Annotated in this window: 39 protein-coding genes and 2 pseudogenes; 20 read left to right on the top strand and 21 right to left on the bottom strand. The window is 67.8% G+C overall.

The window, feature by feature from the left end; genetic code table 11:
- Window positions 1-346: 346 nt before the first annotated feature.
- On the top strand, window positions 347-1339 hold the full coding sequence (gene dmeF / locus Q7A36_RS28015) for a CDF family Co(II)/Ni(II) efflux transporter DmeF (RefSeq protein WP_305107077.1): 993 nt from the start codon (window positions 347-349) through the stop codon (window positions 1337-1339).
- A 921-nt stretch (window positions 1340-2260) separates the two neighbouring features.
- Here the strand turns inward: dmeF and Q7A36_RS28020 are convergent.
- Window positions 2261-2524 carry a hypothetical protein gene (locus Q7A36_RS28020; RefSeq protein WP_305107078.1) on the bottom strand — a complete coding sequence of 88 codons (264 nt, stop codon included), beginning with the start codon at window positions 2522-2524 and terminating at the stop codon, window positions 2261-2263.
- A 399-nt stretch (window positions 2525-2923) separates the two neighbouring features.
- Between Q7A36_RS28020 and Q7A36_RS28025 the strand changes: the two genes are divergently transcribed.
- Complete coding sequence (locus Q7A36_RS28025) at window positions 2924-3541, top strand: class I SAM-dependent methyltransferase (RefSeq protein WP_305107079.1); 618 nt, start codon at window positions 2924-2926, stop codon at window positions 3539-3541.
- Between the two features lie 769 nt (window positions 3542-4310).
- On the opposite strand, the gene Q7A36_RS28030 is transcribed toward Q7A36_RS28025, so the two are convergent.
- On the bottom strand, window positions 4311-5573 hold the full coding sequence (locus Q7A36_RS28030) for an MFS transporter (protein ID WP_305107080.1): 1263 nt from the start codon (window positions 5571-5573) through the stop codon (window positions 4311-4313).
- 118 nt (window positions 5574-5691) lie between these two features.
- Between Q7A36_RS28030 and Q7A36_RS28035 the strand changes: the two genes are divergently transcribed.
- Window positions 5692-6135, top strand: coding sequence for a winged helix-turn-helix transcriptional regulator (locus tag Q7A36_RS28035; RefSeq protein ID WP_305107081.1), 444 nt, complete (start codon window positions 5692-5694; stop codon window positions 6133-6135).
- Window positions 6136-6344: 209 nt separating this feature from the next.
- Window positions 6345-7064, top strand: coding sequence for a class I SAM-dependent methyltransferase (locus tag Q7A36_RS28040; RefSeq protein ID WP_305107082.1), 720 nt, complete (start codon window positions 6345-6347; stop codon window positions 7062-7064).
- Window positions 7065-7222: 158 nt separating this feature from the next.
- On the opposite strand, the gene Q7A36_RS28045 is transcribed toward Q7A36_RS28040, so the two are convergent.
- The 6 genes from Q7A36_RS28045 to Q7A36_RS28070 form a co-directional block, all read right to left on the bottom strand.
- Window positions 7223-7783 carry a nuclear transport factor 2 family protein gene (locus tag Q7A36_RS28045; protein WP_305107083.1) on the bottom strand — a complete coding sequence of 187 codons (561 nt, stop codon included), beginning with the start codon at window positions 7781-7783 and terminating at the stop codon, window positions 7223-7225.
- Between the two features lie 165 nt (window positions 7784-7948).
- Entirely contained in the window at window positions 7949-8446 is a 498-nt protein-coding gene (locus Q7A36_RS28050; protein ID WP_305107084.1) for a DUF488 domain-containing protein, read from the bottom strand.
- 209 nt (window positions 8447-8655) lie between these two features.
- Complete coding sequence (locus Q7A36_RS28055; RefSeq protein ID WP_305107085.1) at window positions 8656-9675, bottom strand: hypothetical protein; 1020 nt, start codon at window positions 9673-9675, stop codon at window positions 8656-8658.
- A 297-nt stretch (window positions 9676-9972) separates the two neighbouring features.
- Window positions 9973-10623: a LysE family translocator gene (locus tag Q7A36_RS28060; RefSeq protein ID WP_305107086.1), complete on the bottom strand. Its 651-nt coding sequence runs from the start codon at window positions 10621-10623 to the stop codon at window positions 9973-9975.
- A 54-nt stretch (window positions 10624-10677) separates the two neighbouring features.
- The gene (locus tag Q7A36_RS28065) at window positions 10678-11589 is read right to left on the bottom strand and encodes a dihydrodipicolinate synthase family protein (protein WP_305107087.1); all 912 of its coding nucleotides are present in this window, start codon (window positions 11587-11589) and stop codon (window positions 10678-10680) included.
- Window positions 11590-11615: 26 nt separating this feature from the next.
- Window positions 11616-12167, bottom strand: coding sequence for an FMN-binding negative transcriptional regulator (locus tag Q7A36_RS28070; protein ID WP_305107088.1), 552 nt, complete (start codon window positions 12165-12167; stop codon window positions 11616-11618).
- Window positions 12168-12286: 119 nt separating this feature from the next.
- Between Q7A36_RS28070 and Q7A36_RS28075 the strand changes: the two genes are divergently transcribed.
- The gene (locus Q7A36_RS28075; RefSeq protein WP_305107089.1) at window positions 12287-13483 is read left to right on the top strand and encodes an IS256 family transposase; all 1197 of its coding nucleotides are present in this window, start codon (window positions 12287-12289) and stop codon (window positions 13481-13483) included.
- On the opposite strand, the gene Q7A36_RS28080 is transcribed toward Q7A36_RS28075, so the two are convergent.
- Window positions 13458-13679: an FMN-binding negative transcriptional regulator gene (locus Q7A36_RS28080; RefSeq protein ID WP_305107090.1), complete on the bottom strand. Its 222-nt coding sequence runs from the start codon at window positions 13677-13679 to the stop codon at window positions 13458-13460. The two genes, Q7A36_RS28075 and Q7A36_RS28080, sit on opposite strands and share 26 nt — an antisense overlap.
- Before the next feature lie 94 nt (window positions 13680-13773).
- Here Q7A36_RS28080 and pdxR point away from each other — a divergent pair, with 94 nt between their 5' ends.
- Entirely contained in the window at window positions 13774-15243 is a 1470-nt protein-coding gene (gene pdxR, locus Q7A36_RS28085) for a MocR-like pyridoxine biosynthesis transcription factor PdxR (RefSeq protein WP_305107091.1), read from the top strand.
- A gap of 1000 nt (window positions 15244-16243) precedes the next feature.
- Here pdxR and Q7A36_RS28090 read toward each other — a convergent pair.
- Window positions 16244-19630, bottom strand: coding sequence for a PAS domain S-box protein (locus tag Q7A36_RS28090; RefSeq protein ID WP_305107092.1), 3387 nt, complete (start codon window positions 19628-19630; stop codon window positions 16244-16246).
- Between the two features lie 413 nt (window positions 19631-20043).
- On the opposite strand from Q7A36_RS28090, the gene Q7A36_RS28095 reads away from it, so the two are divergent.
- Both Q7A36_RS28095 and Q7A36_RS28100 read left to right on the top strand, forming a co-directional pair.
- Window positions 20044-22041: a PAS domain S-box protein gene (locus Q7A36_RS28095; protein ID WP_305107093.1), complete on the top strand. Its 1998-nt coding sequence runs from the start codon at window positions 20044-20046 to the stop codon at window positions 22039-22041.
- 210 nt (window positions 22042-22251) lie between these two features.
- The gene (locus Q7A36_RS28100; RefSeq protein ID WP_305107094.1) at window positions 22252-22383 is read left to right on the top strand and encodes a hypothetical protein; all 132 of its coding nucleotides are present in this window, start codon (window positions 22252-22254) and stop codon (window positions 22381-22383) included.
- Between the two features lie 99 nt (window positions 22384-22482).
- Here Q7A36_RS28100 and Q7A36_RS28105 read toward each other — a convergent pair whose 3' ends face one another.
- Entirely contained in the window at window positions 22483-22917 is a 435-nt protein-coding gene (locus tag Q7A36_RS28105; RefSeq protein ID WP_305107095.1) for a hypothetical protein, read from the bottom strand.
- A gap of 153 nt (window positions 22918-23070) precedes the next feature.
- Entirely contained in the window at window positions 23071-23544 is a 474-nt protein-coding gene (locus tag Q7A36_RS28110) for a hypothetical protein (RefSeq protein WP_305107096.1), read from the bottom strand.
- A gap of 1195 nt (window positions 23545-24739) precedes the next feature.
- On the opposite strand from Q7A36_RS28110, the gene Q7A36_RS28115 reads away from it, so the two are divergent.
- The 3 genes from Q7A36_RS28115 to Q7A36_RS28125 are packed head-to-tail and all read left to right on the top strand — an operon-like array spanning window position 24740 to window position 26387.
- Complete coding sequence (locus tag Q7A36_RS28115; RefSeq protein ID WP_305107097.1) at window positions 24740-25012, top strand: antitoxin Xre/MbcA/ParS toxin-binding domain-containing protein; 273 nt, start codon at window positions 24740-24742, stop codon at window positions 25010-25012.
- A 38-nt stretch (window positions 25013-25050) separates the two neighbouring features.
- Complete coding sequence (locus Q7A36_RS28120) at window positions 25051-25293, top strand: hypothetical protein (RefSeq protein WP_305107098.1); 243 nt, start codon at window positions 25051-25053, stop codon at window positions 25291-25293.
- 8 nt (window positions 25294-25301) lie between these two features.
- On the top strand, window positions 25302-26387 hold the full coding sequence (locus tag Q7A36_RS28125) for an MbcA/ParS/Xre antitoxin family protein (protein ID WP_305107099.1): 1086 nt from the start codon (window positions 25302-25304) through the stop codon (window positions 26385-26387).
- On the opposite strand, the gene Q7A36_RS28130 is transcribed toward Q7A36_RS28125, so the two are convergent.
- Window positions 26384-26548 carry a hypothetical protein gene (locus Q7A36_RS28130; RefSeq protein ID WP_305107100.1) on the bottom strand — a complete coding sequence of 55 codons (165 nt, stop codon included), beginning with the start codon at window positions 26546-26548 and terminating at the stop codon, window positions 26384-26386. The two genes, Q7A36_RS28125 and Q7A36_RS28130, sit on opposite strands and share 4 nt — an antisense overlap.
- Window positions 26549-26977: 429 nt before the next feature.
- Between Q7A36_RS28130 and panE the strand changes: the two genes are divergently transcribed.
- The gene (panE, locus tag Q7A36_RS28135) at window positions 26978-27916 is read left to right on the top strand and encodes a 2-dehydropantoate 2-reductase (RefSeq protein WP_305107101.1); all 939 of its coding nucleotides are present in this window, start codon (window positions 26978-26980) and stop codon (window positions 27914-27916) included.
- Between the two features lie 346 nt (window positions 27917-28262).
- On the opposite strand, the gene Q7A36_RS28140 is transcribed toward panE, so the two are convergent.
- Both Q7A36_RS28140 and Q7A36_RS41665 read right to left on the bottom strand, forming a co-directional pair.
- Window positions 28263-28805 carry a hypothetical protein gene (locus Q7A36_RS28140; RefSeq protein WP_305107102.1) on the bottom strand — a complete coding sequence of 181 codons (543 nt, stop codon included), beginning with the start codon at window positions 28803-28805 and terminating at the stop codon, window positions 28263-28265.
- Between the two features lie 125 nt (window positions 28806-28930).
- Window positions 28931-29272 (bottom strand): annotated as a pseudogene (locus Q7A36_RS41665) (transposase); the annotation flags it as partial.
- A 269-nt stretch (window positions 29273-29541) separates the two neighbouring features.
- On the opposite strand from Q7A36_RS41665, the gene Q7A36_RS28150 reads away from it, so the two are divergent.
- Window positions 29542-30120, top strand: coding sequence for a DinB/UmuC family translesion DNA polymerase (locus tag Q7A36_RS28150; RefSeq protein WP_305107103.1), 579 nt, complete (start codon window positions 29542-29544; stop codon window positions 30118-30120).
- Between the two features lie 136 nt (window positions 30121-30256).
- Complete coding sequence (locus Q7A36_RS28155) at window positions 30257-30544, top strand: GNAT family N-acetyltransferase (RefSeq protein WP_305107104.1); 288 nt, start codon at window positions 30257-30259, stop codon at window positions 30542-30544.
- 161 nt (window positions 30545-30705) lie between these two features.
- On the opposite strand, the gene Q7A36_RS28160 is transcribed toward Q7A36_RS28155, so the two are convergent.
- Window positions 30706-31509 carry an SDR family NAD(P)-dependent oxidoreductase gene (locus tag Q7A36_RS28160; protein ID WP_305107105.1) on the bottom strand — a complete coding sequence of 268 codons (804 nt, stop codon included), beginning with the start codon at window positions 31507-31509 and terminating at the stop codon, window positions 30706-30708.
- Between the two features lie 354 nt (window positions 31510-31863).
- Here Q7A36_RS28160 and Q7A36_RS28165 point away from each other — a divergent pair, with 354 nt between their 5' ends.
- The 4 genes from Q7A36_RS28165 to Q7A36_RS28180 all read left to right on the top strand — a co-directional run bounded on the left by Q7A36_RS28165 (window position 31864) and on the right by Q7A36_RS28180 (window position 34487).
- On the top strand, window positions 31864-32301 hold the full coding sequence (locus Q7A36_RS28165) for a 4a-hydroxytetrahydrobiopterin dehydratase (RefSeq protein ID WP_305107106.1): 438 nt from the start codon (window positions 31864-31866) through the stop codon (window positions 32299-32301).
- Between the two features lie 72 nt (window positions 32302-32373).
- Complete coding sequence (locus Q7A36_RS28170) at window positions 32374-33051, top strand: hypothetical protein (RefSeq protein WP_305107107.1); 678 nt, start codon at window positions 32374-32376, stop codon at window positions 33049-33051.
- Between the two features lie 67 nt (window positions 33052-33118).
- The gene (locus Q7A36_RS28175) at window positions 33119-33397 is read left to right on the top strand and encodes a PaaI family thioesterase (RefSeq protein WP_305107108.1); all 279 of its coding nucleotides are present in this window, start codon (window positions 33119-33121) and stop codon (window positions 33395-33397) included.
- Between the two features lie 46 nt (window positions 33398-33443).
- Window positions 33444-34487 carry a cellulase family glycosylhydrolase gene (locus tag Q7A36_RS28180; RefSeq protein ID WP_305107109.1) on the top strand — a complete coding sequence of 348 codons (1044 nt, stop codon included), beginning with the start codon at window positions 33444-33446 and terminating at the stop codon, window positions 34485-34487.
- An 84-nt stretch (window positions 34488-34571) separates the two neighbouring features.
- Here Q7A36_RS28180 and Q7A36_RS28185 read toward each other — a convergent pair whose 3' ends face one another.
- The 5 genes from Q7A36_RS28185 to Q7A36_RS28205 all read right to left on the bottom strand — a co-directional run bounded on the left by Q7A36_RS28185 (window position 34572) and on the right by Q7A36_RS28205 (window position 50246).
- On the bottom strand, window positions 34572-34799 hold the full coding sequence (locus tag Q7A36_RS28185) for a hypothetical protein (protein ID WP_305107110.1): 228 nt from the start codon (window positions 34797-34799) through the stop codon (window positions 34572-34574).
- A gap of 132 nt (window positions 34800-34931) precedes the next feature.
- Window positions 34932-36425, bottom strand: a complete 1494-nt coding sequence (locus Q7A36_RS28190) for a tetratricopeptide repeat protein (protein WP_305107111.1) — start codon at window positions 36423-36425, stop codon at window positions 34932-34934.
- Window positions 36426-36574: 149 nt separating this feature from the next.
- Window positions 36575-39961, bottom strand: a complete 3387-nt coding sequence (locus Q7A36_RS28195) for a phospholipase D-like domain-containing protein (RefSeq protein ID WP_305107112.1) — start codon at window positions 39959-39961, stop codon at window positions 36575-36577.
- A gap of 1 nt (window position 39962) precedes the next feature.
- On the bottom strand, window positions 39963-43142 hold the full coding sequence (locus Q7A36_RS28200) for a hypothetical protein (protein WP_305107113.1): 3180 nt from the start codon (window positions 43140-43142) through the stop codon (window positions 39963-39965).
- Entirely contained in the window at window positions 43143-50246 is a 7104-nt protein-coding gene (locus Q7A36_RS28205) for a hypothetical protein (RefSeq protein WP_305107114.1), read from the bottom strand.
- An 861-nt stretch (window positions 50247-51107) separates the two neighbouring features.
- Here Q7A36_RS28205 and Q7A36_RS28210 point away from each other — a divergent pair.
- Window positions 51108-51278 carry a hypothetical protein gene (locus Q7A36_RS28210; protein ID WP_305107115.1) on the top strand — a complete coding sequence of 57 codons (171 nt, stop codon included), beginning with the start codon at window positions 51108-51110 and terminating at the stop codon, window positions 51276-51278.
- 526 nt (window positions 51279-51804) lie between these two features.
- Window positions 51805-51946: pseudogene (locus tag Q7A36_RS28215) on the top strand (IS5/IS1182 family transposase); the annotation flags it as partial.

A 51946-nucleotide genomic window follows, 5' to 3' on the forward strand; every position in this document is an offset into this window, starting at 1 on the left:
GAGAACAGCTACCTGCAACGTGGTCGCCCGCTCAGCGAGGCCCGGTTGCTGCACGAGGTCGGGCCTGATGGCACCGCCGTGCGCGCCCTGCGCGAGCGGTTGAACTTCGACTCCGGCTATCTCAGCCGCCTATTTCCGGCTGACACCGGCACTGGTGGCGCGTGCCCCCGGGGCTGGGGCCCGATTGGCTCGTTCGGTCGCTGCGGAGGCAGTTGTTGCCGTGCTGGTGCTCTACGCGGCCGCCGAGATGGTTTCGACCTCACCCCCGGGCCCCACACACCGCATGCACTGAGGTACATGCCCTCAGGGCGGAAGCGGCATTAGGAGCACTGCGCATCAGCACACGATGGACACTTGGCGGCACGGCCACACCTTCGGCCAGGACCGGCCCTGCGAGGGCGAGCGGCGAACGCTGCTCGTCCTCCTGCTCACCGCGGTGACGATGGTCGTCGAGATCGGCGCCGGTCTAGCCTTCGGCTCCGTTGCCCTGCTCGCGGACGGGCTGCACATGGGCTCGCACGCGGCGGCCCTCGGCATCAGCGCGTTCGCATACGCCTACGCCCGCCGCCACGCGGCCAGCCCACGCTTCACCTTCGGGACCGGCAAGGTCAATGCTCTCGCCGGATACACGGGGGCGGTCCTGCTCGCCGCCTTCGCCCTGGCCATGGTCTGGGAGAGCGTCGCTCGCCTGCTAAACCCGGTCCTCATCGCCTTCGGCTGGGCGATCGCGGTCGCCGTGGTTGGCCTCGCGGTCAACGCCGCCTCGGTTCTGCTCCTCGGTGTCCACGACCACGGGCATGACCATGGCCACCATCACGGCCATGACGACCACGACCATGGTGACCATGGGCATCATGACCACGATCACGACCACCATGGTCACGGGCATGACCTGAACCTGCGCGCGGCCTATCTCCACGTCATGGCCGACGCGCTGACCTCGGTGTTGGCTATCGCAGCCCTGCTGGCGGGCCTGTTCCTCGGCGCGTGGTGGATGGACCCGCTGATGGGCTTCCTCGGCGCCGCGCTGGTGACCCGCTGGTCCTGGGGTCTGCTCCGGGACACAAGCCGCATCCTGCTCGACTACCAGGCGCCGGAACCGGTCCTGCGGGCGGTGCGCGAGGCCGTCGAGAGCGTGGGCGACAACCGTCTGTACGACCTGCACGTCTGGTCGGTGGCGCCCGGCGTCTACGCGGCCGCGCTCGGCGTCGTCACTCACACGCCCCGTCCGCCAGAGCACTATAAGGCGCTCATTCCGGCGGGGCTCGGCGTGGCCCACGTCACGGTCGAGGTGCAGGAGTGCCGGGAAACGCCGATCGTGCACGGCCGGGCTGCCTGAGGGCAGGATGCCGAGGATACTGCCCTTCGCCAGCGGCTTCGATGGCGCGGGCGGTCCACAGGCAGCGCCAGGCGGCGCAGAAGCGCAAACAGGGCCCCTGAAGCGCCTTCCCGTGGGCAGAATCTTGGGTGGTGGCATTATCCAGCTCATGGGTCGCCGGACCATCAGGCGTCGGGGATTGGGCCGCACGATGCCGAGTGACCGCGCCGGGCCAGGCGAGAGCCTCCCCGTCTGTCTCGCCCTCGCGCCCATGCTGCGTCCCGTCCGCCATCGGACGCCTCCATACCGGTCGGGCCCATCTAATGGGACCTACAGCGACTGTAGGTTCAAGGGTCCCGAGCATGTTGTGCCCGCATTGCGTCCCGGCTTCGCCACGGACGCGCCATGGTGGCTACCCATGTTTGAGGTGCATCAGAACGGGAGGAACCGTCATGCGCCGGGTTACAGCTTTCGTCACGCTTGCTCTGCTTGCCGCACTTCCAGCCTGCGCTCAGCCGTATCACCACGGAGCGCCTCCTCAGCGGGTTTACGGCTACGGCTACGGGGCGGCTCCATACGCGGTCGCGCCGCGGCCATGGGGGTATGGTGGGCACCACAACTACGTTGCGCCGCGACACCATCACCACCAGCCGCACTATCACCATCATGGCGGTAGCCACCACGGGCATCACGGCGGTCATCGCCGCCGATACTGAGCCTTCGCCACGGAGCGGACAGGCAGCATGACGTCCAGGAGGACCAGTACAACCGGCCGCATCCTCCGGAAAGCGGGCGACGATGGCGAAGCGCCGGTCGCCCTCGAAGCCCCAGCTTGCCTCCTGCCGTCCGATGCCGGTGCCGACGCCAGCATCGGGCCGAATTAGTCGCCTAACAGGACCTACAGCGACTAGGGTCTCGAGCGCGAGCTTGGCCGCAAGCGCATCATTTCGTGACGGCGTCCTCTGCCACGGCATGGGCGGCCGAAAGGCAGTGGCCGTGGTCATGGTCGGCGATCGTCTCGAGAACGCGGCACTCGGCGGCGGGGCCCTCGCCGCAGCCCGTTCCCACCAAGCGGGCAAGCTCACCTTGTAGACCCGATAAACGGCGGAGCTTGGCATCAAGCTCGGCCAACTGGGCGACGGCCAGGGCGTGGGCCCGCTCAGGGGCGACTGGCTGCTCGCAACCGGCCAAGGAATAGAACTCCATGAGGTACTGAAGGCCGCGGGCAACCGCCTGCTCATGCCGAACAGCGCGTGGCGGGAGAGCGGCATCGATCTCCGTCCCGCTGACATCCGGCGCAGCAGGACGCCAGAAGGGTTCTCGACCGTCTGCACCGCTTACCGACGTAGTCACCGGATGGCGGGGATAATGAACCAGTGGCTGGAGGGCAGTCCGGCTGTGGACCTGTCGGCGGTCGTCATGCGCGTGGCTGCGGGTCAGACGCCTGATTCGGACGGTGTCTGAAGATCCAGAAGGGCGAGCTTCAGGCGCCACAGCTATGACGTAGCAAGATGCACCGAGGGCTTGCTCTACAGGAGATACGCCCGCTCTCGACCGCGAACACGCGGCCTTGCCCAGGCGTCGCGTGCGCTTCAGGATGCCGCTATGGAGACGGACGCCGAGCGCATCATCGGGCTGTACCGGCGTCACGCCCGCACCTGGGTGGCCGCGCGGGAAGACTGGCCGGGGAAGGCGCCGATGGAGGTGGGCTGGCTCGACAGGTTCCGTGCTCTGTTGTCCTCGCTCCGGCCCGCTGTACTGGATCTCGGCTGCGGGTGCGGCGAACCAATCGCCCACTACCTCGTCGAGCGGGGATGCGACCTGACCGGCGTGGACTCGGCACCGGAGATGATCACTATGTGCGAGGCCCGCCTGCCCGGGCAATCGTGGCGCGTCGGGGACATGCGCACCTTATCCCTGGACCGCCGCTTCGACGGCATCCTCGCTTGGGACAGCTTCTTCCATCTCTCCCACGAAGACCAGCGCCGCATGTTCCCGGTTTTCCGTGTGCACGCGGCGCCGCGCGCCGCGCTTATGTTCACGAGCGGGCCTGAGCACGGCGTGGCGATGGGCACGCTTCGCGGTGAGCCGCTGTACCACGCGAGCCTTGACGGCGCCGAGTATCGAGCCCTACTCAACGGGAACGGATTCGTCGTCGTGGCGCAGGTGAATGAGGATTCGACCTGCGGTGGCCGCACGGTCTGGCTCGCGCAACTGCGATAGACACGAGCCGAAGGCACCCGACGCCGACTGGGATGTGGGTACCGAGCGTTAGGTTTGGATGGTTCTGGGCAGGGGGCAGGAAAGCTTGCTCGCCAAACCTGTCCTCATCGAGATCGCAAATCGGCATGGGCGTAGCCGAGCGCAGGTCATCATCCGCCACCTCCTCGTGTGGGCACCATCGTCATCCCGCAGCGGCATCAGAGGCGGATGTGTCCGCCGCGCGCGTGTCAGCCCGGCGAGCACGGAGACCTGTTGGAAATCCGTTGCCAAGCGCGAACTGTAGGGGAAACAAGAGATGAGTTCAGCGCGATTTGTAAGGGAAATGCCCTAAAATCTGGGCAATCTCAGTGGCTTGCAGACGCTGAATCGCGCGGGCGCGAAGAGAAAGAATCTGGTACCGCCGAGCACTTTGGCGGACATCGCACCTCGCCCGTCGGGGAAGCTGCATGATGAGCGGCAGCCCCCTACCTGATTCGGCTGATTACGAAGCTGGCATCCGCTTTGGGGATGGATGAATTTACCCGCGCGCGCAGTCTCATGAACGGGGGACCATCCCCTGTCTCGCAATGGTGCTCGAGCGACTCGAAGCGTCTGGTCCCTAGCGATCAGGTCGTGGCCATTGTCCGGGCCCACTGCAAAGGGGAACGCTTCGCTTGAGCGGATGCGGTCCGGTTGGTGCTGCCCTTCCACATTCGCGGAACTGCGCCCTCCAGCCGAGTGCCCTACGTCCCCCTAGACAAGCAAGCATGCTTCCTCCGTGGCCGTGCCGCTACTGCGGAAACAGTTCGGCCTCCTGCGCGTGGCGGCGCCGGGATGTAAGGATCCAGAGCAGAACCGCCCCTGAACTACAGGCTACACCCAGCGAGCAAACACCTGGCCAGCCTGCCTGCGCGTAAGCGGCCGTCGAGGCAATCGCGCCGGTGGCGCTGCCCAGGGAATAGAAGACCATGTACATCCCAATGAGGCGCCCGGCCGCCTCAGGCCGCTGGGACACCAGCAGGCTCTGGTTCGTCACATGCACCGCCTGGACGGCGAGGTCGAGGAGGATCACGCCACCCACCAGCCATGCTAGCGAGACCGGCAGCATCGCGAGAGGAAGCCAGGACAGCAGCATGAGGCCAAGAGCAAGGCCTGTGATCGTGGTCCCGAGCCCTCGGTCCATCAGCCGCCCCGCGCCGCCCGCAGCCAGGGCGCCGACCACGCCTGCGAGTCCGAGAAGGCCCACCTGAGCATGTGACAGCATGAAAGGCTCCCTTCCCAGCGGCAGTGCCACGGCCGTCCAGAAGGTGCTGAACGTCGCGAAGATCAGGAACGCGAAACCTGCCCGCACGTGGAGGTTCCTGTCGTGCCGCAGCAACGTCACCATGGAGCGGAGCAACCCTGCGTAGGTAATCGGGGCCATCGTCTCCGGCTCCCGCGGCAGGGCGCGGAATAGCAGCGCAGCCATGGCCATCATGGCGCCCGCGGAGGTGAGGTAAACGGCCCGCCAACCCGCCACGTCAGCGATGAAGCCCGAGAGAACCCTTGCCACAAGGATCCCTGTCACCACGCCGCTGGTGACAAGCCCGAGCGCGCGGCCACGCTGCTCTGGCGCCGCGAGGGACGCCGCCAAGGCGACAAGAACCTGAACCACGACGGCCAGCAAACCGACCATGCCCGCCGCGACGAGAAACAGCGTCCGGCTGCCAGCGAAGCCTGCCACGAGGAGAGCGGCGGCCGAGAGGGTGAACTGCCAAAGAGCGAGGCGCCGTCGGCTGAGCAGGTCGCCAAGCGGCACGATGAACACCAGGCCCAGCCCATAGCCGACCTGCGTGACCGTTCCGACGATGCCGACGCTCCCGAGCGGAATCCCGAGGTCGGTCGCGATGGCCTCCAGAAGCGGCTGGGCATTGTAGACATTACCGACCGCCAGACCGCAGGCAGCCGCCAGAAGGAGGGTCAGTCTCGGCGACAGGCCGGGAACACGCGGCTTCTTTGCGGGTTCGTGCTCGCCCGTGGCGCTGGTTGCCTGCGCCGTTTGTCCGCCGTCCATGAGAGGATCTCCTAATTTAGTCCTATCATGAGACCAGACGACGAGCGGCTGATCTAGTCCTATTATGGAACCAGATGAGGTCAGGAGCGGTGGTGCCGGAATGGTGAAGCGACTGAGCATGAGCGACGCGGAATGCCCGGTGGCGCGAGCATTGGATGCCATCGGGGACTGGTGGTCGCTGCTGATCGTCCGTGATGCCTTTGATGGCGCCCGGCGGTTCAGCGAGTTCCAGAAGGGTTTGGGGATTGCCAAGGGCATCCTCAGTGGACGCCTTCGGCATCTGGTGGCCGTTGGCGTGCTGGAGCAGGCACCAGCATCGGACGCAAGCGCCCACGGAGAGTACGTGCTGACTGAGAAGGGGCGCTCGCTCTTCCTGGTAATCGTGGCCCTGCGTCAGTGGGGCGAGGCGAACCTCTTCGCACCGGACGAGCGGCATTCGATGCTTGTGGAAGCCGACGGCCTCACCCCGGTGCCGCCCATCGAACTCCGTTCATCCGCCGGACAGAAGCTGGATCCGCGTAACACAAGGGTCAGAAAAGTGGGCCAGTCCCTGGAACGGTAGTGCCCGCCGTAAACCCCCGCGGCTTTGATCAGCCCTAAACATCAGGCGCAGAGCCGCATGCCTAACCACGACGCCGTTAAGTGAATAAAAGACTTCATTCCAAAGGTTCACACCACCGCTGTCGACCAAGGCGGATCTTCGAACTGGGCGGCCTTGAGCTTCCTCTGCTGAAGAGGAGATGCAAAATAGTTTGGGAGGAACCTGCTTTGATGTCTGCATCGTCTAATGCTGCCCAGAAGTTCGACCCGGCACGGGCCAACGAGTACCAGGCCCAGAGCCGCATTGCCCTGGCGGGGTACGACGCCTGCCATGAACTGTCCGCCTGCATGCTCACCGCGACGCTCGGCGCCGGAAGCGCGGCCCGCGTCCTCGTCCTCGGCGCGGGAGGCGGTGCGCAAGAGATTGTCACCGCGGGCCGGTTGGAGCCGAACTGGCGCTTCACAGCCGTGGACCCCTCGGCACCGATGATGGACATCGCGCGCGCGAATCTGGAGCAGAAGGGGCTGGCCGCACGGACCGACATCCATCTCGGCTATGTCGATGACCTTGCGCCGGATCAGATCTTCGACGCTGCGACCCTGATCGGGGTGCTCCATCATCAGCCAGGCGAGGAAGCGAAGCGTCAACTCCTGCGATCCGTTGCGAGCCGCCTTCGGCCGGGCGCTCCGCTGATCCTTGCAGGCAACCGCTACGCCTACACGAGCCAGCCGTTGCTCCTGGCCGCCTGGGGTGAACGCTGGCGCATGCAGGGTGCAATGGCCGAGGAGGTGCAGGCCAAGCTCGGTAAGATCCTCGAGGGGGCCGATCCTCCTGCCTCCGAGGAGGTTGTTGCCGAACTTCTGGCTGATGCAGGTTTCGAACAGCCGACCTGGTTCTTTTCGAGCCTGTTCTGGGGGGCATGCTTGGCGAAGCGCGCCACTACCACCTAGCCTAGCCCTGGAGGAGGGCTCACCGCGCCCGTATCGGTTTGCTCACTCTTTGGCCTGCGGTAGCCCCGCCACGGCTGCTACCGCAACAGGCGGCACGGAGCGGCCCATGTCTGCTTTCCGGAAAGCCACGACGACGTCTGCATGTCCGATTTGGGCGCTCAAGGGACTTCCGGTTCCTCCCACCCGCCTCGGGCCAGACTGGCCGCCTGCGACAGGCTGATGCCCTTGACGAGCGGGTCGGCGTGGCGGTGTACCAGCCTCCAGCCCTTTCCGTCGCGGCGGTAGACGAGTGTGACGCGCAGGTGCCAGTCCTGTGCCGGTAAGCCGCCGACCTCGACGTGGGCATGTTCGATGAGGGCGAGCACCACCATGTCCTGGGAGCCATACGCCTCGACCAGCTCCACCTGGAGGGTGCCGTTGCGGAAGAAGCGTCCCATCGCCGCTATGCGCTCGGGGGTGTACTCAGGCCCGCGAGAGGGCGTTCCTCCGAAAGGCGACATCAGGGTGAAGTCGTCGGAGAGCGCGACGAGGGCCGTGTAGGCGTCCGCATCGCCGCGTATCAGGGCGGCGTTTGACAGTTGCGATAAGCGGAGCAGATCCTCGACCTGGCCTCCCGCCCACGCGGTTGCCGAGGCAGGCGCCGGGTTGGCCGGTACTGATTCCGGTGAGGGACCGGGGCCGGAGTTCTCAGTTTCAGAAGGTGGACGTGATGCAGGCATCTCAGTCGCTCCTCCGTTCGACGGGACGAGTGCTCGCCGCTCCACCACCATCAGGACACACTTTGGCTGGCCATGGCGACATTGATTTGGTCGCAGCCGATGTCGGGCTTGGCTGCCGCGACTAGCCGATACCCAAGCCAGCGCGATGACCGTCTTGAGGATCTCTCAGGAGGCATCTCCAGGGTAGACCAGCGTTCCATCAGGCCCTCGCACCGCGGCGTGGTTCAAAATTGCCCGCTCGACCTTGGCTGCTGCCAGGATGTGGAAGACCTCCTCGCCATCCGTGAGCAGGTAGTCGGTGATGATACGCCGGTGGCAGCGCCACCAGACCGCCTCGGCGCACATGATGGCGCAGACATGGTCGCGGCCAAACTCGCGGAGCTCCGCCATGCCCTCCCGGAAGTCCGGCGTGGCCGCGTAGTCGGCGTAGTTCCGGAAACTCTGGTTCTCCCAGAAGGTGTTGCGCGACGGCGGTTGGCCCTTCCGCCGCCCGCGCAGGCCTCCCAGCTTCCGGAGGTGCTGGTAGGCTATCTGAAAGGTGGCCAGGGCGCCCGGAAGCGTGTCGGCATTGAATTGCGGATTGGTGCGCGAGCGCGGGACGGTCCGGACATCGACGACGAGATCGGCTCCGGCCTGCCGGAGTAGATCGGCCAGTTCCTCCACCGACCGGGTTGAGTGGCCCACCGTGTAGAAGGGAGAACCGGCCCGCACACCCTTCTCCGCTGCTTTCGTCACGGAGACAACGTTGCAGGGTGGCGGTCGTTTGGCAGGTCCATCTGGTGCAGCTTGGCCGGGGTCATCGCCTCGGTGCCGGACTGGCCTGACAACAGCGGGGGAGGTCGTCGAATGCAACGATTCGTCGGCAGCGACGATCAGCCCGCGGGTAGCAGATGCCAGGTCAGTTTGTGCTCCGGGTCAGGGAGGAAGTGCAGACGCGCGAAGCGATCGTGCGCCGCCAGGGCACCGACCAGGAGCTCGTTCCAGGCCTCCAGCATCGCCGGATGTGGGTGAGGGATCCCGCGCAGCAGGTTCAGCCCTTGTTGTCTGATGACCAGGCTGCCGCATTCGGGTCCCTCGACGATCTCAGCCCGGTCGCCCTGGGCGGCGGCAAGGGCGACCATGAAGGCCGCGAAGCTCTGGATTTCGCCACGCCCGGGTAGGCCAAGCGCGGCGGCCGTGGCGGCGTAGTGCTGCATGGCTACAAGCCGCGCCGCGAGGCCCAACAGGTGCCCACCCTCCACTGGCCCGAACAGCGCCACCGCCTCCTGCAACGCGGTGCGGACGTACTCCATCGCGTAGCCGCGCTTCGCTTTGGCCAGGCGCTCCGGCGGCCAGCCTGCTGCGGGCAGCGCGGGCGCACGTGCGGGGTCATGGAGCGGCATGGTCTCGCCCCGGCTGAAGCGCAGTCGCTCCTCCGGCTCCAGGTCGTGATCGTACTCGAGGTAATAGCCCTCCAGCCCCGGCTGACCGTCTACTGTCTGCCCGGTGCAGATGAAGCCGAGGCGCGGGCAGCCGAGAGCCACGCCGTTATGGGCGTGCCAGCCGCGGAGCATAGCGGCGTTCACCTCGCCGGGAATGCCGCAAATCGCGGTGCCCTGCCAAATCCAGCGAGGCGGCGGATAGCGGATCCACGCCTTGCGGTCGGATTCCTCATGGTACTCCACGCCGACGCCTCCGATGGCGTTCGACAGGTAGTGGTACCGCGCGGCGGCGACGGCGGGCGGCAGGCTGCGCAGCCCGAGCTTCTCCAGACCGGGCAGGAAGCGTTCCTGCTGCTGACGGCGGAAAATTCGGAACACCAGTTCTGCCGCGTCGCGCGGCCCGCGGCGGGAGACGGCGGTCAGCACCGTGCCTGTGAAGAAGGCGTGATACCAATCGCCTACCGCGTCCATGGCCGTGGTTCCGGTTGCGTGAGTCATGCAGTCGCTCTCGTCAAGGGCAGCAGGATGGCTTGAACGCCTCAGCGGAGCCATACCCTTGTATCAGTTGGCTTTGCAGTGATGTGGCCCGATAAAAGGCGCAGGCGCCTGACCTGATTGGCGTTAGCCGACCATGGTTCGCACGCGAGAAGATATCCTTGCCAAAGATGCCGATAGCAGCCCGTATCCATTGGCTTGGCTGCCGGACCGGCGGCCGAACCCTGAGCGGACCCGGCCTTGCCAGGTCGCAAGAGCAGCGCAGCCCCGCGATCAGGTAGCAGGGCGATTCGTCAAAGCGAGGCCGATGCCGAGCGCAACCATCGCGGCGCCCGACGCCTCGCGCAGGCGGCGGATCAATGTGGGACGGGCCGCCGCGCCGTCCCGGATGCCGCTCGCCGCGAAGGCGACGACGACGTCGGCGAGGGTGTTCAGTGCCACCGGCACGAAGCCCAGCGCCACGAATTGCAGGACGATGTGGCCTTTGGCCGGGTCTACAAACTGCGGAATGAAGGCGAGAAAGAAGGCCGCCGTCTTCGGATTCAGCGTCTCAACCAGCACGCCTTCACGGAACGCCCGCCACGGCCCGACCGGCGGGGCTGCGGTGCGGCCTTCCAGACCGGCCGCCGCGTCCTGGCGGGCGGACCGGAAAGTGCGGAGGCCGATCCAGACCAGATAAGCGGCCCCGATCAGCTTCAGCGCGGTGAACAGTTCAGCGCTGGCGAGTACGATGGCGGAAACGCCGAGGCTGCCCGCGATGATGTGGACCATGCCGCCCAAGCCGGTGCCAAGGCTGGAGGCGACGCCCTCCGCGCGGCCTCCCGCGAGGGTACGTGCGGCGACATAGAAGATGCCCGGACCAGGCGTGACGGCAAGCAGGAAAGCCGCGGCGAAGAACAGGGCGAGTTGGGTCAGGTCCGGCATCATTATCAGCCTCTATTGGAATGCAGAATTTCCGCCGTACAGCGTCGGGCGTGGCTACCGGTTATCGGTACGGAGTATCTCCAGCGCGGCGGCCACGCGCTGGCGGGCAGCAGGAGGCAGCGGGAGGATCGGCCGTGGCGGCGCCGCACGGCAGATGCCGAGGATGTCGGCGGCCGCGTACATCACCCGCAGGCTGCTCAGTTCCTTGAAGAGATCCCACAGCGGCTGGAATCGGGCGTTCCAGCGGGCCACTTCGTCGGCATCGCCCGCCTGGGCGGCACGGAGGAGCTTCAGGGTGGGCATCGGCAGCAACCCGCCGACGACGCTGTACCAGGCATCACCGCCTGCCAGGACGGCATCCGAGGCGTTCCAGTCGCCGCTGTAGCCAATGGCGAAGGTGCCGGGGACCCTGGCGCGGAGCGCCTCGTGCCGCGCCCGCGCCTCCGCGGGCTGGGGCGCCGGGTTCTTCACGGCGCCGATGCCGGGGACCTCCGCCAGCCGCGCCACCAGGGCATCGCTGAAGGTGAAGTGTGTCGTCCCAGGGTTGTTGTAGATGCAGAGGGGCAGGTCCGCCGCCCGCGCGACGGCAACGGAGTGCTCGAAGACCTCGTCATCGGTTAGTGGGGTGTAGGACACCGGGGCGAGCAGGAGACCATCCGCGCCAACAGCCTTCGCGTCGCGGGCGAGATCCTGCGCGTCGTCCGTCCTGAGCGCACCGACACCTACGATCAGCGGCACCTGCCCGCCCAGGCAGCCCACCGCGGCCTCGACCGCGCGCCGCCGCTCGGCGCGCGTCAGGTAGGCATAGGTGCCGGTGCTGCCGAGCAGGCCGATGGAGTCCACCGCCGCCGCGGCGAGGCGCTCGACCAGCGTCGCCAGGGCGTCGGTGTCCACGCGGCCACGCGCGTCGGCGGGCGTGATGGGGAAGGCCGACAGGCCGCGGAACATCGCGGGAGGCGTGGGCATCGCTCGGATCCTCCGTATGGCGGGGGTCAGGTCGAAATCAGCGCCGCCACGGCGCGGTCAGAGGCAAGATCGCTTTCGGCGAGCCCGGCGGCGACGCCCGCCCGGTCCGGTGCGCTCCGGTTCTGGCTCATCTTGCGCTTACCCTCGAGGCGCGCGATCGGCAGGCGCAGACCGACGATGCCCCGGAGCTGGGCGCGGACGAAGGCCTCCGGAGCGTCGGTGACGGTCCAAGGTTCGGCACGGGGCCGCTCGTGCAGATCGGTCAGCCGGGTGACGACCTCGAGCAGTCGGTCTGCGTCCTCGAAGAACTCGAGCGGGCCGTAGGCGTGCACGGCGACGTAGTTCCAGGTCGGCACTACCTTCTGGTGCTCCTGCTTGGAGGGGTACCAGGCGGGGCTGACGTAGGCGTCAGGCCCCATGAAGAGCGCCATAGCGTCGCCTGCCGGTGGCAACCTCCACTGCGGGTTCGCGCGCGCGAGGTGCCCGTAGAGCGTGCCGCAGGGGTCTTCCTCCGGCGGGCTGTGCCCCCGGCCGTGGTGTAGCAGAGCTGTGGGTAAGTGGCCTGCCGGAGTGACCATCAGGGGTCAACGCAGGCAGGCCACTTATCCACAGCGGGCCGCCCGCGGAGGGGGGTGGCCACCGTCGATCTCCGACTATGGTTCGAGTGCGACCAAGAACCCGGAGCACGGAGACGACGATGACCGACGAGAAGATGGCGCTGCTGGAGCTGATCGAGAAGGGTGCGGATACCGATCTGGTGCGCGAGATGCTGCATTTCGCCGCTGGGCGGATGATGGAGCTCGAGGTGCAGGCCTGCACTGGGGCGGCGCACGGGGTGCGGGATCCAGGCCGGGTGGTGCAGCGCAACGGCTACCGTGAGCGGGCCTGGGAGACCCGAGCTGGTCGGATCGAGCTGGCGATCCCGCGGCTGCGTCGGCGTTCCTATTTTCCGTCCTTCCTGGAGCCCCGACGGACGGCGGAGAAGGCGCTGACGGCGGTGATCCAGGAGGCTTACATCCATGGCGTCTCCACCCGGGCGGTGGACGACCTGGTCAAGGCGATGGGCGGGGCGGGCATCTCCAAGAGCGAGGTGAGCCGCCTGATCGAGGAGATCGACGGCCGGGTGAACGCCTTCCTGACGCGCCCCCTCGAGGGCGAGTGGCCATATCTCTGGATTGACGCCACCTACGTGAAGGGGCGCGAGGGAGGGCGCGTTGTCTCAACGGCGACAATAATCGCTGTGGGCGTGAACACCGATGGCCGGCGCGAGGTGCTCGGCGTGGCCACCGGCGCCTCGGAGGCGGAGGTGTTCTGGAAGGGGTTCCTGCGCTCGCTGGCCGACCGTGGCCTGCGCGGGGTCAAGCTGGTGATTGCCGATGACCACAAGGGCCTGCGCGCCGCGGCCAGCAAGGTCTTCCACGCCACCCTCCAGAGGTGTCGCGTGCATTGGATGAGGTCGGCCCTGGCCCACGTGCCCGCCAAGCAGCGCCCGGCGGTCGTCGCCATGCTGAAGACCATCTTCGCCCAGGAGACCGCGACCGACGCCCACGCGCAGTGGAACAGCGTCGCCGACGCACTGCGCGAGCGGGCGCCGAAACTGGCTGAGCTGATGGACGAGGCGCGTGACGACGTGCTGGCCTACATGACCTTTCCCAAGGAGCACTGGGCACAGATTGCCAGCACCAACCCGCTCGAGCGGCTCAACGGCGAGATCAAGCGCCGCACGGATGTGGTCGGCATCTTCCCGAACGCGGCGGCGATCGTCAGGCTCGTCGGCGCGCTCATGCTGGAGCAGAACGACGAGTGGGCTGTCGGTCGCCGCTACATGAGCATTGAAAGCTTGGCAGCAATCAGCGACGCTCCTCGCGTCAGTCTGCCAGGCGTGGCGGCCTGACCTCCTCGGACCAGCCGGGGATCGACGCTGCTACACCACGTCCAGGGGCATGATCCTCCGGCGCGAGGAAGAGCGGCAGCGGCGTGGCGAGCAGGCCCTCGGCCGTGGCAGTGACCAGGTTCGCTAGGCGGGCCTCCCGCATCGTCCCGTGCAGGGCAGCGAGGCCATCCTCACGGAAGGCGGGCGGGACATACATCGGCTGGGCTCCTGGGTTGGGCTGGACCTTGCCCCAGGAATGGCCCACACGGGATGGCCAGTTTCCCGCGAAAGCACTGGGCCAGTTTGCCGCCATGCCATCGGAAGCACCCGCGCCCGAGCGGATCACCCAGAGGATCTGCGAGGCAATCAAGGGCCAGATCACCGCCGGTCAACTCGGCCCCGGCGCCCGGCTACCCTCGACCCGAGCCCTGGCAGCGGAGTGGGGCGTCTCGCGGACGACGGTGACGGCGGCCTATGAGCAGTTGATCGCCGAGGGTTACCTGGAAACTCGGCAGGGCACCCGGGCGCAGGTGGCCCAGGGACTTGGCCTGGCGCCTGCATCACCGGGCCAGGTTGAGCTTTCGGCATTTCCCGACCGGTTATCGACCTTCGGGCAGCGCCTGGCCGAGTTCCCGCTTCCCCTCGTCGCCAACACGGAGCGGCTGGTGGCCGACTTCCGCTATGGCGACCTGGCGACCGCCGACTTCCCCATGCTCGCCTGGCGGAAGGCGGTCACCGGTGCCCTGCTACGCCGACAGCCACGTCTTCGGTACGGCGACCCCTGCGGCTCGCTTGGCCTCCGGGCGGCCTTGCAGGGCTACCTGTGGCGGGCCCGCGGGCTGCGCTGCGAAGCGGAGCAGATCATCGTGGTCAACGGCTCGCAGCAGGGCCTCGACCTCTGCGCGCGGCTGCTGCTCGACCCGGGCGACCGGGCCGCGATGGAGGACCCCGGCTACAACCTGGCGCGTCAGGTCTTTCTGGCGGCCGGGGCGGAGGTGATTCCCGTTACCGTGGACCGTGAGGGCATGCGGACGAAAGGCTTGCCCGCGGCGCGGCTGGCCTATGCCACGCCATCCCATCAGTTTCCGCTGGGCAGCGTCATGTCGGCCGGACGTCGGCGGGAGTTGCTGGCCTGGGCGGGGCAAAACGGCGCCCATGTCATCGAGGACGACTACGACAGCGAGTACCGCTTCGACATCGCCCCCATCCCGCCGCTCCAGGCCATGGATGAGGCCGGGCGGGTCATCTATCTCGGCACGGTCTCGAAGACGCTCTCGCCGACGCTCCGCCTCGGCTATCTCGTCGTCCCAACGTCACTTGCCGCGGCCTTCGCCAAGGCAAAGCGGCTGACGGACAGGCACACGCCCGGCCTCGAGCAGGAGGCCCTGGCCGAGCTGATCGGGAGCGGCGCCTATGAGCGGCATGTCCGGCGCGTTCGCCGCCGGAATGGCGAGCGGCGCGCCACCCTGCTGGCCACCTTGTCGGAAACTCTGGGCGACGCTGTGACGGTGGTCGGCGCCGATGCCGGGCTGCATGTCGTTGTCTGGCTGAACCGGGTGCCGAAGGTGCAGGAAGACGCGCTCATCGCCCGGGCGCATGCGGCAGGCCTCGGCATCTACCCCGTCACCCCCCTGTATGCTCCCGCTCCGGCGGCAGTCCAGCCCGACATGGCGGGGCTGGTGATGGGGTATGCCAGCCTTGATGAGCAGGCCATCGAGCGAGGTGTGCGGACGCTTGGGGAGGTCCTCAAAGCCTTTGTCGCGGAAGAGAACGCAGGTTGATCGCCAACCACCGGCGAACTGTTTACTGGCCAGGTCCGAGGCGGCGTGGCCTACGCCGACGCGAACTGCAATATTGCTCTTCGCTAGCTGGTCGTGTTGCACGTGGGTGGCTCGAGGGAAGGACTTCGTATCCAACCCGATTTTCTCGCACGGCTGCTGCTGGAAGGCAGGAGCGACGTTGCGGACGGGCGTGCGGTGCCGGGTGCCGTCGTGCGGACAGACAAGCGGGTCACCACCCGGTGGCGGACATGGTCGACCATGCTGGCCGTTCCACAGTCACTTCGGTCGACCATCGCAACACGATGGCTTCCGCGCCACACGTTATGTTACAGAAATGCCGAGTTGACCGCATTTCCTGAAACATGGAATACGGTCTCCACCGCGCTCCTCCCGCGCAGGCAAAAAAAGGGCGGCGCCGTCAGGCACCGCCGAGTTTAGGGAGGAAACGTCCAAGAAAGGCAGGCAACTCGGCAACGCCGGGTTGCTGCTGCTTGCGCTAGTAGTACCAGTGGCGCGAAAGCGCAAGCCGAATGCTGCGCCGCACCATCCCTAATGCAGGATGTGGGCGGCGGTTCCCTGTGGCTCCGCAACCCCAAACAGGTGACGGGGGCTGTTGCCTTTCGAGCACAGCCGGAGGCGTCGTCCGCGATGAACCTGGGCATAGCTGCCGCTGGCTGTGGGCGATCGATGGTGTCCCGAGGCCTCGCGTGCGCATGCACATGCCGCCTTAGGGCACCCCGGGCGGCCTCATAGGGTGCCAGAGCCCCCCCGCCGAGCGGTTTCGTGAGTAGAAGAAGCGAATTCGGCGCGACGGCCATTCGTGTTGTCCGGTGGAACGATAGACCTTCCCGGACTGCTTGGGGCGGTCGGAAGCGTTTGCCCGACTCAGTGATCGGCATCGCGGCCGCAACCTAGCCGCGATGAAAGTGCACCCCAGGCACATGCAGCCGAGACGGAAACAGGAGGGCGCATCCCCCGCTTTTCGAGCCCGGCTTTGACCTTAAGAGACGAGGTTTGGTTCGCCTGAAAGAAGCTCGACGATGCGGCGAGCGACACGCGCCGGGTCTGTCGGCTTCCAGAGCAGGGCATAGGTCGGGCAGGCATCAGCACCCGCCAGGGCGCTGTGAGCCGCATAGCCGGTCAGCACGACCGCAGGCAGCCCGGGGCGGAGTTTTCGGACGGCGTGGACCAAGGCGACCCCGTTCATGCCGGGCATGGACAGGTCTGTCAGCAGGCAATCAACCGGCACGCCGTCTCGGACCAAGGCCAGCGCCGTCTCGCTTGAGTTCGCGACCTGCACCGTATGGCCCATGTCGGCCAGCCCGGCGGCCAGACTTTCCCGCACCATGGTGTCGTCATCCACCAGCAGCAGGTGTGCCCTGAAAGGTGTGGTCGGCGCTTGGGACACGTCTTGGGGGCAATCCGAGTGGGATGGTGCCTCCGCGGTGGGCAGATACAGGGTCACGGTCGTGCCACGACCCGGCGTGCTGTCGATGTGGAGACCGCCTCTCGACTGCTCGGCAAAGCCGCGCGCCGTCGCCAGGCCGAGACCCGTACCTTTGCCGGTATCCTTGGTCGTGAAGAACGGCTCCGTTGCCCGCGCCAGGGTCTCGGCATCCATGCCGGTGCCAGTATCGGCGACTGCCAGGGCGACGTAGCGTCCTGGGCGGAGTCCAATCTCGTGCCCTGGGGCGAGAACGGCTTCCGCCCGGGCACGGAAGGTGACGGTCCCGCCCTCCGGCATGGCGTCGCGGGCATTCGTGGCGAGGTTGACCAGCACCGTCTCAAGCTGGTGCCTATCGGCGAGCAGCTTCGGCACACAAGGATCCGTGTCGACCCTGACCTCGATGCTGCCGTCCAGCGTGTGCCGCAGCATCTGCTGCATCCCCTCGAGCAGCGTGGCGACCTCCACCGGTTCCGTCCGCAGGTCGCTGCGCCGTGCAAACACGAGAAGCCGCCGGGTCACCGATGCGCCGCGTGCCGCCGCCTCGCGGATCATCCTGGCGAACTGCTTCACCTGCCCAGGGTCCGGCGCCCGCCGCTCCATGGCCGCGATGCCGCCAGTCACCGCCTGCAAGACATTGTTGAAATCGTGCGCGATCCCCCCTGCCAGTTGTCCAAGTGCCTCCATCCGCTCGGCCTGCGCGGCACGAGTCTGTGCCGCCTGCCGGGCCGCGACTTCGGCGCGAACCTGGATCTCGAGGTGCTGGTTGAGAACACGAAGCCTCGCCTCGGCGTCTCGCAGCGCGGTGACGTCTCGTGCGCTCTCCAGCACGACGGGTGGCTGCCCTTCGCCGTCACGCTGGAGCACCTTTCGGACGGATACCGTCAGCGCGGTGCCGTCTCGGCGATGGTGCAGGACGTCACCCTCCCACTCACCGCATTGCCGGAGGTGGGCCTCGATCTCCGATAGCGGGACAGGGAAGACGACACGCAAGAGGTCATGGACTGACCGGCCCACCGCCTCCGCTGCTGTCCAGCCATACAGCCTTTCGCAGCCGCGGGACCAGAACCGGATGCCGCCGTCCCATTCCCGGATGAACACCGAAGCCAAGTCGATCGTCGCCAGGAGCTCGCGCAGCATTGCCTCGTTCTCACGGAGCTCCGCTTCCGCCCTCTTGCGGTCGGTGACGTCCATGACGACGCCGACGACCCGCACCGGAAGCCCGTGTTGCATGACGAGCTCTGCTCGCAATGCCAGCCAGTGCAGGCTGCCGTCCGGCCAAAGATACCCATGCTCCGCCTCGAAGAAGCGCTCACCCCGTTCCAGCGCCGCCTGTCCTATCGAGCGGAGCCTGTCGCGCTCGCCGGGGGCATAGCGGCCACGCACCTCCTCGATGGTCGGGGTCACGCCATCGGCGAAGCCCAACAACCGGTACAGCGCGGGTGAGCCAACGATCTGGTCGGCGGCGACATCATATTCCCAGACCGCCATCCGGCCCGCGTCCACCGCCAGGCGCAGACGAGACTCGCTCTCCTGGACGGCCTGCTCGGCCCGCTTGCGGGCGGTGATGTCCTGGATGGTGCCGAGATAGCGGACGGCCCGCAGCCCACCGCCATGCTCCGCGAAGATCGCACTGCCATGGGCCAGCACCCAACGGACTTCGCCATCCGACCGGCGGATCCGGTACTCGTAGGGCACGCTCTCCCGCAGCGCCGGGTCGAGCGCGCGCTGGCACATAGCGGAGGTGATTGGGAAGTCCTCCGGATGGGTGACGTCCCGGACCATGTCGTAGGTGACCGGCGTCCCCGCCGCGAAGCCACAGATGGCCTTCGCCCGCTCACAGTAGACGAAGCTGTTGTCGAGAAGGTTCCAATCCCAGATGCCGATGCCGCCCGCCTCGGCGGCCATCTCCAGACGCGCCTCACTGTCCCGCCGTCGTGCGTCCGCCTCGGCCGCCGCCTTGGCCAGTTCATCGATCTCGCGCAGCCCCGTGCGCGGTACGAAACCCGGCGGCGTCTCCGCCACGCGCCGGAATGCCCCAACGATACGCCGGGACAGCACCAGGGCGCCGCCTAGGCCGAGGGCGGTCAGGAGGGTCGCAACCCCGCCTGCCCGCCACAGCGCGGCCCGGAGGGGGGCGGTGAACTCCGCCTCGGGAATGCCGATCGCGGCGACGTAGCCTGTTTCCGGTGCCCTGGCGAAGACCGTCAGGCTGGGCACCCCGTCCGCCGCCCGATGCCCATCATCGATAAGGCCCGCGTCGGCACGGGCCAGAGCCTCCAGCATGTCGGGCGGCGGTTGCTGCCCGATAAATTCCTCCGGCTTGCGGGTGCGAGCAACGATGCGGTTCTGGCGGTCGAGGATGGACGCCAGCCACCCGGGCGGCAGGTGCAGGCGTTCGAGGTTCTGAGCCAGCCGGTCGATGGGCAGGTAGAGGCTCAGCATCCAGGCTGGCCCGCCCGCCTCGGAGGGCACGGGCAGCGCAATTCCTACCTGCTGGCGCCTGGTCTGCGGGCCGACGACGAGGTCGGATACCGAAGCACGGTTGTCCCTGAGGGCGGAGAGGAGAAACTCGCTGGCCCGCACGCCTGGCTTGCGCAAACCGGGGGGCCAGAAAGTCGTGAGCGCCATCTCGCCGCTCGCGGCTGTCAGGTTGATCAGCACGCCGCCAAGCTGCACCGACGCCCGCCGCGTCTCCTCGTCAAAGCCATCGAGATCGCCACGAGCCAGCGCGGCGGAGCCCGCCAGCATCCGCATCGCGGTGAACGATGCGTCGAACTCACGGTCCACCATGGCCGCCGCCTGGGCGCGACCAACCAGGGCGGCTTCTCGCTGGTGGCGCTGGACGGAATAGGCGTACCAGGTGCTGGTGCCCGAGAGCACGATCAGCGGTAGCGCCATCGCCCCGGCCAGCAGTAGCAACCGCCCACGCACGGAGGACATGGCCGCCCCGGCGGCCGCAGCGCCTGCGGTCCGCTGGGCAACCGGGAATGGAGGGGCAGGGGAGGCAGAGCCGTCCGGGGTCACACTTCGCGCCTCCTTCCAGCGTTTCTTAGTGCTTGGCCCGCTGTCTGCGGCTCGACCGCAGGTGGTGGGCGATGGAGGACCGACGTTCCGGTCAAGTCAACGGTGCCGCGGTTGTATGGCGCGGATGTCAGGCGCGTTATAGGTCACTTCCCGTCATGGTTGGGCAATCCGCCTGGGCACCCATGCCCCGCGGCCGAAGTCGCAATAATTTCTACATTCGCTGTCGCTCGGGCACGTTGCTGCGCGATCCGGTGGGGCGCACTGTCAACCGCACGGGCACTACCCACGGATAGGGCTGGCAGGCTGGCGCAGCCCGGAGGACAGGGACCATGGGCTACCTCCTCGACCTCCTGACCACGACCGGCCTGTCACCGCACGGCTTCTGCCTGCTGTGGCAGCCCGAGTTGATCTGGCTGCACGCCGTCTCGGACGCGGTCATCGGGGTGTCCTACTTCGCCATCCCACTGGCACTGGCCTACTTCGTCAGCAGGCGGAAAGACATTGCCTTCGGCTGGATCTTCTGGCTGTTCGCCGCCTTCATCCTGGCCTGCGGCACTACCCATTTCATGGCGATCCTGACCCTCTGGAACCCCGTCTACGGGGTTGAGGCGCTGGTCAAGGTCGGCACCGCCGCGATCTCGCTGCTGACCGCGGCCATGCTCTGGCCGCTGGTCATCAAGGCTCTGGCTTTTCCTACGCCCGCAGCGTTCCGTGAGGTCTCGCAGCAGGCCGCCATCCGGGAGGCCGAGCGCAATCAGGCTCTGAGCAGGCTGCGACAGAGCGAGGAGACCTTCCGCTTCCTGGTCAACGGGGTGACCGATTACGCCATCTTCATGCTCGATGCGGGAGGACGCGTCGCCACCTGGAACACCGGTGCCGAGCGCCTGAAGCGATACACCGAGCGGGAGATCCTGGGGCAGCACTTCTCGGCATTCTACACGCAAGACGACCGGGATGCGGGCCTGCCCGCGCGGGTGCTGGAGACGGTGCAACGCGAGGGCCGCTATGACGGCGAGGGCTGGCGCGTGCGTAAGGACGGCAGCCGCTTCTGGGCCCATGTCGTCGTCGACCCGCTCCGCGATGACGCCGGGCGGCTCGTTGGCTACGCCAAGGTCACCCGCGACATCACCGAACGGAGGCAGGCCGAGCAGGCACTGGAGCAGACCCGGGCAGCGCTGGCGCAGGCGCAGAAGATGGAGACTATCGGTCAGCTTGCGGGTGGCGTGGCGCACGATTTCAACAACCTGCTCACCGCCATTCTGGGCGGCGCCAGCCTGTTGGAACGCCGCGCGAGCGAGCGGTTGGATGGCGAGGCCCGCAAGCTGCTGGCCGGTATCCGCGAGGCGGCCAAGCGCGCTGCGACGCTGACCCATCAGCTTCTGGCCTTCTCACGCAAGCAGACACTTGCGCCTCAGGTCGCAGAGGTAAACCGGCTCGTCATGGGTGCGTCCGAACTTCTGCGCCGCACCCTCGGTGAGGGGGTCGCGATCGAGACCGTGCTCGCCGGTGGCCTGTGGCGGACCTGCGTCGACCCGAACCAACTTGAAAACGCCGTCCTGAATCTGGCGGTGAATGCCCGCGACGCCATGCCGGACGGCGGCAGGCTGACCCTGGAAACCGGGAATGTCCTCCTCGATGAGAGCTATGCTGCTGCCCAGCCAGACGTCACACCGGGCCAGTACGTCATGGTGGCGGTCAGCGACACCGGCACCGGCATGAGTGAGGAGGTCATGCGCAAGGCGTTCGAGCCCTTCTTCACGACCAAGCCGGAGGGTCGTGGCACCGGCCTCGGGTTGAGCCAGGTCTTCGGGTTCGTGAAGCAGTCCGGCGGACACATAAAGCTCTACAGCGAACTCGGCCGCGGCACGACGGTGAAGATCTACCTGCCTCGGCATCTGGCGGAAGGGGACCGAGAGGTCGTAGCGGAACTGCCCTACGCTGACGTGCCGCGGGGCAGCGAAACCATCCTGGTCGTCGAGGACCATGACAACGTCCGCGAGTACGTGACGAACGCCCTGGGACATCTCGGTTATCGTGTCCTAGAGGCGGCGGAGGGCAGGCGAGCGCTGGAGATCCTGGCGGACCATCCCGAGGTGGCGCTGCTGCTGACGGATGTCGGGCTACCTGGCATCAACGGGCGGCACCTAGCGGATCAGGCACGCCAGCGTGCCCCCGGCATGAGAGTGGTGTTCATGACCGCCTATGCCCGTAACGCCATTGGCCACCACGGACTGCTGGATGTCGGGATCCACCTATTACCGAAACCTTTTACGGTCGACGCCCTAGCGCGGAAGCTGCGGGAGGTGCTCGATGGAGTGAGGAGGTAGGATGATGGGACTGACCCCCAACCTCCGGGAAAACGTCGTGAAGCACGTCTAGGAGGATCCTGCCTTCCGTGCGGCCCTTGTCGGGGAGGCAGCACACAACGTGGTCGACGGCGACCTGGAGACGGAACTCGGCCAACTCCGCGAAGTGGTCAAGACGACCATGGGATTCGGCAAACTGGCAGCGGGACTAGCATTCTGAAGCCCAGTCTCATGCGCATGTTGCGCAACAGCGGCAACCCGCGCGCTGCAAACCTGGCCGCACTCCTGAAAGCGGTCGAGAAGAGTGCAGGCATGCACATCGCCGTGCACGCCGAGCCCGCAGGTGAACTTGAACACGCGTGATGCCGGATCATCTCAGAATCTAGAGGTGCGGCCTTCATCCCTCCACGCTCCACACGGCGTGACCATGACCGCCAAGTTCAGGGATGCCTGCCCAGGCTGTCAGCCGAAGCCTTCGCCACCATTATAGCCGCGCACCAGGGCCATGACCCGTCCGTGCATATCACCGCCTCGCAGGAGTGCCTCGCGGGGCGTCAGCCCGTCCAGAACTGTGTCCTCGGTTACCAGGAACTCCAACGTCACCCAGGGACCTGAGGCTCCGAATGCTGCAATGATGTCCGCGAGGCCGGGGATGGTTTTGCCATTATGGAACTGCGCGCGGGGGTATTCCCAATCGGCCGCTTGGGGCAACGCGAGCAGGACTCCTGCTCGGCGGCGTTCGTCAACGACCTGTCGGCTGATACCCAGGAGATGTCCGACGGCCTCGGCGGACAGGATACCGCCCGCACGTAGTTCAACCGCCCTGCGTTGGACCTCTTCAGTGGTCGGATCCAGGACTTTGCCGACCATCGCTGAGTCGAGTGGTTTCTGGCCCATGTGCATATCCCTCTGGGCGATGAACGACGCTTTGCTCCGGGTGTCTTCGGGTCTGCTTACGCAGACGTTCAGGCGGGCTGGCGGCTGCATCGGGGACGGTGAAGGCACCGAGGTTGGGGGCTCGCTCCAACATATCGCCACCTCCTGCCCGGGTCAGGCGTGCCGCGCTTCGAACCCGGCGCGTGACAAGCTGAACACAGCCTCCTTGCCGAGGGTGGTTCGCTCAACCAGACCGACCGCCGACATGAGATTGAGGACGCGGGTTAGATTGGCCTGCCCGAGCGACAGGTGCTTGGCAATGTCGGCGCGGTTGGCGTGGCCGTCCCGCCGTTCGAGGAACTCGAGCGCCGCCACGACGTGCCGCCGCCTGATGACCTCGTCCACGGACAGCGTCTCGGCAATGGCGATGGACTCCGCCAGCAACTCGCCGAGCGCGGTGAGGCGTTCGGCCAGGGCGGGCTGGCCACTCAGTGCCATGGAGGACGAGGCAGCGGCGAGGATATCATACCAATCCCGCAGTTCCGGGTCGCGGCGCCGCTGGTCGAGCGTCTTCCAGGCCCAGGAGCGCAGGGAGAGGTAGACGTCCCGCAACAGGTCCGGCGACGGGTTCCCGAAGGCGGCCAGCAAGGCCTCCCGCGCCTGCGCCGGAGTAGCCTCTGCTCGGGCAATGCTGTTCAGGTCGGCTTCCGGCACCATCGAGTGCCCCCGTTCGCTCCTGCTCAATTTTGGAATGTCTTAGCGTGCCTTTGAAGCGTATCCCGGGCTCACGACCGGAGGAGCGGACTCATGTCACCGCACAGCATTGTATTCGGTGCGCCCCGAAGGCGCGAACCACCAGTGGAGGAAGATTTCACCCGGAGAGTTGTCGATTGCTCCGGTAGCTGACGAGCGGCTTGGTCGGGTAACCGGCTTGGTCGAAGCCTCGTGACAAAGGCCGCCTTCGGCGGTTGAGCAATCCAGCGGGCCGTAACGTGAGTGAAGCCTGAGCAGGCCTCGAAAGTGTTGATGCGGATGCCGACCCGCCTGAATACCGGGGAAGGCCGCGTGAATGGGGAAGCAATCGACATCTGCACCCATTCGATCCGCCGGGGTAGTGGGCACGGCACGTTGGAAGGGTGGTTCGGGTAATCGGGGGAGGCCCGTCTGGCATGAGGGTAGCGGCCTCAACGTCGCCCTGGGCGGCGGTGTCGGCGGGATTCGGACAGTGTCATACGACTGTTGAGGCCGGGTAACGCCGGTGGAGGGAAGGGCCCTGACTTCTGGTACGCTTCTGAGGATCGCGAGGGCATGGTGATTGGCGAGAGCCTGCAAACACCTGAAGTGCCAGGAGAGGTCGGAAGGAGCTCTGCGGCAGTGCGAAGATGGCGTCCACCGCTCAGACGCGAGCGATCATGGGCCACATCGTGGGCATTGCGGTGAAGCCAGTCGGAGAGCGTAGTGCGGGAAATCCGCATGCTGCGTTCGATGAGCGGGGACGGGAAACGGGGTGATGCCGGAAGGCCCAAGCCACCGCGCCCGTCCTCGACTCTACCGCTGACGTTCCTGCTCGCCCGCGGATCGCAATCATGCCTTCGGAGCACAATCCCAGCGGCGCTTCGGCATGCATGGCGGGTTCGGCCTCGATACCAGACATGCAAGGTGGCTTCGCTTATCTCCCTGATATACTTGTCGCCATACACCGGCCCGATCCGCAGGCGATCTGCGCTGACTTGGGCACCCGTTGCGCAATCGGATGACAATCCAGCATTGCCTCCCTCGGCCGCAAATGTTCTAAATGTGTTCTTGGTTTCGGCGTCTCGTCCACCTGAAAGGGGGTGCTGACGTGTCGGAGCCAGAGAATCCGGACGACCTTCAGGCCCTTCGGCGGGTGATTGAGCGGCGTCAGGCAGAGCAATCTGTCGACCTTGAAGACGCCGCGGTGGTGGACGCTGCCGTGCTCACATGGGGCGACATGGAAGAGGCCTTCGGATGGCTCTACCGGCCACACGCATTGCTCGGCGGGCGTACGCCTGCTGCCGTCGTTGCTGAGGGGGATGCCGGACGACAGCAGGTGCTCGACATCCTTGGTCGCCTGCGTGCTGGCACCGCACCGTGAGAGTCTTTGGCTTAACGAAGCTTCCTGAGGGAAGGCGCATGAACGTCAACGAACTTCTGGAGTGGCAGCACAGCGAGCCGGACCTCCATGAACTCATCGACGGCGAGCCGGTCCGTGCATCCGACGAGAAGCAGGCGACGCGCCGAATTCTGCGCGTCCTTGCTGCGGCAGCAAAAGCCTTCGGCAGCACGGGCGCGGGACAGAGGTGGCTCGAGGAGCCGCAACCCGAGACCGGCTTCCCGCCGATCGAAGTCGCTGACGTAGGATGGGGCGCGGTCTGAGCTGCCTGATGACATTGGAGAACGGTTACTCAGGGTGCACGGCGTACGACCCAGAGACCGCAGCGATCCGCATCGGCGCGCCCGCCGATCTGCTTGCGGAGGCCAAGCGCTACGCTGTTATCGAGAGACGCCGCCGTCATAGCGGCCCCGGCCTCCGCACCTTTCTGGCGATCGCTGACTTCTGGGGACTTGATGACGCGCAACGCCGCCGCATGCTGGGCGGGGCGCCGGACGTCGACAAATGGATCCAGGCGGCCCTGGAGCACAGGCCGCTGGACCTGCCTCAGGATGTCGTGGAAAGGACCGGCCTCATCGTCGTTATCTATGGCTGGCTTGCCATCCTTCTTACGACTGACGAGGAAGGGGTGAGGTGGCTCCAGACCCCGCAAGGGGCGGCTGTTTTCGGCGGCAGGCTGCCGCTCGACCTCATCACCGATGGCACACCCGACGGGCCGCTTACTGTGCTGGAATTTCTCCAGGCCGCCCGGCACGGCATTCACATGCTGCCGGGACCGCTCGAGCGCGTTCGGCAGCCGCTCAACGATGATGAGATCGACATCTACTCGTTGACGTCCAACGCCGAGGCCAACGTTGCCGCCGGACGCCTCGCCGACGTCTCGGACGAAGCTACCTTGGATGCGGCGATGGACCAGGCAGACGAGACGGCGGACAATCTGATCGCAAGCCGCGGGCAGGACGCCGAGAGAGGTAAAGGAGCCGCTATGCCCAACACAGCCAAAGATCCAGCCACCGACAGTGTTCAACTCCGTTCGACAATCCACTTCGCTGCGTGGCGCGCACTGAGCCGGTTGCTTGTGGCTCGCGACGCCGCAGAAAATACGAAGTACGAGACAGCGGCTCGGTCCGCCTGGGCCGAAATCGAACGGCTCCTCGATGAAGTCGAATCGGATGGCGAGAAGGAGGGGCGTCCCCTGGTGCGGCCACCACCGTACACGGGCGACAAAACAAAAGGTGCTACTGACGTTGCCAAAGTCATCATTGAGGGTCTTGGGCCCAAGAGCCTCATTGGTCATCCGGAGGTCAAGCGGCTGTCCGGGAGACCGGTCCGGGTGACCATTGAACTGTTGGATTAGTCGGGCCTAGCCTTGCGCTGGGGCCGCTCGATGACCCTGTCGAGCATCCGCCGCAGGCAGGCGGCGTGCTCCTCCGCCGCCGAGTGGTATCGGCCCGCCGAGAAATCCGCATCGCCGCGGGCGATGTTCTCCGCAGCCTCGTTCCAGACGAGCACCGGCACGCTGGATCCTCGTGGCACGCTGGTGCCGTCCGACGTTTGCCAGTCGCCCGGCCGGTCGCAGTGCAGGCAGCGCGCACTGCTAACTTCGTCTCACGCCTCCGGCCGTCAGACGACGTGCACCCGCCCACAGTGGCCGCAGCGGATGAAGACCTCAGGGCTACATGGTGTCGGCATCAGGGCCTCCGGCGGCTGGGGACAAGGGCTCCGACCGGGAGGCCCGCTGCCCCGCGTGGGCCAGACTAGCGCTGCCCTGGTGGAACGGAGTGGAAAACACGAGATCGAGGGCAGCCGACGGTGGCACCCTCTGGCGCCCTGGCCTTCTCCACCGCACACGCGACACCTTTCTCCCGTTCCGACCGGGTGGGCGCGGTATACGATCCTGTGCAGGTCGGTGCGCCAAGGGCGCCCGCCAGACCGGAGGGCTTCGTCATGCGCATACTCGTGGTTGGAGCCGGGGCACTGGGCGGCTACTTCGGCGGTAGGTTGGTCGAGGCCGGGCGCGACGTGACCTTCCTCGTCCGCCCCGGTCGGGCCGAGCAGATCGCGCGGCACGATCTGCGTATCGAAAGCCTACACGGGAACGCTCACGTCCATCCCCGGACCGTGCTGGCCCGTGACCTGAACGGGCCGTATGACCTGATCCTGCTAGCAGTAAAGGCGTACTCGCTCGACGCCGCGATGCAGGACATCGCGCCCGCGGTCGGACCCGAGACCGCCATCCTGCCTGTGCTGAACGGCATGCGTCACCTCGACCTGCTCGCCTCGCGCTTCGGCGCGAATCGCGTCCTTGGTGGCGTCGCCCAAATACCGGCAACCCTCGGCCCCGAGGGGCAGGTAATCCACCGCATGGGGACAGATCACCAACTGATCTATGGCGAGATTCCAGGTGGCCTTTCCCTACGCGTCCAGGCCATTGCCTCGGTGTTCGAGGGCGCGAACTTCCGACCGCGGGCCAGCGACCAAATCGTGCAGGAGATGTGGGAGAAGTGGGTCGGGCTGGCCGCCCTGGCTGCTGCGACCTGCCTGATGCGGGGTAGCGTGGGCGACATCCTGTCTGCGCCTGATGGACGAGACACAACGCTGGCGCTGCTTTCCGAATGCCGGGCGGCAGCCAAGGCGGCCGGGTATGAGCCTCGTCCGTCAATCGTCGAGATCGCCACCGGCTTCTTGGCAAAGGACGGCTCTCTGCTCACCGCGTCGATGCTGCGCGACATCGAGCGTGGTGGACCCACTGAGGGCGAGCATGTGCTGGGCGATCTGGTGCAGAGGGCGGAGCAGATGGGCGTGCCGACCCCCATCCTGCGGCTCGCGCGGTGCCATGTCGCCACCTACGAGGCGCGCCGAGCGCGGGAGCAGGGATGGCGATAACGCCTCTGGATGGGCATCGACGAGGACTAGGCCAAAAGCAAAAGGCGAACGGTTGGCTTCGATGCCGTGACGGAACACGGTGATGAGGCGGCGAACCTCAGACTCACGTGACGGCGCCGCGACCCACTGCGATCGTGTCGCCCGATCGACACTGACGCTCGCCGTGCCATGTAAGCGGACACTTTCGGCACGGCGCGCGGCCCGGGGAGCGCCTGGTGCGTGTCTGCAAAGCGCTTCATTCTCCAGAGGCGTCGATCGAGTCGTGCTGCCTGGCAGTAGATGGGGCGGTAGCCGGGGGCGGCCTCGGTCCTTGCAGCGGGTGTTCGTGCCCGCTTGGCCGTAATAGCTATCGATAGTCGGCCAACATCGCTTCCATGTCGTCAGCGACGCCGTAGCCGAGCACGTCACTGACGACTGAGACCCGATTGAGGCGATCCAGCAAGGCTTCCCGCTGCTCCTCGGGCAGGGCAGTCACCTGTTTCAGTGCCTGTTGGAACATCCTAACCAGCGCGTCCATATATGTCTCGTCCTGAAACCCAAACTCTCGGGCGAAACCGGCCGCGCGTTCGCAAAAGAAGACCATCAGTTCAGCAAGACCTTCGGGGCGAGCAGAGGCTTTCTTGTAATCAGCAATGGCCTTCTTTGCCTTGGAGACTGAGACATCCTGGTTCCTGTAAACGTTGGGCCATAGCCAGCGGTCGATAGTGGCCTTGTAGGGCTCGAGGACGTCGCCCCCGAGACCGAACCGCGCATGCAGGAGGGATTGGTTGTCCTTGCTTGCGGCATAGAGGTCCTGCATCAGGCCCAGTAGAGTGGTGCGATCAAATTCGGCCAGTCTGGCTTTGACGTCGCTCCAGCTCGGAGCGGCCTTCTTCGGTTTGCTGGCCATCCTGCTGCTCCTGGTCATGTCCCGCGCCCTCGCCCAGCCACCAACCCAGGCAGCCTGCTCCCTGCCAATATGGAGTTCTGGCGAGGGTGTCTGCATCAAAGGCGGCGCTGGGCTCTTGGCCTTGCCTACAAGAACGGCTTCAGCCAGAGCAGGATCATGCCGATGGGGAGCATGGCGAGATAGTTGGCAGCCCGCTTCTCGTAGTGGGTGGCGATGCGTCGAAGGTGCTTGAGCCGGTTGATCAATCGCTCAACTCGGTTCCGCAAACGGTAGGAATGCCGGTCAAACCCGGGCTGGCGGTACTCGTTCTTCTTGGTCGGGATCACTGGGCGGATGTGGCGTCGGCGCAGATGGGCACATGCGCGCGGGCTACTGTAGGCTTTGTCACCAGCCGCCGCGCGCGGGCGCAGTCGCGGGCGGCCGCGTCCAGGGCGTCGGATGGAACGCTGGTAGGCGAGCAGGTCTAGGACCGGCGTCTTGTCGCGCCCAAGCGCCAGCCCGACGAGGTGATGGGCCTGCCTGCGGTGATGAGTCTGGTGGTTGAACAGGTGGGCGAGCACGTGGTGGAGCGGCTGGGACTGCGGCACACCGCTGCTCGTGACGTAATCGAGGCGCGCTGCAAGGCGATCTTCGCTCAGCCCGTGGACGTATTCGACGAGTTTCTGGTCCTGCACCAGCCGTGCCGCGCGCAGATCAGCGAAGTCATGGTGCAGCACCTCGTCCAACCGTAGGCACGGTGTCGAGCCGGTTCTACCGCTGCCGCCCCGCCTTCGTCGAGGGCCTGGAAGTCTCGAAATTCCACCGCATCGGACCGGCCACCGCGGCCAGGATGGAGCGGCTTGACATTCGCACCGGCAGGGACCTGCGGGCCCAGAGCCTGGCGTTCCTCCGGCAGCACTTCGGCAAGGCCGGGGCGCATTTCCACGCCATTTCGCGCGGCATCGACGAGCGGCTCGTCGTGCCGGACCGTCCGCGCAAGTCCTCCGGCTCGGAGACCACCTACCCACGCGACCTGAGCGAGCCCGAGGAGGCCGAGGCCGGGGTGGAAACGCTGGCCGACGAGGTCTGGGAGTGGTGCGAGAACGCAGGCGCCCTGGGCAGGACAGTGACGGTGAAGTACGCCGACTTCAGCCAAGTGACCCGCAGCCGGACCTGCCCGGGGCCGGTCGACAGCCGCGCCCTGCTTGCGGGTACGGCGATTGAACTGGTCCGGACCGTCTTTCCCTTGAGGAACAAGATTCGGCTTCTCGGGGTTACGGTGTCGAACTTTGGCGACGCGACTGAGGTCGCCCAGAGGAGCTTCGACTTCGGATGAATACCGTCGCGGCTGCGCCGCAAGCGGCCGCTACCCAGGGCCCTGCCAGTTGGGCACCCGCAGACCGCCCGTGGCGTTGTTGCCCGACCAGCGGCCAGGGTGGCCGCTCCAGAGCCAACCCGAGGAGTAGGCGGGCATGCAAAGCGAGGTAAGGGACAATCCGGCAGCGAGCCGGTTCGAACTGCCGTGCGACGCCGGGATCGCCTTCGTCCAATACAGGAGAGAGGGCGACGACCTCCTCGTGCTGACCCACACCGAGGTACCGGAGGCGCTGTCCGGCCAGGGCATTGGCTCGAAGCTGGTCCGCGGCACGCTGGATCGCCTCCGCAAGGAGGAGCGCAAGATCGTACCCCGCTGCGAGTTCGTCGCCGCTTTCATCGAGCGCCACCTGGAGTACAGGGACCTGGTGGCCGACAGAGGCTGATCGGCGACATGGCCTGCGGCGACCCCAGGAGAGAATGATGACGACTCCGACCCGCCCGCTGCTCGAGACCCACAGGCATCTCTGCCAGCAGGCGAAGGCTGCACAGGTAACCGCCGCCTCTGTCCCGGCAGAGTTGCCACTGCGTTCGCCGCCCCGAGGCATTAGGCGATGGTGTCGACCACGCCCCCGTCCACCCGGAGCGCTGCCCCAGTAGTGGCCGACGAGAGTGGCGAGGCGATGTAGACAACGAGGTTGGCTACCTCCTCGACAGTCGCGGCGCGACGGATGATGGAACTCGGCCGGTGGGTGACGACGAACTCGGCCGCGACCTCCTCGACCGGCTTGCCGGTCCGCTCCTGCTCGGGGCGCAGCATCTCCTGTACGCCTTCGGACAGCGTAGGCCCTGGCAGGACCGCGTTTACCGTGACCCCGGTGCCCGCCATCCGCTTGGCGAGACCGCGCGAGAGGGCCAGATCAGCGGTCTTGGTCACGCCGTAGTGGATCATGTCGGCCGGGATGTTCAGCCCGGACTCGGAGGACATGAAGATCACCCGCCCCCAGCCGCGCTTCGCCATGCCGGGCAGGTAGGCGCGTGAAAGCCGGACACCCGACAGGACGTTCACCTCGAAGAAGCGCTCCCACTCGGCATCAGGCGTCCCGAAGAAGTCCTGCGGGTCGAAGATGCCGAGATTGTTGACCAGGATGTCGGCCGACGGCTCAACTGCGACCAGCGCCGCACACTCCTCGGCCGTGCCGAGGTCGGCTGCAACGCCCCGGACCGCCCTACTCATCGCGCTTGGCACGACTTGCCGCAGCCGGGCGATCGCGCCGTCCACCGCTGCCTGCTTACGGCCATTGAGCACCACGGCCGCGCCCGATCCCGCTAGCTCAGCAGCGATGGCGAAGCCGATCCCGCCGGTCGAGCCCGTGACGATGGCGGTCTTACCCGAGAGGTCAATTTTCATGTCCGTTCCCCGATGCGCGCCGGGATGATCGCGCTGGCCGCCCGGATGTTCCGGGTCATGCTGCTGAGTAGGTTCAGGGCTGCGGCCGAGAGCGAGGAGGGGCCATCCTCCTAAACCGCGTCCACTTTGGAACCCATAGTTCCGCCCGTACGACCACGCCCGCTGACAGGGTCTTCAACCACGAGCGGCAGGGCTACGGGTCTCAAAGTGGACGCGGTTTAGTCGTGCCGTCCGGCGCCGACGCGGTACGCTTGAACTGCGCTCAATCAGGCGAAGCGCCTCCTCTAGGCGCGACAGCCTTGCCACCCGACGGGACTGCTGCGTCAGTGGTGATCCCGGCCTATCCTGCTTCCCATGGCGTGGATGGCCGCCGGACATCCAACGGATACCGTCCCGGGCGACCAATCCGTCGGGAGGCAACAGTATGGCGAGCACATTGGCGGAAAAGACCTGCACCCCGTGCCGCGGTGGCGTTCCGCCGCTGACGGCGGACGAGGCGAGGGCTACCGCGAGCAGGCGCCCGACTGGTCGCTAATGGACGACGCGACCCGGATCGAGCGGCGCTTCCAGTTCAAGGATTTCCGTGAGGCATTCGCGTTCGCGACAGGCGCCGCCGAACTGGCCGAAGCGGAGGGCCACCACCCCGACATCACCTTCGGCTGGGGCTACGCGACGGTCTCGCTGCGCACCAAGAAGATCAAAGGTCTACACGAGAACGACTTCATCATGGCGGCAAAACTCGATCGCCTCGCTGCTGACCCCGCCGCCGGTACGGCCCGCCAGGGGAACTGAGGGCGAGCCGCCGCCTTCGGCACTGCCGCTGCCGCCCGGCGTTGCCGACGGGTCCAATGGGAGGCATTGGCCATGACCAGGGACCAGATCGAGGCGGTGGTGGCGAAGGAGCGACCGGGCTGGCGCGTGGTGGACTTCATCGAGGTCAATGACGAGAGCGGCCCGAGCTTCGACGCCACGATTGAGAAGGAAGGCCAGCGGGTTGTTCTCCTCATCGCCGAGGATGAAAGTATTGCCGGGGAACGGCGCCAGCGGCGCATCGGACCCTGCACGCCGCAGACCTGCCGCCCGGCGTGGCTTGGTGTCGCGGGGCCGAAGGAGGAGATGCCGTCCTTGGTGCCGGAGAAGATGTTCCTGGCGATCACGGGCGCGCCCGGCTTTCGCGGCTACTACGCTTTCCTTGGTGAGCGGAACGCCAGCCGGGGCGTCTCGGCCTCGCTGTTCGACACCCGCGAGCACGCCACGGAGGCGAACCAGCGGGTGGTGTCTGTCATGCGCGACCGGCGGATCGCGCCCAGCCCGCCGAGCGTCATGGCGGAACAGGTGGTCATCGTCGCCGCGGCCGGAGGGCTAAGGCTAGGGCTAGGGCTGGGGAGGAGCGCTCGCCGGATTGGAGTATGTAGGCGCTCCCCGACGAGGTTCGCCGCGCGGTGCGGGAAGATGTCCGACGCGGGTTGGAGGGCGAACGCCGAGACGGGCGGCCCGATCGAGGTGCCGGTGGAAATCCTGTTCGGCTGCGGGCGAAAGTAGACGCCCGGGCACGAGCAGAGGGAGATGATGCCGGACATGGACCGGTCGGCCGACCTCAAACGCGGGCATGCTGCCCTTCGCCAAGTTGCTCGGGATGACCTTCACGGCGGCCGAACCCGACCGGGTGACGGCGGAGATGCCGGTCCGCGACGACCTCTGCACGCGGCCCGCGGTGCTCCACGGCGGCGCCATCATGGCCTTCGCCGACATGCTCGGCGCGGCGGGTAGCAGGAGACCTCCAGGCACGCCGGATAACGCAGCCTATTGTCCGGACAGCCGGGTGCGGTACACGTGCGCGCCCGCACATCAGTCGGCCTCAGGTCTCCTGTCGCCGTGCTATGAATGAGTCGCGTGCCTATTTACCGCAGTCCAGGCAGAGCGGAGTGCGCGACATGGACACCTTCCACGTAGACGGGCGTTACCTCCTCGATACGGCGGACAACCGGGTCGTGCTTCGGGGGGTCAACCTCCCGGTGCTCGACAACTGGGGCTTCCCCCCGGACAGCCGGATCAGCGAGGTGGAAAAGACCGGCGCGAACGCCGTTCGGTTGCAGTGGTACGTCAACTACAAGGGCGGCGATCGCCCCGCCTACACGCTCTCCGACCTCGACACCCTGCTCGACGAGTGCAGGCTCAATCGGCTCATCCCGATCCTCATGCTGGCCGACTTCACCTGCGCAGGGGACCCGAAGGTTGTGAACAGCGGCCTCATCCCTTGGTGGACCGACTGCAACGTCGTCACCGTGCTCAACAAGCACCGCAAGTACCTGATCATCAAATTGGCCAACGAGGTGGGACAGTACAGGTGGTCTCCTTCGCCCGCCGCGGCCCTGGCTAGCTTTCAGGCGGAGTACAAGACGGCGATCAGCGCCATCCGCAGTCACGGCCTCAACATGCCGGTCATGATCGATGCTCCGGACTGCGGCTCAAGCCTCGAAGCTTTCACGAACCCGGGCGTCGGCATCGGCCAGGACCTGATTGCCCACGATCCTCAGAGGAATGTCCTTCTCAGCGTCCACGCCTACTGGGCGGCCTATGGCGGGATGGCGCGCCTTCTCGGCGATCCCCTTGCCGCAACGCTTCCCCTCGTTTTCGGAGAAGTCGCGAACAAGCAGGACGAGGAGGTCGACGCGACGGATGCAGCGGGCCTACCGACTAGGCGCACGGATTTCTGCTTCTACGACCTCGACGGCACAAGCGAGCGTCATCCGGCGCCGTCCGGCTACAGCTATCAGGACCTGCTGACCGCACTCGGACCAAGGGACATCGGCTGGCTTGCCTGGTCCTGGTGGAAGGACGGCTGCGACCGCCGTCAGATGACGTCGACAGGGAATTTCACCGACCTCACTCTGTATGGCGATGACCTCGTGAACAACCCCACTTACGGTCTCCGTCTCGGCACCTTCGCCGCGGCCAGGACCGCAACCCTTCCCTAGCCTATCGCCGAGGAAGCCGCCTCGATCGGCCTGTCCGCTCTCGGGCGAAGTTCCAGCCGCGGAAGTGCTTTGTTACCTCAAGCGTCAAATGGCAATTGGCGGTATGGTGCTCTGGTCGAACATCAATTCTGGCGAATCGGACTTCTGCTTGTCATGGCAGCGCACCCGCCGAAATCTGCCGACGGTCACAGACGATGTTGCGGAGCATTGCCGTTGCTGGCGTGCCCACTTGCCCGATCCCCCTCCGTCTGCGAGCACGATATCGTCGTTGAAGAACTCCGTCAGCCCGAGCGCGCCCGCCCGGAAGGTCATTGGCTCGGCCGTGGCCGCAACTCCCGCACACCGAGCGAGGATGCGGGCCCGGGCGGCAAGGGAGCGGACCAGTGTGATGTGTGGGGCGGCGCCAGCGAAGGCCGGTGCCGAGCCGCCGACGCCCTGGAGCCTCTATGGACCAGCCGGAGGCGAAGGACACCGTTCTGTTCCACCTGCCAGCGCTTCGAGGCGCCGCCGAAGCTCGGGATAATCGGTGTCGCCGGGCGCCTCGATCGCCCGCTTGGCGATCTCCTCGCAAGCAACGGTAAGAGCGGGGCGAGACAGGCGGATCGCTTCGCCGAACTCCGCCACGGCGTCGTCCCACTTATTCAGCGCAAGCTTGGAGCCTCCCAATCCGAGGTGGGGCTCGTCCGACAGCGGGTTCAGCAGCGCCGCAGCCGCGTACGACGCGATTGCGTCCTCGAAGCGGCGCTGAGTACGTCTTGCCGACCCGAGCAGGATGTGTGCATCCGCCGCATTTGGAGACAGCCTTATGGCCTTTTGGAGTTCTTCGACTGCCCTGTTGAGGTTCCCCTGCCCCCAGTAGACGTGGGCGAGGCCAACGCGTGAATCCGCGCTGCCGCCACTCGCGAGGCCGGACTGCTCGAATGCTTGACGGGCCTTCTCCCATTCTTCCTTTGCGAGTTCGGTGTCTCCCTTTTTCGCGTAGACGTCCGCCTTTCCGATATGGGTGTACCCCATGCCTGTATGGGCGTCCGCGAATTTGGGATCCCGATCGAGCGCAGCCTGGAAATAGCGTTGTGCCTCATCCAAGTGTTGCGTCTCATCCCAATCAGGGTTGTGCTGATACCTCTCAATGTGGCCAAGGGCCGAATGTGCATCCGGCTTACTCGGATCGAGTGCGAGCGCCTCTTTGAAGCTGTCGATGGCGTTGTCCCAACGACGATGATCGACCCAGAGGTAACCGAAGGCGATGCGCAGCGGTGCAGAGGTCGGCTTGTCCTGGATAGCAACGCTGTATCTTTTCACGGTGAGAGCAAAGGCAGCCGTGGCTATCTGGTGCTGGATGTCCCTCACATCGCTGTTGGTCGGCGAGAATGGGATTGAGCTTGCGTAGACGACCTTCTCGTTGAGCCGCAACTCGAGCGAGAGGCGCTTCCCGACAAGCGTGAATGCGCCGTAGATCTCGTCGTGCTGCCAGGCCGCTGGGAGCAGGTTGCGGACGATCCCAACGGCACGATCGATGGACAGCGCGGTCTCCGGGATGCTGACATCCGGGAGGTTCTGCATGACCAGCAGGTTCATCGGCAGAATCTGGCTTATTCCCCGCCCGCGGTTGGCGTTCAAGGCGTCGCGCAGCTTCCAGGTGACCACCTTGCTGGTGAGCCCCATGTCCGAGAGCGCGTCGGGAACCTCGATGGTGCGAAGGTCCACCGTGTTCGCGCTGAACAGGGTCTTCAGGAAGATGAGCAGGATCGCGACGGTGAGGATCGCGCCCAGAAGCCTGGTTGTGAGGTGAAATGCCGAGGTCACCAACCGCTCGCAAGGGGCGCTCACGGCGTTCGAGGCGGCCTTCAGCGTTGCCCACACCGACCGCACCTGGGCAGCCGCCTTGCTGCGGCGCGCCGTGTGGCCGGTGACCGGCTCGCGCGTCTCCTGCGGCATGGGTCGTTCTCCCACGGTTCACTCGGAAGGCAGGAGATGCCCGCGCGGAGCCGGGCATCGGGTGCTGAGGTATGTGGGGCTTCGCTGCCCGAACACTCGGCGACGGCCAGGACAGTGCCGCGCGCCGCGTGACGGGGCGGCCGACGCCCTCAACTTCCCGCCTCGGCGATGAGGCTGGCGAACAGGCCGAGGTAGTTGCCCGTCGTCGTGCCATCCGGGTCCGCCATGTCGTCGCTCGCCGGGAGCACCGCGGTGTCCGCGGGGCCCGCATTGAGCGGCTGGATGGCTCCCAGGCCACCCTGGCCGAGCCAGGACGCCACGAGGTCGAAGGCGCCCCGCGGCGAGCCGAGCCGCACCCAGGCCGCGCTCGGCGCCAGCGTGGCGGGATCCGCCACGCCCAGCTTGGCAGCCATGATGACTCGCCGGTAGCTGCGGACATTGCGGGAGTACCCGCCGTCCATCTGCCGGTCGAAGGAGGCGATCGCCGCCGAGCCGTCGAAGGTCATGCCGCGGCGCCTGAAATGGGTGGCGCCGACCAGGGACCAGACATCGTCGACCACCACGCTGGTCGTGCGGATGGCCGCACTTCGGCCGGGGAAGCCGACGGGGTGGAAGGCGACGACCCGGTCCGGGGCCACCGCGAGGAGATTGCCGACCGCCTCCGTGCGCGCCCTGAAATGCTGGCGCGACCAGCCGCGGAACGGCGGGGCGAAATCGGGCTGGCGCGGAGTGCAGACGATCACGCGGAGGTTCGGGTGCGCGGCGAGCGACGCCGCGATTTCGCCAACCAGGTCGACCTCGACGGCGGCGGCTCCACTGGGGCGCGCCGTGCGGGCGAACTGCGGGGATTCGATGTAGATGAGTTCCCGGGCTTCCCGCAACGCGCGCCGCAGTGACCAGAGCGCGTCCCGCAGCCCGGCGGCCGAGACGACGCACTCGCGCCGGATCAGGCGAATCAGGCGGTCCGGATTGGCGGTGGTGACCGTCGGCGCGGGCACCCCGAGCGCACTGGCCAGGGCGTTTACTGCTGATTGGACCGTGGAGCCCGGCGCGGGCGGGGTGACGCCGCTGAGTTCGGGCGTCTCGCAGCCGGACGCGACCGTCTCGAGCAGCACGCCGATGCCGGTGTTCGTCGCCGTGTTGTCCTGCGGCGGCGTGAAGTTGTCGCCGTTCGTTGCGACCACCCATCCCGGGCTCGGCCCCGGGGTGCCCGGCAGAGGGATGATCGGCTGGGCGCGCCGCATGGCGTGCAGCGCGAGATCATAGGCCAGGGCGCCGGTCACGTGAATGCCGGGCGCGTGGAGGTCCGGACCGGCAGGATTGCCCGGGTTCCCGCTCGCATGCAGCGCCGAGCGCGTCTCGCGCGCCCAGCGGCCGCCGGTTAGCACCGCCTCCCAGGCCAGGGCAGGACCTGCGCCGCCCGTCGTGCCGGTCGTCACCACCGTCTCGAAGCGGGCCATGGTAGGCAGGCGTGGCCCCTGGCGAGGCGACTCCTCGGAGGCGAGCGAGCGCAGGAAGGAGATGACGTCGCCCGGTGCCGTCCCGGGCGGCGGGATGGTCGCCGGGACTCCGAAGAGCGGCGAGGGCGCGACGGAGAGAAAGGTCGGCGGCATGGCGGCGACGCCGTTGACCCCCGCGAAGGGGTCGGCAGGCGCGGGCGCCGGGCCCGCCGCGACCGGCGCGCGGGTGTTCGCCCAGACCCGCCGGTTGCCCTGCCGCGGCGTAACCACGATGTCCATGACCAGGTTGGCGGGCGAGGGCTGCGCCTGGCCCGGGGCGAGCGCGAAGGGGTTGGGCAGCCGCACCGACGTCGGCTTGGTCGCCGCCGCGATTGTCGCCCCGCCATCGCCGCGCACGAAGGAGGGCTGCGCGGAGATCGCCTCGACCGTCACGAACTGGCGGGGGAAGATCCTGATATGCGCGCCGTCCGGCACCTTGTCGGCGGCGACAGTGACCAGCACGTCCTGGGCGTCGATCCACGCGGCCTGCAAGCCGTCTGCCGGGCTGGGGAGTGCCTGTCCGCCCGGAAATCCAGTGCCGGTGTTGGGGTCCGGAAAGACCGGCCAGTGGGCGTTCGCCCCGGCCTGCGTAGGCGTGGCGAACTGGCCGTCGAGGATCGGCGAGGCCACGATCACCATGTCCTGCGACGGGCGGGCCAGCACCGCGGCCGCGGTCGCCAGCGTGTCCGGGCCGTCGGCCAGGTAGGTGACCGTCACCTGGTCGTGGATGGCGGGCAGCAAATCATCAGGGGTCGACCGGTCGTCTGCCGGGATTCCGAGCACCTCGGCGCCTGTCCGGTTGCCGAGCAGGCTCCAGACCGTGTCGACCACCGCCAGCCGGAGAAACTGCCTGGGCAGTGATGGCGCCGGGGTGCCCGCGGGGGTGCCTGTCGTCGGCAGCGCGGGCGGCACTGCCCGGGTCCGCGAGAGAACGCCGTTGGTCGCCCATCCCCAGCGCAGGCGCCCCGCATCGGCGGGCGCGGCCGCGGCGCCGTTGACCTCGAGGCCCTCGCCGTCGGGGAGCGTCACCAGCCCGCTGGCAGGGATGGTGGCCGACTGCGTGCCATCCGCCCGGGTGGTCACGAGGGTCGCAGCGGCGAGGGCGGGCCGGTATGGGCCGCCATGGAGGTCGACGACGTGCACCAGCGTGCCCTGGGCGAGCCCCGCGATCGGCTGCGCGCCCCCGGGCCCGCCGATGGGCGCTGTGGAGCTCTTGCCGGTCAGACCCGGCAGCCAGGCCTGGAGGTCGGCCAGGACGGCGGCAGCGAAGATCGGGTCGACGATGAGGCCGCGCCGGTCGTGGAAGGAGACGGTCTCGCCTCCGGCGACCTCGAGGCTGAGCTGGTCGCCCGGCTCGAACCAGCGCGGCGCCTTGAAGCCCTGGGCGCCGCGGAACACCATGCAGGAGAAGACGGGAAGCATCAGGGCTGCCGACCCGTCGGTGTAGCGGGCCGCCATCAGGCGCTGGAGGCGGACCGCCGCCGCCTCGTGGAGCCGCAGCACGGCGCATGTGCCGGTGAGCGGCGTGCCGTCGACACCGATGAACTCGGAGGTCCGCGGCACCCCGACGAGCCGTAGAGCCACCCTGTCCCCGGCGGCGAAGGCCTGCGGCGTGCTGTTGGCCACGCCGCGGGCAACGGTCAGGCGGTCGCCGGTCCGCCCAGTGCATTCGACCACCTCGGCCGCCACGCCGCTGGCGCCGGTGACCGTCAGCAGTACGCTTCCTCCCCCGCTCGGGCTGGGAAAGCCGCCCCCCTGCCCCGCGCCGAGGTCGAACTCGGTGGCGGTCGCGCCGACGGCAGCCGCGAGGGTGCCGGTCGCGGGCGAGAAGCCGTACTCGAGGATGCCGCGGAACGGGGCCCGCGGCCCCGGTAGCGAGAGGGTCAGCGCCGCAGCGTCGTAGTTGGCAGCGGGCGGCGTGGTGTCCGTCCACTGCGTCGAGAGTGCGAGGCCCGCGAGGCCGAGTGCACCGAGTCCCTCGCTCTGCAAGGATTGCTGCACGTTCGCGGGCGTGAGAGTGGTGACGCTCAAGGACATCTCAGGGCCCTCCCGCGCCGATGGTCAGCATCTGCTCGCCCACCCGCCCGAGCGGGTCGGTGATCCGGACGAGGACCTGGACAGGGTCGGCGGCCGAGGCCCGCCGCAGGATGGCTTGGTAGGTCGTTGCGCCCGCCGCCGAAGCGCTAATCCACACCCCGGACCCCGTGGCGGGTGGCGCATGGTCGAGGGCGTCGAGCGGGCTGTCGAGGGAGACGAGGGCGGGTGCGCCGGGAGGGACCGCGCGGACCGTGAGCAGATGCGACCCGAGTGGCGTCCGCGCGACCGGGGCGGCGGAGCTCCATTGCAGGGTGACGTCGGTCGCGCTGCCGCCGCGCACCGGGGCGCTGATCGCCGGGGCGGCGGACGGTGGCAGCACGACCCAGGCAGCGTCGCTCGGCGGTGACCGACCGGGGAGCAGGCCGCGCGTGTCATCGCGCCCCGACCAGGCGACGGCGCGGTACCAGACCCGCCGCCAGGAGCCGCCTGGCGCGTCCTCGCCGGTGACCTTGCCGATGAAGGCGCCGAAGGCGGCATCCTCGACCTTCTGCACGTCCCAGCCGCCCGCGCTGTCGAGGAGGGACGCGATGGGCGGGCCCATGGTGTCGAGCTCCCGCGCGGCGTCGTCCACCCGCACGCGGTGCAGGTCCACCCGCTTCGCCCGGTGCCCAGGCCGGGTGCTGACGGTAATGACCGCCTTGAAGGAGGGTGGATCCGTCGTCGTGTCGAGGATCCGATCGACCTCGATGATCGGCGGCGCCGGTCGGGCGATCCGCGGTATGCCCACCGCCATCAGCGTGCTCTCCGCGCTCCCCGCGGCGGGCCAGGGTGCCTCGACCAGGGAGGGGCTGATCCCGAGCACGACGTAGCAGTGGATGCCCATGGAGCCGCGGGGCAGCGTCACGTCGAGCGAGGTGCCGGTGAACGGCGTGGCGTTCAGCCGCGTGAAGGGGTGCCGCAGCGGGTTGGCGTTGAAGGCATCGGTCAGCGCCTTCAGCCGGGCATCAAGCGTCGCGCCCGGCTCGGGCTGCGGCTTCCCGAGGGCGTCCAGCAGCGGCGTCTCAGCGGCCTCGTAGATGTGGTAGCCAAGGGCCGGGGGCGCGGGCGGATCCCAGGCGAGCACCGCGTGGCAGGAGCCGCCCGCGTCGGGCAGGCTCGCCAGCTTGACGTGCCGGACCACGATGACGGGCGGCCGCGGGTCCGAGGCGGAGGCGACGGCGGGCCGGGCGCCAAAGGCGGACGCGCGCTGCGGCGGGATCCGCGCCTGCACGAGGCCCCAAAGTGCGATCCCGACAAAGGGCGTTCCGGCGAAGTCGAGCCCCAGTCCGGTCAGGGTCATCCGGTAGCGCCGGGACACCTGCCCCTGGGCGGCACCGAACCCGGCGGCGAACTCCTCCCCGCCCTCGGTGAGGGGCTGGATGGTGACCCCGGGCGCGCTCGGCACATCGCCCGCGAAGTCGATGTCGAGCGGCGGGCCGCCGCTGGCGGTCCCCCGGTCGAGGCCAGCCGGTGGTGTGTTGGAAGGCGGCGCCGCCCCTCCCTCGGCTGCGGCGTAGAGGTTGCCCACGAAGCTGACCCGGCCCGGTGTGCGGATCCGCCAGTCGAGCAGGAACTCCACTTCGAGCGTCGCTGGACAGACGCTGCCCGCGCCGGGAGCCTCGGCGATGAGGCTGAGCTTCACGATGCGAAGGGGCTCGGGGGGCGGCTCGGCGATGGTTGGCCCCACCGATGCCCAGGTCGACCAGATGCCCCAGATGTCCTGCACCGCCACCCCGTATGCGACCTGCGCCGTTCCCGGGTCCTGCGGGATCGGCATCTCGCGGTCGATGATGTTCACGTGCTTCGGGTCGGGGTCGGGCGGGTGGCCGGAGGTCGAGGCATTGATGGCAATCGGGGACAGGCCCCCGCTCCGCCGCGGGGCGAGCAGCGGGATTGCTGGGGCCGCGGGCGCGATGCCTGCGCGGGCGGCCGCGGCGCTGACGGCGCCCGCGAGCGGGGTCGAGGGGACCCGGTCCCAGGCGAGACGTGTTGTCGCCCGCCACGGCCCGTCGACGGCAATCGGCCGGAGAAGGCCCTGGAGTTCGGCGACCAGGTTTGCGGGCTGGACGGGTGGCCCCGGCGTGACCGGCCCGGGCACGATGGCGGCGAGGTCGAAGGGGGCCGACCGGCCGTCCAGCCCCGCCTCCCAGCGCGCGGTCACCATGAAGTCGAACTGAGATCCTTCGTCGTAGGCCGTCCCGAAGCCGAGCGCCAGGCACAGGAAGGGATCGGTCGCCGCGCCGAGGTAGGCCACCGTGAGCGGCGAGACGTCGGCCTTGGTGCCCGCGCCCGACATCTGCTGGCCAGACGAGGTCACCGGCGGTGGCAAGGGGGTGGCGACGGTCTGCTTCGCCTGCGCGTCGGGCGGGTTGCCGCCCACGATGGGCGCGAGCAGGTCGAGCAGCGAGCCGTTGACGTCGACGATGAGCGCGCGGGGATCGGGCGGCCGCCACGCGGGCGCCGCCACACCTGGCGCGATCTCCGGCCCCCAGCCGAAGGGCGGCGCACCGCGGGTGAGGCGCTGGATGGCGGCGGAGACCGGATCCGTCGGGGCGGTGACCAGGCCTTGCTGGCGCGTGTGCTGGCCGATGCCCGACCAGGCGGCGCCGACCGGCAGGCCCACGACCTCGACCAGCCGCCAGCCGTCGGTGTTCGCGTATCGCCCGGGCAGCACACCCCTCGCGGCGGTGACGGTGGCGCCGGGCGGGAGCAGCACGCCGTCAATCGTCTGTGCCCTGAGCTCGAAAGTGCCACCGCCCGCCGGGAAGAAAGCGGAGGCGCAGAACCGTTCCGGCCTGGGTGCCCCCGAGAACGCGACCACGGTCCCGAGGGCCGGAGCCGAGATGGTGACGAACACCGAGGAGACGCTGCCCTCGGTCCATGTGTAGAGGTTTGCCGCCCCGAGCCAGTTGACGAAGGGAACCAGCGTGAGCGCCTGGACGAAGGCGTCGGTGGTGTGCGGGCGGCTCCACACCCGGAAGGGCTCCGTGGGAAACCCGAGCTCTGCGTTGAGCATCCAGCGGAGCTGCACGCTCGGCCGGTGATCGGCGAAGCCGGGGATGCCGAGGCGGCGCGCCTCGCCGTTCCAGAGGACAAAGGCGCCGCGCGCATCGAAGCGGGTCGGGTCGACGACGAAGGCCATTCAGACCTCCTCCCAAGGAGCGGCCGCCAGGGTCTTGCTGAACACCGGGACGACCTCATCCGCCGCCGGATCTGCGAGATAGGGCTCTGTCCGGGCCAGGCGCCGCAGCACGAGGTTGAGCAGCCTGCCGCGCGCGCCGGGCCGCAGCGTCACCAGGGCGCGCTGACCGCCGGGCGCGGCGACGATGTGCTCGACCTGGCCGAAGGCTGAGGCATCCTCCAGTCCCAGCCAGGGCTGCGGCAGCAGCTCCCAGTGCTTGGCAACCGGGTCTTTCGGGTCGATGACCTCGGTCGGCAGCTTGCGGGTGCGCCACATCGGCTCCGGCGCATCCACGAGGATTGCGGCGGGCTGCGGCGGCGTGCCGGGGTCCCAGAACACCGTGAAGCCGCCTTGCGTGGGCACCGGGAGGGCGTCGAGCCCGGCTTTCAAGAGCTCCTCGTCGAACTGATTACCCTGGGGCGCGCCGCCCGCGAAGCGCGGGCCTATGGCCTGGAGCTTGCCCACATCTTCGGTGCGAACGCCGCGGTGCCTGACCTCCCCGACCTGCATGGCGAGCGCGAAGGCGGCGAGCGTCTGGAACCCGCCGGTCGAGAAGCCGCTGCGCCACACCCGTTGTCCTGGCGCGCCGTCGGGTTGACCGACGTCCAGCATCTCGATGTCGATGAGGTAATCGGTGAACAGATCGAGCGGGATGGCGATTTCCAGCCTGGTGTGCGTCAAGCCCGTACCGGTCACAGGGATGCAGCCGAGGCCTGAACGGGGGTCGGCCGCGAGCCTGCGTAGCGTGTCCTCCCACGGCGTGCGGAGGGTGGCGGCCACGTTCTTCAGGGTGGACGCGTTGATCGGCACAGGGTGCGGCTTCTCCGGCGTGCTCGGAACCTCGACGAAAGAGGCGGGCCGCAGCCGCGCCTGCAATTTCTTGCCGTAGGCGGCATAGAGCGGTCCGACGGCGCGGCTGGAGAAGACCACCCGGACCTGCTCGGCGGCGAAGAAGTGCGTCTCGCCACCGCCGGGCAGCGCGAGCAGGATCCACGGATCCAATTTCGCGGGCGGGTCCGCGTCTGTCCGGAACCAGAAGGTCTGCTGCCGTTGAGGACCCGGCGTCTCGGTGCCGCCGGAGCGCGTTGCCGATGTCCAGGTCGCGCGCACGCCATAGGTTTCGCCGCGTTGCAGGAGGGCGATGTCGGCGGCATCGAGATTGAGGGCAGCGTCGACGACGCCGCTGAGCTTCGTCTTCTCCGTGGTGTCGTAGTCCGAGCGGGCGACTTCGGCGGACCGCAGTGCCTCGACAGCGCCGACGTAGAAGGGCCGGAGCCGGAACCCGTCGACCCGCGCGCGTAGCTCGGGTTGGCTGCCAACTTGAATGGAGTCGCCTCCGGGAGCGCCCCTGATCTCGACGAGTACGGCCCCGTACTGCTCGGTCTGCTTGTCGATCTCCTGGAGTTCCTGCACGAAGGGCGACCAGGGGCTGGCGGCGGCGGTCCAGGACGGCGGCAGGGAGCCCGGCCGAACTTCGTCGGCCGAGGTGACGACGCGCTGCGAGAGAACGGTATCGCCCTGCATCACCGCGATCACCACGGCGCCGATGGGAAGCAAGCGGAGCGGAACCAGCAGATACAGGCGGGCATACTCGATCGGGCCCGTGCGGAAGACGACGGCGTTGTCGATAGGGCCGGGCCGGAAGCCCAGTCGTTTCCATGCCTCCGCCACTGCGTCGCCGCGGGTCTTCTCGCCGAAGGCGATCAGCACGCCGGTATCCATGGCGGGCGAGGCGAGCATCCAGGCCGGGCAGGCGCGGGCCGCGGCGAGCGTGGCGGGCGGTTCACCGATGCCGCTGAGCACCCCGGTGTGCGCCGCCCCGGTGAGCGGTTCGCCTGTGCCGAGCCTCCTGACAACCTCCAGCAAGGACGGCCGGGGCCCGCTGGGCAGGGCCTGCGCACCGCCCCCGCGGATCGCCGCAGAAGGGGACACCGGCAGCGCCTCCCGGGCGACGGACACCGGCGGGCGCGGTGGGAAATCCGGGGTGGGGCCGGAGTCGGGAGATGGCGCCCCGGGGCATGGCACCATCGCTCCCTCCACCTCGGCCGGGACGATCCCGCGCAGGGCATCGGTAGCCATGTCGCCGCAACGCCAGCGCTCGGTGACGACGAGAAGGGCGTCGGGCGGCGCAGAGCGGGTACTGCCTGCCGGATCGGGCAGCGGTAGGCCTGTCAGGCGGCAGCCGGTCGGCGACGGGCCGAGTGGCTGCCCCCAGAACAACCAGAGCAAGGGCGCCGGGGGCGCGGCCGGTTGGCAGACCGTGCCCCACTTGCGCTTGGTGATCTCGTCCAGGAACCGGCTGGAGCCGAGCGCCCGCGGCGCTGGCTCAGGCTGCCAGGAGAGCAGCGCGAGCTGTGCCTCGAGTGCCTCATCCCCCGCCTTGGTATTCCACCAGGTTGCCGGGGTCTTTCCTGCCGTCGGGGGCGTCCCGATGAGCTCCACCGCGGTGAGCGTGTACTGGAACTCCACCTCGCCGCGTTTGACCCACCCGCCTTCTGGACCCTGCGGGGTGCCACCCACCTCCTCGCTGCCGAACTTGAGCGGCGGTGACGGTGACTGCGGTGTGAGCGGGGGCGCCGACATCATCAAGACCGGGATGGCGTCGATTGGCACGACTGGGAGGTCACCAGGCGCGGTGTCGCCTTCGGGCCCGGTGCCGATGACGGCGTCAATCGGCCGGTCCGTGCCGCTGCCTGCGACCAGGGCAGGCGAGCGGCTGACGATCTTCAAGGATTTCACCAGCGCAGGCGGCGACGGCGGCGGGACGGTGGCGTCGCTGAGGTTGAAGCCGACGCAGCCCGAGACGCTGAAGAAGAAGAAATCCACCTCGCCGCAGACATCGCCGCGGATCTGCGACAGGTCTTCGCCTCGATCGCCCTCCCCGGCGAGCACGTGGAGATCGGCCCAGGCGCCGATGTCGATGATGAAGAGGTGCAGCGAGCCGCGGATGCCGAGGACGCCGCCCAGCCGGAACGGCGACAGTCCGACGACGGCGTCGAACCCGCCGCCGACCTCGACATAGAGGGCGTCGCCGCCCCAATGGAACGAGACGTGCAGACCGGTCGCTGCGGACAGGCCGGTCACCGCGGGCAGCTCGGCATGGGCGGGGATGCCCCTTCCCGAGAGCATCAAGTAGCCGCTGGCGTCGAACACCTCGAGCACCGTGGCGTGGACCGGTCCGATCTGTGTTCCGGTGTCCGGGTCGACGTAGCCGTCGAAGGTGCCGACGAAGAGGTGCCAGTCGGTGGCGTCGTGGAAGTTGAAGAACGCCTCGACCGGAATCTGGATCTCGAGAAGCGGCTTCACCTTGTAGTCGATGGCCAGGCCGATGGTCAGCGTGCCGCGACCGAAGTCGAGGTCGATGACCGCGAGGAACGTCCCTTCGCTCGTGCCGTCGTGCAGGTCCGGCTTGGCCGATATGACGTTGGCCTTCATCATCAGGAGCAGCCGCGGGCCGGGCAACTCGAGCAGCAGCATCCCCTTCATGTTGAGGATGAAGTCGGTGCCGAGCGTTCCCAGCACCGCGCCCACGCCGAAGGCCCACTTGTTGATCTTCGGGGACCAGAAGCGCGAATCCGTCACCTCGCCGCCGGTTGCCTTGAGCCAGGCCAGCGCGGACGCCGCCGCGCCTGCGGGCACGAGGGACGGATCCCGCTCGAAATGCATGGCGAAGAGGCCGAGCAGGCCATAGATGCCGAGGCCGGAGTTGGCGAGCGGGATGGCGACCGGGAAATCGACCTCGATCGCGGCCATCACCCCCGTCGCCGGGCCGCCCTGGCCCGGCGGGATCTGGGCGATGGCGAGCGACGCGGCGAGCCGCAGCTTTATGGGCGTGATGGTGATGTCGATCCGGCCCTTGATGACGGCGATCTCGTCGGTGCCGCGCGGCTCGTGGCCGATCTCGAGGTAGCCGCGGCCCTGCACCACGCCCGGGATGTTCACGCTCGCGCCGAAGGCGGAGAGCTCCGGCGGTCCGCCCGGGCTGATATTGAGGCGGACGCGCATCCGGTCGATGCTGACCACCCCCAGGTCGGCGCCGAAGCCGAGGTCGATTTCGACAAAAGTCGGGTTGCTCCTGGAAATCCTCGCGCCGAGGATCTTCAGGATCTTGTCGAAGGGCTCGCGGACCTTGATGGCGCCCGGCCCCGAGACATCCAGGGTGTAACCCTTGGAGGAGTCGAAGTAGGGCCGGAACGGGAACTTGCTCTCGCCCGGCTTGTTGCCGAGGATGAAGCCGATCGCCTTGTACCGCGCCGTCAGAGGGGTCTTGCGGTCGATGGAGACGAGCGGCGTGTCGCTGGGGATCTCGGCGGAGATCGCGGTTTCCACGTCGACCAGCAGCAGCGCCTCGACACCGTCCTGGCGTGCCTGGACATCGATCTCGCCGCCATACCAGATAAAGCGTTCCGCCCGCAGCCACTTCAGGCCCATGAAGGTCGTGGCTGCGACGATGGCGGCGCCGTCGAGCGCGAGCGTGACCACGCCGCCGCCCCCCTTGTCGGCTGCATCCGCCGCGGTCGAGATCAAGGGCCAGAGCGCGACACCGAGGCCGAGGAAGCTGAGACCGGGCGGCGGCTCCGGCGGCGGGTCGGACGGCGCCGGGGGCAACCAGCCCATCGATTTCAGGCCGTCGATGTCGGCCGGGTCGGCGCCGAAGCTCAGGGTCTGCCGGACGTCGCCCGTGGCGTCGTCCCGTTGCACCACGAGCCGCGCGGAAACGATGCCGTCCGCCGGGTTGCGGTTCGGCACGTCGGCCCATCGGGGCATCTGGTCGGCAGGAACCCCGCCCGCGGCGAGCTGCGCCTCGGTCGGGGTCTGGATGTCAAACTTCCCGGCGATCTCCAGCGCGACCAGGCGGTCTCGCACGATGCGGAGCTTGAGGTCGGCGCTCGTGAACCAGGAGGGTGGCGCGGGAGGTGCGGCATCGGCCGGATTGTCGGGGATGGGCGCGGGCACCGGCGGCACGGCGGCGGGCCGCGCGACCGTCCCGTCCACGGTGGTCTCCGGCACCGGCGTCGCGGCGGTCCAGGTCGCCACCGCTTTCCACCAGTTCGCACGCTGCTTGACATCGCCGCTCTGCGCCGGACCCCAGTTCGTCATGTCCGCGGCGGTCGCGGGGAAGGCGAACGTCTTGCCGAGGTGCGCGGCGGCGGCGCTGATAAGGGCCTCAAGGCCCACGGCACGGTTCTGCGCGAGGCTGTTGTTGCGCTCCCAGTCGGTGCTGTGCGGCGCGGGATCGTCGTCGGGCTCGAAGCTGGCGAAGCCCTTGATGGTGATCGCCGTGCCGCCGGGCACGCCCTGGAGCAGGGCCGCGAGCTCAGCAGACTCATCCGAGGCGATCCAGGCAGAACTCAGCCCCTCATCCGGCGCCGGGCTGGCCTTCACATTGCCCGGGGCTAGGGCATAGGCGGCAGCGTCCGGGTCGTCGCGCCGGTTCGGATGGTTGAAGCGATAGAAGCCGGTGGAGCTTCCGCCTGCCAGGGCGGCCGATCCGGGCAGGACCGCCCGCACCGTCACCGTCTCGCCGGGCGCGCAGGCCACGGTGGCCGTCGGGCCCGCTCCTGCCGCGGCGCCTCCGGCCGTCCACTGCGCGCCCGCGAGCCCGGCGGGATCCGCGCCGTCCAGGGTGAGCGTCGCCCGCAGGGCGTCCTGTGAGACGATGCGGAGCGTCGGCGACTGCTGCGGCACCGTGCCGCGCTTGACTTGGTCCGTGCGTACGGTGGCGGCGGGCGCCGACTGGGGCGAAGCGCTCCCCGGCGGTGGCAGGGCCGTCGCCTGCTTGAGCGTGGCGTCGACGGTCAACGTGGCCGTCTTCGCGCCCGGCTCGGAACCCCTGGCCGTCACGACGATGGTGAGCGTGGTGGCGCCGCCAAAGCTGACGTCGCCGAACAGGCGGCCGGGGCTGTCAGGGCCGCCGCCGATGCGGGCGCTGGCGGTGTAGGGGGTCAGTCCGCCGTCGATGTCGACCACCATGCGGGTGTGGTCGGGAATGGTGACCGTGGCTGCCGCATTGCTGGATTTGACGATGCTGAAGCACTGGCCGACCGCGTCGTAGAAGCGGGCGCTGACCCGGAGATCGCCGCCGCCCTGGTCGATGACGGCGAGTTCGAAATCGCCGGTCACGCCCGCCGACGCGCCGGTTCCGATCAGCAGGTTAGTGGCTCCGACATCGACCGCGAGGCCGGAAACCCCTTCCGGCGCGACGTAGATCCGCAACTCGGGCAGGTACACGCCCGTCCAGGAGTCGTCGTATCCGAACTGCGCCAGGACGCTCGGCGGCGTGACGCCGTCGGAGAGGTCGAGGACGGCGCTGCGGAAGCCGATGCCTATGACCCGGCTGGGGCCGATGAAGGCGTAGGGCGGCCGCATGGTGAGCAGGTCGGCGACACCGAGGCTGGCCTGCTCGTCGAGGCTCGACGCGCCGAGCGACAGGACGGTGGCGACCAGCGGGTCGGCAGCGCTCGATCCCTGCTGCAAGCGCAGGCGGATGCCCGGGAGGGTGATCTCCACGTTCTTGGTGGCGGTGTCCTCGACCAGGATGCCGCTCGGATCAAGCCGCGCCGGGCGCAGGAATGGCAGGCGGAGCATCGCGGTCTTGAGCAGGATGTCGAGCGTGAAGGTGGTCGACGGATAGTCGGAAGCCGCCGTCAGCGACGGCCCGGCATCGAGTGCGGTGAGCACTGCCGCGGCGGCGGCGAAATCGCCCGCGCCTCCGATGGCGGCCACAGCCTGCTGGACCTTCTGCGACGCCGCCCGGGGTGCGAGCAACTCGAACTCGACCTCCGTGTCGTGGATGTCGAGCCAGGGCTCGCGGCGGCTGACGTCCTTCGCCGGGTGTCCTTCGGTATTTTCGGCGTCAATCCCGAAGGACATGGACCGCCAGTCGAACCACGGCCTGGAGCCTCCGCCAAACCTGGCGGTGCCGCTGATGACGACGCCGGTTTCGTCCACCGCCATCGCGTGCTCGCGCACGGACAGGACCGAGATCGCAGCGTGCCATTGGCCATAGCTGTCGCCCTTGAGGACATAGGGCAGGACGAGATCCGCCAGCGCGAGATCGGGCATGCCTGTTCCTCCCTATGTACCGTGTATCCTGGCCGCCGCGATCGGGTGCCAAATGCTCAGTCAGGGAAATCAGTCATCGTCAGAGCGCAACTCTAGAGACGTCGTGCGGTAACTTTCGAGAAAAATGAGCGGATGACAGAAGAATCAATCATGGCGGGATTTGCGCGAGGCCGCGATCAAGCGCGTCGGCTTCGACAAAATTATTGGGTAGAGATCTTACTTTTTTTGCGTCACGAAGGCAATTCGCTTGTGTTCGCAGCTTCGGGTGACTGAGACGAAGCCGCAATCGTTGGCCATTGCGGTTCGCCTCGGCGGGCCGCTGGACGAGAAGAGAAGCGCCCCTTGCCCGTCGCGTCCGAACTTCGTGAGACGAACCGCGCCACAGGCTTCGCCGGAGCACTCCTGATTATGGCTCACCTCGCGGCCGCGTCGCCCACTCACTTGATCGAGCTCGATGCACATTTTTCGCCGCCGCGCATCGAAGCTGAGGGCGCAGGCCGGGTCAGTTGCTTTCGGCCGGAGTCGACTTCTCATGGTCCCGTACCCACATCACCAAGGCTGAGACATACCCTTCACAGGTGCCAACAACGAATGGGCCGCAGACATCGTCTCGCCCGCCTGTTGCTGGAGGAGGGAGGCGAGCGCGTCCCGGACCCAGTGTGGCCCGGGAACCTCCTCGGATGCCCATCGACGAACCTGCGGCGACGTCAACGCCGACAAAGCTTGGCGCGTGTACAAGTAGGGCGTTGAGACTGCCGCGATTGCGGCACGCCTGGGCTACTCCCGGCGCGCTATCTGCCACGCAATCCAGCATCGCCGAGAGGCCGAGCAGGCCGCCGCGGCGGGCAAGGAGAGGTCGGCATGAGCGCGCTCTCGCATCCCGTGACCTACCTGGTCATCGCCCCTGGTCATCGCCGCCATGTCCCTGGCCGCCGCAGCGCCGTGTGCCATGCCGCCCGCGGCCGCAGCATGGCGGGCGGTGACGACGCTCTGCATGGTGTGGATCTCGGGCTGAGCGCCTCGCCGTCGTAGCAAGGGCGGCGGAAGGTTCGCTTCCGCCGCCCCGCTTCACCTACGACTAATGCAGGCAAGCACGGCAACCATCAGCACTTTCGATACGTATATCGAAAGGCTGAAAGAGCCATACGACATGAGAAGCGTCATGTCGCTGGTACCTCCACCTCGCCGCTGAGCGGCGGAGAGCCTGGTTTCGGTACACTCGGCTGGTGTGGTCCAAGGCGAACCCCGGACTCCTCGGTTATGGTTTCAGGCGAGCTCTCGACCCCTGATTTGGCCGCGGCTGCCGTTATCTTCAAGGGTTGCCCGGGCCATCAGCTCCCGTCGTTCACCTCATCCTCGTCGTCCTATTTCGACGCGCCGCCCTGGAACTGGCATGGCGCGTTGGCAAAGCTCATCTTGAGCATACGGGCCCATGGCTTGAACTTTTCATATTCTGGTGTCGGTGGGCCGCTGAAAGGCTGTTTTGAAAGGCGCTGCTGGGGCTGAAAAGGCGGCGTAGGAGAAGCGTTCTGGGCGGTTTTCCCGGAGAGAAGCCGCCATGTGGACGCCTGATACCCGCGCGCTGGTTGGGGACTACGGGTCCGGTCAGGCCCTGAGCGACGAGCAGTATCGCCTTCTCGAACCGCTCATCCCGGCCGCCAAGCCCGGAGGCCGACGGCGGACGACCAACATGCGGCGCC

Source organism: Paracraurococcus lichenis, from assembly GCF_030657435.1.
In the GTDB taxonomy this organism is placed as follows: domain Bacteria; phylum Pseudomonadota; class Alphaproteobacteria; order Acetobacterales; family Acetobacteraceae; genus Paracraurococcus; species Paracraurococcus lichenis.

Coding starts and splice junctions, on each gene's coding strand:
- dmeF (WP_305107077.1), top strand. CDS start 347: ATGGACACTTGGCGGCACGGCCACACCTTCGGCCAGGACCGGCCCTGC.
- Q7A36_RS28125 (WP_305107099.1), top strand. CDS start 25,302: ATGACATTGGAGAACGGTTACTCAGGGTGCACGGCGTACGACCCAGAG.
- Q7A36_RS28055 (WP_305107085.1), bottom strand. CDS start 9,675: ATGGACGCGGTAGGCGATTGGTATCACGCCTTCTTCACAGGCACGGTG.
- Q7A36_RS28020 (WP_305107078.1), bottom strand. CDS start 2,524: ATGGAGTTCTATTCCTTGGCCGGTTGCGAGCAGCCAGTCGCCCCTGAG.
- Q7A36_RS28030 (WP_305107080.1), bottom strand. CDS start 5,573: ATGGACGGCGGACAAACGGCGCAGGCAACCAGCGCCACGGGCGAGCAC.
- Q7A36_RS28105 (WP_305107095.1), bottom strand. CDS start 22,917: ATGGGCCAGAAACCACTCGACTCAGCGATGGTCGGCAAAGTCCTGGAT.
- Q7A36_RS28035 (WP_305107081.1), top strand. CDS start 5,692: ATGAGCGACGCGGAATGCCCGGTGGCGCGAGCATTGGATGCCATCGGG.
- Q7A36_RS28160 (WP_305107105.1), bottom strand. CDS start 31,509: ATGAAAATTGACCTCTCGGGTAAGACCGCCATCGTCACGGGCTCGACC.
- Q7A36_RS28065 (WP_305107087.1), bottom strand. CDS start 11,589: ATGCCCACGCCTCCCGCGATGTTCCGCGGCCTGTCGGCCTTCCCCATC.
- Q7A36_RS28170 (WP_305107107.1), top strand. CDS start 32,374: ATGACCAGGGACCAGATCGAGGCGGTGGTGGCGAAGGAGCGACCGGGC.
- Q7A36_RS28175 (WP_305107108.1), top strand. CDS start 33,119: ATGCTGCCCTTCGCCAAGTTGCTCGGGATGACCTTCACGGCGGCCGAA.
- Q7A36_RS28200 (WP_305107113.1), bottom strand. CDS start 43,142: ATGGCCTTCGTCGTCGACCCGACCCGCTTCGATGCGCGCGGCGCCTTT.
- Q7A36_RS28185 (WP_305107110.1), bottom strand. CDS start 34,799: ATGACCTTCCGGGCGGGCGCGCTCGGGCTGACGGAGTTCTTCAACGAC.
- Q7A36_RS28100 (WP_305107094.1), top strand. CDS start 22,252: ATGCGCATGTTGCGCAACAGCGGCAACCCGCGCGCTGCAAACCTGGCC.
- Q7A36_RS28140 (WP_305107102.1), bottom strand. CDS start 28,805: ATGGCCAGCAAACCGAAGAAGGCCGCTCCGAGCTGGAGCGACGTCAAA.
- Q7A36_RS28090 (WP_305107092.1), bottom strand. CDS start 19,630: ATGTCCTCCGTGCGTGGGCGGTTGCTACTGCTGGCCGGGGCGATGGCG.
- panE (WP_305107101.1), top strand. CDS start 26,978: ATGCGCATACTCGTGGTTGGAGCCGGGGCACTGGGCGGCTACTTCGGC.
- Q7A36_RS28045 (WP_305107083.1), bottom strand. CDS start 7,783: ATGCCTGCATCACGTCCACCTTCTGAAACTGAGAACTCCGGCCCCGGT.
- Q7A36_RS28070 (WP_305107088.1), bottom strand. CDS start 12,167: ATGGTCACTCCGGCAGGCCACTTACCCACAGCTCTGCTACACCACGGC.
- Q7A36_RS28025 (WP_305107079.1), top strand. CDS start 2,924: ATGGAGACGGACGCCGAGCGCATCATCGGGCTGTACCGGCGTCACGCC.
- pdxR (WP_305107091.1), top strand. CDS start 13,774: ATGCCATCGGAAGCACCCGCGCCCGAGCGGATCACCCAGAGGATCTGC.
- Q7A36_RS28165 (WP_305107106.1), top strand. CDS start 31,864: ATGGCGTGGATGGCCGCCGGACATCCAACGGATACCGTCCCGGGCGAC.
- Q7A36_RS28195 (WP_305107112.1), bottom strand. CDS start 39,961: ATGTCCTTGAGCGTCACCACTCTCACGCCCGCGAACGTGCAGCAATCC.
- Q7A36_RS28190 (WP_305107111.1), bottom strand. CDS start 36,425: ATGCCGCAGGAGACGCGCGAGCCGGTCACCGGCCACACGGCGCGCCGC.
- Q7A36_RS28060 (WP_305107086.1), bottom strand. CDS start 10,623: ATGCCGGACCTGACCCAACTCGCCCTGTTCTTCGCCGCGGCTTTCCTG.
- Q7A36_RS28040 (WP_305107082.1), top strand. CDS start 6,345: ATGTCTGCATCGTCTAATGCTGCCCAGAAGTTCGACCCGGCACGGGCC.
- Q7A36_RS28095 (WP_305107093.1), top strand. CDS start 20,044: ATGGGCTACCTCCTCGACCTCCTGACCACGACCGGCCTGTCACCGCAC.
- Q7A36_RS28075 (WP_305107089.1), top strand. CDS start 12,287: ATGACCGACGAGAAGATGGCGCTGCTGGAGCTGATCGAGAAGGGTGCG.
- Q7A36_RS28080 (WP_305107090.1), bottom strand. CDS start 13,679: ATGTATGTCCCGCCCGCCTTCCGTGAGGATGGCCTCGCTGCCCTGCAC.
- Q7A36_RS28210 (WP_305107115.1), top strand. CDS start 51,108: ATGAGCGCGCTCTCGCATCCCGTGACCTACCTGGTCATCGCCCCTGGT.
- Q7A36_RS28205 (WP_305107114.1), bottom strand. CDS start 50,246: ATGCCCGATCTCGCGCTGGCGGATCTCGTCCTGCCCTATGTCCTCAAG.
- Q7A36_RS28180 (WP_305107109.1), top strand. CDS start 33,444: ATGGACACCTTCCACGTAGACGGGCGTTACCTCCTCGATACGGCGGAC.
- Q7A36_RS28120 (WP_305107098.1), top strand. CDS start 25,051: ATGAACGTCAACGAACTTCTGGAGTGGCAGCACAGCGAGCCGGACCTC.
- Q7A36_RS28155 (WP_305107104.1), top strand. CDS start 30,257: ATGCAAAGCGAGGTAAGGGACAATCCGGCAGCGAGCCGGTTCGAACTG.